General features: G+C 73.4%; 38 protein-coding genes and 2 pseudogenes (1 of these 40 running past the window's edge). 20 read left to right on the forward strand and 20 right to left on the reverse strand.

Annotation, left to right across the window (positions count from 1 at the left end):
- From ACFY32_RS26230 to ACFY32_RS26250, 5 genes and pseudogenes are all read right to left on the reverse strand, one after another.
- A protein-coding gene (locus ACFY32_RS26230; protein ID WP_390675427.1) for a hypothetical protein crosses the window boundary here: on the reverse strand, positions 1-2408 show its 5' portion. Its footprint begins 4 nt before the window's first position; only the first 2408 of its 2412 coding nucleotides appear in the window; its start codon is at positions 2406-2408; the stop codon falls past the left edge of the window.
- A gap of 67 nt (positions 2409-2475) precedes the next feature.
- Positions 2476-2721: pseudogene (locus ACFY32_RS26235) on the reverse strand (acyl carrier protein); the annotation flags it as partial.
- A gap of 38 nt (positions 2722-2759) precedes the next feature.
- Positions 2760-3506, reverse strand: coding sequence for a 3-oxoacyl-ACP reductase FabG (gene fabG / locus ACFY32_RS26240; RefSeq protein ID WP_359202696.1), 747 nt, complete (start codon positions 3504-3506; stop codon positions 2760-2762).
- A gap of 248 nt (positions 3507-3754) precedes the next feature.
- Entirely contained in the window at positions 3755-5191 is a 1437-nt protein-coding gene (locus ACFY32_RS26245; protein ID WP_390675407.1) for a sensor histidine kinase, read from the reverse strand.
- The gene (locus ACFY32_RS26250; RefSeq protein WP_359202690.1) at positions 5188-5886 is read right to left on the reverse strand and encodes a response regulator transcription factor; all 699 of its coding nucleotides are present in this window, start codon (positions 5884-5886) and stop codon (positions 5188-5190) included. The genes ACFY32_RS26245 and ACFY32_RS26250 overlap by 4 nt, the downstream gene beginning before the upstream one ends.
- A 248-nt stretch (positions 5887-6134) precedes the next feature.
- Here ACFY32_RS26250 and ACFY32_RS26255 point away from each other — a divergent pair, with 248 nt between their 5' ends.
- From ACFY32_RS26255 to ACFY32_RS26270, 4 genes are all read left to right on the forward strand, one after another.
- A complete protein-coding gene (locus tag ACFY32_RS26255; protein WP_359202687.1) occupies positions 6135-7259 on the forward strand; it encodes an ABC transporter ATP-binding protein in 1125 nt (374 codons plus the stop codon).
- On the forward strand, positions 7256-7927 hold the full coding sequence (locus tag ACFY32_RS26260; protein ID WP_359202684.1) for an ABC transporter permease subunit: 672 nt from the start codon (positions 7256-7258) through the stop codon (positions 7925-7927). The genes ACFY32_RS26255 and ACFY32_RS26260 overlap by 4 nt, the downstream gene beginning before the upstream one ends.
- Positions 7924-8589, forward strand: coding sequence for an ABC transporter permease (locus ACFY32_RS26265; RefSeq protein WP_359202681.1), 666 nt, complete (start codon positions 7924-7926; stop codon positions 8587-8589). The genes ACFY32_RS26260 and ACFY32_RS26265 overlap by 4 nt, the downstream gene beginning before the upstream one ends.
- Before the next feature lie 77 nt (positions 8590-8666).
- Positions 8667-9626 carry an ABC transporter substrate-binding protein gene (locus ACFY32_RS26270; protein WP_359202678.1) on the forward strand — a complete coding sequence of 320 codons (960 nt, stop codon included), beginning with the start codon at positions 8667-8669 and terminating at the stop codon, positions 9624-9626.
- On the opposite strand, the gene ACFY32_RS26275 is transcribed toward ACFY32_RS26270, so the two are convergent.
- From ACFY32_RS26275 to ACFY32_RS26295, 5 genes are read right to left on the reverse strand one after another with little or no spacing between them, the layout of a single operon-like run.
- Positions 9619-10221 (reverse strand): ATP/GTP-binding protein, encoded by a 603-nt coding sequence (locus tag ACFY32_RS26275; protein ID WP_359202675.1) that lies wholly within the window; start codon positions 10219-10221, stop codon positions 9619-9621. The genes ACFY32_RS26270 and ACFY32_RS26275 overlap by 8 nt on opposite strands.
- Positions 10208-10567 (reverse strand): DUF742 domain-containing protein, encoded by a 360-nt coding sequence (locus ACFY32_RS26280; protein ID WP_390675408.1) that lies wholly within the window; start codon positions 10565-10567, stop codon positions 10208-10210. Before ACFY32_RS26280 ends, ACFY32_RS26275 begins: the two co-directional genes overlap by 14 nt.
- A gap of 1 nt (position 10568) precedes the next feature.
- Positions 10569-10988 carry a roadblock/LC7 domain-containing protein gene (locus tag ACFY32_RS26285; protein WP_359202669.1) on the reverse strand — a complete coding sequence of 140 codons (420 nt, stop codon included), beginning with the start codon at positions 10986-10988 and terminating at the stop codon, positions 10569-10571.
- Complete coding sequence (locus ACFY32_RS26290; RefSeq protein WP_390675409.1) at positions 10985-13342, reverse strand: nitrate- and nitrite sensing domain-containing protein; 2358 nt, start codon at positions 13340-13342, stop codon at positions 10985-10987. The genes ACFY32_RS26285 and ACFY32_RS26290 overlap by 4 nt, the downstream gene beginning before the upstream one ends.
- 33 nt (positions 13343-13375) lie before the next feature.
- On the reverse strand, positions 13376-14386 hold the full coding sequence (locus tag ACFY32_RS26295) for a substrate-binding domain-containing protein (RefSeq protein WP_359202662.1): 1011 nt from the start codon (positions 14384-14386) through the stop codon (positions 13376-13378).
- Between the two features lie 396 nt (positions 14387-14782).
- On the opposite strand from ACFY32_RS26295, the gene ACFY32_RS26300 reads away from it, so the two are divergent.
- The 6 genes and pseudogenes from ACFY32_RS26300 to ACFY32_RS26325 all read left to right on the forward strand — a co-directional run bounded on the left by ACFY32_RS26300 (position 14783) and on the right by ACFY32_RS26325 (position 22086).
- Complete coding sequence (locus ACFY32_RS26300) at positions 14783-15430, forward strand: ScbR family autoregulator-binding transcription factor (protein ID WP_359202659.1); 648 nt, start codon at positions 14783-14785, stop codon at positions 15428-15430.
- Positions 15431-15668: 238 nt separating this feature from the next.
- Positions 15669-16808: a damage-control phosphatase ARMT1 family protein gene (locus ACFY32_RS26305; protein ID WP_390675426.1), complete on the forward strand. Its 1140-nt coding sequence runs from the start codon at positions 15669-15671 to the stop codon at positions 16806-16808.
- Between the two features lie 97 nt (positions 16809-16905).
- Positions 16906-19067: pseudogene (gene cyc2, locus ACFY32_RS26310) on the forward strand (germacradienol/geosmin synthase Cyc2).
- A gap of 148 nt (positions 19068-19215) precedes the next feature.
- Positions 19216-19785 carry a PDZ domain-containing protein gene (locus ACFY32_RS26315; RefSeq protein ID WP_390675410.1) on the forward strand — a complete coding sequence of 190 codons (570 nt, stop codon included), beginning with the start codon at positions 19216-19218 and terminating at the stop codon, positions 19783-19785.
- Between the two features lie 161 nt (positions 19786-19946).
- The gene (locus tag ACFY32_RS26320; RefSeq protein ID WP_390675411.1) at positions 19947-21074 is read left to right on the forward strand and encodes an aminopeptidase P family protein; all 1128 of its coding nucleotides are present in this window, start codon (positions 19947-19949) and stop codon (positions 21072-21074) included.
- A gap of 46 nt (positions 21075-21120) precedes the next feature.
- A complete protein-coding gene (locus tag ACFY32_RS26325) occupies positions 21121-22086 on the forward strand; it encodes an aminoglycoside phosphotransferase family protein (RefSeq protein ID WP_390675412.1) in 966 nt (321 codons plus the stop codon).
- Positions 22087-22289: 203 nt separating this feature from the next.
- On the opposite strand, the gene treZ is transcribed toward ACFY32_RS26325, so the two are convergent.
- A complete protein-coding gene (gene treZ, locus ACFY32_RS26330; RefSeq protein WP_359202641.1) occupies positions 22290-24035 on the reverse strand; it encodes a malto-oligosyltrehalose trehalohydrolase in 1746 nt (581 codons plus the stop codon).
- A gap of 171 nt (positions 24036-24206) precedes the next feature.
- Here treZ and ACFY32_RS26335 point away from each other — a divergent pair, with 171 nt between their 5' ends.
- The 3 genes from ACFY32_RS26335 (at position 24207) to ACFY32_RS26345 (ending at position 26734) form a co-directional block, all read left to right on the forward strand.
- Positions 24207-24761 (forward strand): DUF1707 and FHA domain-containing protein, encoded by a 555-nt coding sequence (locus ACFY32_RS26335; RefSeq protein ID WP_359202638.1) that lies wholly within the window; start codon positions 24207-24209, stop codon positions 24759-24761.
- A 153-nt stretch (positions 24762-24914) separates the two neighbouring features.
- The gene (locus ACFY32_RS26340; protein ID WP_359202794.1) at positions 24915-26282 is read left to right on the forward strand and encodes a M14 family zinc carboxypeptidase; all 1368 of its coding nucleotides are present in this window, start codon (positions 24915-24917) and stop codon (positions 26280-26282) included.
- Positions 26279-26734: an SSI family serine proteinase inhibitor gene (locus tag ACFY32_RS26345; protein ID WP_359202635.1), complete on the forward strand. Its 456-nt coding sequence runs from the start codon at positions 26279-26281 to the stop codon at positions 26732-26734. The genes ACFY32_RS26340 and ACFY32_RS26345 overlap by 4 nt, the downstream gene beginning before the upstream one ends.
- On the opposite strand, the gene treY is transcribed toward ACFY32_RS26345, so the two are convergent.
- Together treY and glgX are read right to left on the reverse strand one after the other, a co-directional pair.
- Positions 26731-29079, reverse strand: a complete 2349-nt coding sequence (gene treY, locus ACFY32_RS26350; protein WP_390675413.1) for a malto-oligosyltrehalose synthase — start codon at positions 29077-29079, stop codon at positions 26731-26733. The genes ACFY32_RS26345 and treY overlap by 4 nt on opposite strands.
- A gap of 81 nt (positions 29080-29160) precedes the next feature.
- A complete protein-coding gene (gene glgX, locus ACFY32_RS26355) occupies positions 29161-31269 on the reverse strand; it encodes a glycogen debranching protein GlgX (RefSeq protein WP_359202628.1) in 2109 nt (702 codons plus the stop codon).
- Between the two features lie 297 nt (positions 31270-31566).
- On the opposite strand from glgX, the gene ACFY32_RS26360 reads away from it, so the two are divergent.
- Both ACFY32_RS26360 and ACFY32_RS26365 read left to right on the forward strand, forming a co-directional pair.
- Positions 31567-32814 carry an SAV2148 family HEPN domain-containing protein gene (locus ACFY32_RS26360; protein WP_390675414.1) on the forward strand — a complete coding sequence of 416 codons (1248 nt, stop codon included), beginning with the start codon at positions 31567-31569 and terminating at the stop codon, positions 32812-32814.
- Positions 32815-32929: 115 nt separating this feature from the next.
- Positions 32930-33652: a 3'-5' exonuclease gene (locus ACFY32_RS26365; RefSeq protein WP_359202623.1), complete on the forward strand. Its 723-nt coding sequence runs from the start codon at positions 32930-32932 to the stop codon at positions 33650-33652.
- A gap of 49 nt (positions 33653-33701) precedes the next feature.
- Here ACFY32_RS26365 and ACFY32_RS26370 read toward each other — a convergent pair whose 3' ends face one another.
- Positions 33702-34565 carry a phosphotransferase gene (locus ACFY32_RS26370; protein WP_390675415.1) on the reverse strand — a complete coding sequence of 288 codons (864 nt, stop codon included), beginning with the start codon at positions 34563-34565 and terminating at the stop codon, positions 33702-33704.
- A 149-nt stretch (positions 34566-34714) separates the two neighbouring features.
- Between ACFY32_RS26370 and ACFY32_RS26375 the strand changes: the two genes are divergently transcribed.
- From ACFY32_RS26375 to mgt, 4 genes are all read left to right on the forward strand, one after another.
- A complete protein-coding gene (locus tag ACFY32_RS26375) occupies positions 34715-35623 on the forward strand; it encodes a carbohydrate ABC transporter permease (protein WP_390675416.1) in 909 nt (302 codons plus the stop codon).
- On the forward strand, positions 35620-36453 hold the full coding sequence (locus ACFY32_RS26380; protein ID WP_390675417.1) for a carbohydrate ABC transporter permease: 834 nt from the start codon (positions 35620-35622) through the stop codon (positions 36451-36453). Before ACFY32_RS26375 ends, ACFY32_RS26380 begins: the two co-directional genes overlap by 4 nt.
- The gene (locus ACFY32_RS26385) at positions 36453-37733 is read left to right on the forward strand and encodes an ABC transporter substrate-binding protein (protein ID WP_390675418.1); all 1281 of its coding nucleotides are present in this window, start codon (positions 36453-36455) and stop codon (positions 37731-37733) included. Before ACFY32_RS26380 ends, ACFY32_RS26385 begins: the two co-directional genes overlap by 1 nt.
- 99 nt (positions 37734-37832) lie before the next feature.
- Positions 37833-39038, forward strand: coding sequence for a macrolide-inactivating glycosyltransferase (gene mgt / locus ACFY32_RS26390; protein WP_390675419.1), 1206 nt, complete (start codon positions 37833-37835; stop codon positions 39036-39038).
- A gap of 86 nt (positions 39039-39124) precedes the next feature.
- On the opposite strand, the gene ACFY32_RS26395 is transcribed toward mgt, so the two are convergent.
- A complete protein-coding gene (locus ACFY32_RS26395; protein ID WP_390675420.1) occupies positions 39125-41428 on the reverse strand; it encodes an MMPL family transporter in 2304 nt (767 codons plus the stop codon).
- 231 nt (positions 41429-41659) lie between these two features.
- Between ACFY32_RS26395 and ACFY32_RS26400 the strand changes: the two genes are divergently transcribed.
- Complete coding sequence (locus ACFY32_RS26400) at positions 41660-42208, forward strand: DUF1697 domain-containing protein (protein WP_390675421.1); 549 nt, start codon at positions 41660-41662, stop codon at positions 42206-42208.
- 4 nt (positions 42209-42212) lie between these two features.
- Here the strand turns inward: ACFY32_RS26400 and ACFY32_RS26405 are convergent, their stop codons facing one another.
- From ACFY32_RS26405 to ACFY32_RS26425, 5 genes are all read right to left on the reverse strand, one after another.
- A complete protein-coding gene (locus ACFY32_RS26405) occupies positions 42213-42944 on the reverse strand; it encodes a sirohydrochlorin chelatase (RefSeq protein WP_390675422.1) in 732 nt (243 codons plus the stop codon).
- A 5-nt stretch (positions 42945-42949) separates the two neighbouring features.
- Positions 42950-43846, reverse strand: a complete 897-nt coding sequence (locus ACFY32_RS26410) for an ABC transporter permease (protein WP_359202596.1) — start codon at positions 43844-43846, stop codon at positions 42950-42952.
- Positions 43833-44621, reverse strand: coding sequence for an ABC transporter ATP-binding protein (locus ACFY32_RS26415; protein ID WP_359202593.1), 789 nt, complete (start codon positions 44619-44621; stop codon positions 43833-43835). Before ACFY32_RS26415 ends, ACFY32_RS26410 begins: the two co-directional genes overlap by 14 nt.
- Positions 44622-44665: 44 nt before the next feature.
- A complete protein-coding gene (locus ACFY32_RS26420) occupies positions 44666-45823 on the reverse strand; it encodes an aliphatic sulfonate ABC transporter substrate-binding protein (RefSeq protein WP_390675423.1) in 1158 nt (385 codons plus the stop codon).
- A partial coding sequence (locus ACFY32_RS26425; RefSeq protein WP_390675424.1) for a GTP-binding protein occupies positions 45811-46764 on the reverse strand: 954 nt, incomplete at its 5' end. The genes ACFY32_RS26420 and ACFY32_RS26425, both read right to left, overlap by 13 nt.

Genomic DNA, 46764 nt, shown 5'->3' on the forward strand with positions numbered 1-46764 from the left:
CACAGTGGCACCTCCCGTGTGCCGTGCCGCCAGTCGTTCTCGGTGTCGAGGCTCAGACCGTCCCCCGCGTTGTCGTGGGCCAGGACGACCGAGTACACGTCGATCGTCTCGGGCTGCCGCAGACGTGCGGGCAGATCGGCCTTCCGCAGGTCGTCGATGTCCCGGATGAGGCGGTGGCGGACCGTGACCGGCCCGTAGCGCCGCTCACCCTCCTCCTGGAGGAGGGTGAGGACCATCGTGTTGCTGTTGGGTGACGTGTGGCGACGCGTCTCCGCCCAGGTGTTGATCAGCGAATGCGCCCCGTTGATCAGCCGGAACAGGCTCAGGTTGCCGCGCATGCGCACCTTGTCGATGCACAACTGGCGGACCAGCGTGGGAATGACGTCCGGGACCAGCATCCACGCCGCGTCGCCGACGAAGGCCATGACGTTGCCCGGCCGGCTCGTCGCGATCGCCGGGACCGCGGAGAGGGCGTCGCCCATGAGCGAGCGTCCGTACCAGCCGGAGAAGCCGGGCCCGGTGCGTGCGAGGTTACGGACCGCGGACGCCCCTGCCCTTCCCACGTCGACCACACTGGTGTACGTGTAACCCACCGAGGTGATCAGGTGCTCGACGATGTCGTTCAACCGGTGGAAGAAGAACTCGGCTCCCATCGGGAAGACCCGGAGCCCCTCGTCCGCGTGGGCAGTTGCGCGTGCCTCCTCGATCGCGGCGCGGCGCGTCTCCAGCAGGTCGGTCCCGACGGAAACCCGACCGGCGAGCCATCGCAGAAACGGTTCGAGTTCGGCTTCCAGGGGGTGGGTCACGAAGGGCGCGAGATGGCGGGGGTTCCGGCTCACCTGCACGGTGCGCAGGCGCTCGGCCAGGACGGGTGCCGTGAAAGGCGTGACGGCCTCCTCCAGCCTGCTCGGCAGGAAGAAGACACACTGATCCTCCTTGGGACGCAGACCTGTGGCGTCGTGCAGGTAGTTGTAGACGGACGCCGAGTATCCGTACTTGCCCAGTGATCCCAGGTACGCGGGGACGACTTCTCCGTCGCGGTACCTGGCCACGGTGCCCGGCCTGGTCAGGGAGTCGCACAGCGCGGCCCCGCACCGCCGCGCCAGTTCGTGGCAGAGGTCGGACTCGCCCGCGGTCAGGCCGCCGCACTGCCACAGCAGCCGGGAGGGGCCGTCATTGATCAGGGAGAGCACCTCGGCCGCGTGGTCGCGGCGTGCCGTGATCCGGGCACGGGAGCGCGCCCGCGCCGCCGGCCTGCGCCGGGCAGCGGGGAACGGGACCTCGAAACCCTCGTCCTCGTAGGCGAGGACGGCCGGAGTCACCATCAGCACGACGGGTCCCGTACCGCGGTCGTACTCCTCGAAGGCTCGCGCCAGGTCCTGCCGCAGCCCGCCGGCGCTGTGCAGGTGGACGACCGGCAGCCCCCGTGCGGCGAACACGTCGTCGGAGTTCTCGTGTTCGTGGACGGTCCCCTGGAACGGGAACCACCCGCCCCTGACGTCGGCGAACAACAGGAAGCCCCGTGCCCCGGCGTACACGAGGTTGGCCAGTGTGCCGCGCAGTTCGTCGACCATGCCGCTTGTCGCGCAGATCACGAACGGAGCCCTGTCGAGAATCCACCGGGCCATCGACCCGCTGGCCAGCCCGTGTTCGTCGGGGGACCGGAGGACCGGGTTCCCGGTGGTCGCCGCGAGTTCCTCCAGATCGCTGACGAACCGGGCGGTGACACTGCCGGGGTAACTGCCGAACCCCCACTCGGCACCGGCGCGGGCGGTCAGGAACGAGTGCAGCGCGCGGGCCAGCGCCTTGGGTACTTTCGGTTCGGTCGGCCCGCTGCCGGGGCGCAGCCGTATCCGGGCGAAGTCCGCCAGCGCCGAGACGATGTCGGCGGACCAGACACCGGTCTCCGCCGGGACCTTCCGGTACCGGTAACGCCCCGTCACGTATCCGTGGTCGGGCATCTCGGCGGTGTAGACGAGTACGTCGTAGAAGAATCCCTCCGGCCGCACCTGTGCGGGCAGGGCGGAGAGGACCCGGGTGATCTCCTCCTCCAGTACGGGAGCGAACTCCTCGCGTCCACCGTCACCGGCCAGGACGACGACCAGTCGTCGCTGCACCGGCTGCCCCCCGGCGCCGTCGGTGCCCGGCCGCTCACCCAGTTCCCGCGCCAGGTCGGCGAGGGCGGCGGCACGCACGACGCGGACCGCGGAGCGGGCGAGGAGGGGACGCAGCACGGCGGCCGCGCGCCGGGCGCGCCTCGCGGTCGGTTCGTCGAGCCGCGGTCGCTCCGCGGCCGGCGTGGCCGTTCCCGTCGCCCAGCGGACCGCCGAGGTGACGGCCCGCTCCAGGCGTTCGTGGGAACCGACGGCCGCGACCACGAGCTGCGGCGCCGGAGGCGTGGTTCTCACACCGGTCCCTCCTGGCCGGAGCCCGGCCCTGCGAGGTGTTCGAAGGCGAGGACGAGACGAGGTCGACCAGTTCCCCGAAGGTCTCCACGGCTTCCAGGTCCTCGGTGCTCGCGGCCACCCCGTAGTTCCGGGCGACGCGGTTGTAGAGCTCGACACCGTGGATCGAGTCCAGACCGACCTCGGTCTGGAGGTTGGTGTCCCGCTGCACGTCGTCGACCGTGCGCCCGAGCAGGTCGGACATGATCGACGTGAGTACCTCGGCCGTCTTCTCCTTGTCGCCGAAAAGCTCGTGCGGTGCGTTCTCGGAGCCCATGCGTCTTCTCCTTCGCTCGTGTTCTCACTGTCGCGTCGTCATACGCCCATACCGAGGCCACCGCTCACCGGGACGACCGCCCCGGTGATGTAGGAAGCCTCCTCCCCGGCGAGGAAGCGGACGGCTTCCGCCACTTCCTCGGGTGCGCCCTGCCGGCCCAGAGGCGTCATGCTCACCAGTTGTGCGCGTCGTTCCTGGTCGAGGTCGTCCGTCATGCGGGTGTCGATGAGCCCCGGTGCGACCACGTTGACCGTGATGCCGTGCGGACCCAGCTCCCAGGACAGGGAGCGGGCGAGACCGACCAGGGCGGCCTTGGACGCGCTGTAGGCCGTCTGTCCCGCCGACCCGGTGAACCCCACGATCGAGGAGACCAGGACGACACGTCCCCAGTGCGCCCGCAGCATGCCGCTGACCGCGGCCTGCACCACGCGGAACGCGGCCGTGAGGTTCGTCTCGATGACCGTGTCCCAGGTGCTGCGGCTCGTCGCGTTCACCACCGATTCGCTCAGCACCCCCGCGTTCACCACGACGATCTCGGGACCCCCGTGTGCCGCCGTCACCGCCTCGACCGCGCGTTCCACGGACTCGTCGTCGGTGACGTCGCACCGGACGGCCAGGAGACCGGCGCGGGGATCGGCGTCCCGGTAGGTGACCGCGACGCGTCGGCCGGCCCGTGCGAGTGCGTGCGCACACGCCAGCCCGATGCCGCGGTTCCCGCCGGTCACGAGCGCCGAACGTGGTCCTGCGGGTGCGGACGGCCGACCTGGTGCTGTCTTGCCCGGCATGTGCGGCTCCTCGGATGTCGCCGTACTTGTCCGCAGGGGTGCCCGGCGCCGAGTCCCGTATGCGGTGCGGTGACGGCAGGTGTGTGAACGCGTTGAACGGCCCGGACGGCGGGGGCCGGTGGCCGTCCGGGCGGAGTACGGCCCCGGGCGACCGGCAGCGTCCCCGGCGGCGGTTCGGCGACGCCCAGGGAAGGGGGAGCGGCCGGTCGGTCACGCGGCGGAGCTGCCGCGGGGGGCCCCGCCGGCCCTCACCGGGCCGCGCGCAGCGGCAGCGTCACCGTGAACACCGTGGCGCCCGGCGCGCCGCCCAGCGTCACCGTGCCGCCGTGCGCCTCGACGAGGGAGCGGGCGACGGCCAGGCCCAGCCCGCTGCCGCCGCGGTCGCGGCTGCGGGCCTTGTCGACCCGGTAGAAGCGGTCGAAGATCCGGTCCCGGTCGGCGGCCGGCACGCCCGGCCCCGTGTCGGCGACCCGCACCTCGGCGGTGTCCGCCCCGGCCGTGACGGCCACCGACACCGACGTGCCCGGCGGGGTGTGCACGGCCGCGTTGGTGAGCAGGTTGTCCAGCACCTGCCTGATGCGCTGCGGGTCCAGCGGCAGCCTCGGCGCCTCGGGCCCCGTCCGCACCGTCAGCGAACGCCCCGGGTGGGAGGCGCGGAACGCGTCGGCCGCCTGCCGCACCAGCTCCGCCAGGTCGGTGTCCTCGCGCCGCAGCGGCGCCTCGACCTCGGCGGCGTCCAGTTGGGCGAGCAGCAGCAGGTCGTCCAGGAGCACCCCCATCCGCGCCGCCTCGGCCCGCAGCCTGGCCAGGTGCCGCTCCCGTTCCCCGGGCTCGTTGGCGGCGGCGTACTGGAAGAGGTCGGCGTAACCCCGTACGGACATCAGCGGGGTGCGCAGTTCGTGCGAGGCGTCGGCGACGAACCGGCGCAGCCGCCGCTCCGCCTCGGCGCGCACCGCGAGGGAGTCGTCGATGTGCTCCAGCATCGCGTTGAACGCGGTGCGCAGCTCCTCCACCTCGCGCCCGCCGGCCCGGCCGTCGGCGCGCAGCGGCAGTTGGGCCGCGGACTCGGTCAGGTCGTGCGAGGAGATGCCGTGCGCGGTGCGCGCCATCTCGCTCAGCGGGCGCAGCCCCCGCCGCAGCATCCGCCGCCCGCACACCACCAGCGCCAGCAGCGCCAGGCCGAAGGCGACCACCTGCACGGCGATCAGCCGGTCCATGGTGTTCTCGACGTCCCCCAGCGGCGCCGCGCTCACCAGCACCACCCCGGGCTCCACCTCGCAGGCCCGCAGCAGGTAGGGCCCGTGGCCGTCGATCCGCACGGTCCGGGTCAGGTCGCCGTCGGAGCGGGTCATCGCCTGGGCCAGGTCGGTCAGCGCCCGGCTGTCCGCCGGCACGTCGGCGGGCCGGCGCAGATCGGCGAAGTCGCCGGAGACGTCGTACACGGCCGTGTACCAGCCGTAGTACGGCTGCCGTTCGACCGTGCCGTGGGTCGCCGCGTCCTCGGACTGCACCACCTGCACCAGTCTCATCTGGTCGACCAGCCGCGCCTGGAGGTATTCGCGCATGTACGTGGTCAGCGCCGTGCCGACCACCGCGAACACCGCCAGCGACAGCACCCCGAGGCCGAGGGTGAGCCGGGTGCCCAGGTGCAGCCCGCGCCAGGCCCGCCACAGCCGCCGTATCACGGGGCGGCCCGCCGCAGCGCGTACCCGAAGCCGCGCACGGTGTGGATCAGCGGCTCCTCGCCGTCCCCGGCGTCGTCGAGCTTGCGGCGCAGCCGGCTGACGACCAGTTCGACCACGTTGGACCGGCCGCCGAAGCCGTACTCCCAGACGTGGTCCAGTATCTGCGCCTTGGTCAGCACGGTCGGCGACTTGCGCATCAGATAGCGCAGCACCTCGTACTCGGTCGGGGTGAGGGCGATCAGCGTCCCGCCGCGCCGCACCTCGCGGGTGTCCTCGTCCATCGTCAGGTCCCCGACCCGCAGCACCGAGCGGGCGAAGCCGGGCCCGGCGCTGCGCCGCAGCACGGTCCGCAGCCGCGCCATCAGCTCCTCCACCGCGAACGGCTTGACCAGGTAGTCGTCGCCGCCCCGGGTCAGCCCCGCGACCCGGTCGGCCACCTGGTCGCGGGCGGTGAGGAACACCACCGGCACCATCGTCCCCGAGCGGCGCAGCTCGTCCAGGACGCCGAAGCCGTCGATGTCCGGCAGCATCAGGTCGAGCACCACGATGTCCGGCCGGAACCAGGCGGCCGTGCGCAGCGCGTCCCCGCCGGAGTTCGCGGTGACCGCCTCCCAGCCCTCGTACCGGGCGACCGTGGCGACCAGATCGGCGATGGGCGGATCGTCGTCCACGACGAGGAGTCGTACTTTGTCCACCCGCTCATATTGCGCCACCCGCCCCCCGGCGCCGACCCCCCGGGCACCGCCGATCGCGATCGACAGGTGCCCGACAGCTCGCCGACAAGAAGACGACAGGCGGGGCGGGCACGGGCCCGGGGCATGGCGGCGGCGACCGCGGGAAGGGTGCCGGAGGCAGCACGTCTAGACTCGGGCGGCAACTGCCCGTACGACCTTGGGCCAGATGTCCCGGAGTTGTCCGCCCCACCCGAAGGGTTTTCGGCGTTTTGATACGGATGGAATCAGTCACCAAGCGGTATCCGGACGGGACGGTGGCGGTCGACCAACTGTCGCTGGACATACCCGACGGCTCGATCACGGTCCTGGTCGGACCCTCGGGCTGCGGCAAGACCACGACCCTGCGGATGATCAATAGGATGGTCGAGCCCACCGAGGGCACCATCCTCCTCGACGGCGCCGACATCCAGCGACAGCCCGTCACCACCCTGCGCCGCTCCATGGGATACGTCATCCAGAACGCGGGCCTCTTCCAGCACCGGACCATCGTCGACAACATCGCGACCGTGCCCCGGATGCTCGGCTGGGGCAAGCGGAAGGCGCGGGGCCGGGCGGCGGAGCTGATGGCACGGGTCGGCCTCGACCCCTCCCTCGCCGAGCGGTACCCCTACCAGCTCTCCGGCGGGCAGCAGCAGCGCGTCGGGGTGGCCCGCGCGCTCGCCGCGGACCCGCCGGTGCTGCTCATGGACGAGCCGTTCTCCGCCGTCGACCCCGTGGTCCGCAAGGGACTCCAGGACGAACTCCTGCGCATCCAGGACGAACTGGGCAAGACCATCGTCTTCGTCACCCACGACATCGACGAGGCCATCAAACTCGGCACCATGGTCGCGGTGATGCGCACCGGCGGCCGGCTCGCCCAGTTCGCGCCCCCCGCCGAACTGCTCTCCGCCCCCGCCGACGCCTTCGTCGAGGACTTCCTCGGCGCCGACCGGGGCGTGCGGCGCCTGTCCTTCTTCCCCTCCGCCGCGCTGGAGCTGACCACCGCCCCGGTGGTCCGGGCCGACGCCGGCCCCGAGCGGTTCGCCGCCGCCGACGCCCCCTACCTGCTGGTCACCGACGCCGACGGCCGCCCCCTCGGCTGGGGCACCCCGGCCGCCCTGGCCGCCGGGGACACCGCGCCGGACCGGCTGCTGCCGTACGGGCGGCCCTTCGTGCCCGGCACCGACTCGCTGCGCGCCGCCCTGGACTGCGCGGTGCTCTCGCCGACCGGCTGGGCGGTCGCCGTGGACGCCGACGGCCGGGTCACCGGCGTCGTCTCGCAGACGGTGATCGGCGAGGCGATCCGCGCCGCCCACGCGGCCGGCCCCGCGGACCACGCCGGGGTCGCCCCGTGAGCGGCTACTTCGACATCCCCAGCGACCTGCAGAACACCTGGGCCGGGCTGATCGGCCTGCATCTGCGCGAGGCCCTGCTGCCCGTGCTGGCCGGCCTGGTCCTCGCCCTGCCGCTGGCCCAGCTCTGCGTCCGCTTCCGCTGGCTGTACCCCCCGGTGCTCGGCGTGACGACCGTGCTCTACGCCGTCCCCTCGCTGGCGTTCTTCGTCGTGCTCATCGACTACACCGGCCAGACCGAGCTGACCGTGATGATCCCGCTGGCCGTCTACAGCCTGGTCGTGCTGGTCCCGGCCCTCGTCGACGGCGTCCGCTCGGTGCCCCAGGAGACCCTGGCCGCCGCCACCGCCATGGGCTTCGGGCCGGTACGCCGCTATGTCCAGGTCCAGTTGCCGATCGCCGTGCCCGCCATCGTGGCCGGGCTGCGGGTCGCCACCGTCTCCAGCATCTCCCTGGTCAGCGTCGGCGCCCTGATCGGCAACCAGGGGGCGCTGGGCAACCTGCTCGCCGCCGCCCAGAAGTACGACCGGCCCGAACTGGCCGTCAACTCCGTCATCACCACGGCCGTTCTCGCCATCGCCTGCGACGCCGCCCTGGTCGGCCTGCGCGTCCTGCTCACCCCGTGGATGCCCCGCGGCACCGCCACCCGGCGCCCGGCGGTGGCCAGGTGAACGTCCTGAACTTCGTCAACGCCTTCTTCAGCGACAGCGCCCACTGGCACGGCTACGACGGCATCCCGCAACGCCTGCTGGAACACGTCCAGTACTCGCTGCTCGCGCTCGCCCTGGCCGCCGCCATCGGCCTGCCCGTCGGCCTGTTCACCGGGCACACCGGGCGCGGCGGCAACGCGCTGGCGTTCATCGCCACCGCCGCCCGCGCGCTGCCCAGCTTCGGCCTGCTGGTGCTGATCGTCATCATGATGGGCTTCGGCCTGCTGCCCGTGATGATCCCGCTGGTGGTCCTCGCCGTCCCGCCGATCCTGGTCACCACCTACGAGGCGATCCGCTCCGTCGACCCCGCCCCGGTGGACGCCGCCCGCGGCATGGGCATGCACGAGTCCCGGGTGCTGTTCCAGGTCGAACTGCCGGTCGCCCTGCCGCTGATCCTCAGCGGACTGCGCTCGGCGGCCATCCAGATCGTCTCCACCGCCACCATCGCCGCCTACGTCAGCCTCGGCGGCCTCGGCCGCTACATCATCGACGGGCTCTACCAGCGCAACTACGAGAAGGTCGTCGGCGGCGCCACCCTGGTGGCCGTCCTCGCCCTGACCACCCTCGCCCTGTTCTGGGCGGCGGGCCGGTTCGCGGTCTCCCCCGGAGTGCGGCGGCGCTGACGCCCCGCCGCAGCGGCAGGCAAACCGTAATCAGGCCGTTCTTGACGCGAACAAGACCGGCTGGATTGGATCGTCGAATGACTTTCACCGCGCAGAGCAGCAGGTCCAGGACGAGGCACACCGGTGCGGCGGCCGTCGCACTCGCCGCCGCCGCGGCGCTGCTCGCGGGCTGTTCCTCCTCCGACGACACCTCCGACGACCCGCTGGCCGGCAAGAAGGCCGAGGCCGGCACCGTCGTCGTCGGCTCCAACAACTTCGCCGAGTCCACGCTCCTCGCCGACCTCTACGGCGAGGCGCTGCGGGCCAAGGGCGTCAAGGTCACCTACAAGCACAACATCGGCAGCCGCGAGACCACGTACGGCCTGATGAAGAACGGCTCCGTCACGGTCCTGCCGGAGTACAACGGCTCGCTGCTGGCCTACCTCGACTCCAAGGCCGAGCAGAAGTCCGCCGACGCGGTCAACGAGGCCGTCAAGTCCGAGCTCGACACGTCGCTGACCCTGCTGGAGTCCTCGCCCGCCGAGAACAAGGACTCGGTGAGCGTCAACGCGGCGACGGCCGAGAAGTACGACCTGACCGACTCCTCCACGCTCGCCGACCTCAAGGACATCGCCCCCGACCTGGTGATCGGCGGCTCCCCCGAGTTCCAGACCCGGCAGCAGGGCCTCAAGGGGCTGGAGTCGGTCTACGGGCTGAAGTTCAAGTCCTTCAAGGCGCTGGACGCGGGCGGCCCGCTGACCCAGGCGGCGCTGACCAAGAACACCGTGCAGGCGGCGGACATCTTCACCACCGACCCGGCCATCGTCAAGGAGAAGTTCGTCGTCCTGAAGGACCCGGAGAACCTCTTCGGCTTCGCCAACGTCACCCCGCTGGTCCGCAAGGACGACCTCCCCAAGGAGGCCGTCGACGCGCTGAACGCGGTCTCCGCCAAGCTGGACACCGAGACCCTGCGCGACCTGGACACCCAGATCCAGACGGACAAGAAGGACCCGCTGGACGTCGCCAAGGCGTGGCTCCAGTCGGCCGGCCTCATCTGATCCGCCCGCCCTCGTCGGCCCGGACGCTCGCGGACGCGATCAGCCGGTCGACGAGGGCGAGCAGCACGTCCCGGGAGGAGGCCCGCTCCCGGGCGTCGCACAGCACCACCTCCACCTGCTCCGGCAGCGCCAGCGCCTGACGGATCTCCTCGGGCGGATACGGATGCCGGCCGTGGAAGCCGTTGACGCCGACGACGAACGGGATGCCCCGCCGCTCGAAGAAGTCGATGGCGGCGAAGCTGCTGCGCGGGCGCCGCACGTCCAGCAGCACCACCGCGCCGAGCGCCCCGACCGCCAGGTCGTTCCACATGAACCAGAACCGCTGCTGACCCGGCGTGCCGAACAGATACAGCACCAGGTCCCGGCCGATGGTGATCCGGCCGAAGTCCAGCGCCACCGTGGTCGACCGCTTCTCCTCGATCCCGGCGAGGTCGTCCAGGCCCAGCCCCGCCACGGTGAGCGGCTCCTCGGTGCGCAGCGGGGCGATCTCGCTGACCGACCCGACCATGGTGGTCTTGCCGACGCCGAAGCCGCCGGCGATGAGGATCTTCACCGCGTCGGGCGCCGCCGGGGCGGCGTGCTCAGAGCCGGCCAAGGCCGTCCCTCACTTTCTGCAGCAGGTCCAGGTCCGGGGCGGAGCGCGTGACGGGGTGCGGCGGACGCGCGGTGATCCAGCCCGCCTCCAGCAGATCGCACAGCAGGATGACGACCACGCTCACCGGCAGGTCCAGCCGGGCGGCCAGTTCCGCCACGGCCATCGGCTCGGCGCACAGCTTCAGAATGCGCAGGTGCTCGGGCTGCGGACGCGGGGCCCGCGCGGGCGGCGGGTCCACCGCGGTCACCGTCGTGATCAGGGCGAAGTCGGCGCGACTGGGCCGGGTCCGGCCGCCGGTCAGGGTGAACGGCCGGACCAGCCTGCCCCCCGCGTCGCCTCCGCTCACCTCACTCGCCGGGGCCGGCGGCGGCCCGCGGCGCCGCGCTCAGATGCTCGCCGATCTTCTTCACCAGCATGTTCATCTGATACGCCACCACACCGACGTCGGCGTTCGGACCGGTCAGCACGACCAGGTGGGCGCCGGGGCCGGCGGAGGTCAGGATCAGATAGCCGTTGGCCATCTCGATCAGCGCCTGCCGGACCGGCCCGCCCCGGAAGTCCATGCTGACGCCCTTGCTGAGGCTCATCAGCCCCGAGGCGGTCGCCGCGAGGCGCTCCGCGTCGTCGCGCGGGAACCCGGTGGACTTGCTGACGACCAGCCCGTCCTCGGAGAGCACCACGGCCTGGCCCACGTCCGCGACCCGGTCCACGAGTCCGGTGAGCAACTGGTCCAGTCGGGTGTCGGTGGCGGGCGTGGGGCGTGTCATGGCGTGTCCTTCGTGAGCGGTCTGCGGGCGGAGCGGTCGTCGGTCCCGTCGGTCTCCTCGTCGGCCTCCCGGCCGCGCGCCTTGAGCGTCCCGCGCTGGAATCCCCCCAGGGAGGCGGCGGCGCGCTCGGCGCTGAAGTCGCCGTCGTCGTCGGCCGGTTCGGCGGCGGGCTCCTCCCGCAACTCGGCGGCGAGACTGGTCTGCGGCACCCGCCGGGGGAGCGGGGCGGGACCGCCGGGACGGGAGGGGGGAGCGGGGTCGACGGGAGCGGGGGCGACGGGTGTGGGGGCGACGGGTGTGGGGGCGGGGGCGGGTGCTGAATCGGGTGCGGGTGCGGGTGCGGAGGCGGAGGGGGGTGAGGCGGGCTGCCGTGCGGGTAGGGCACGCCCGTTCCCGTTCCCGTTCCCGTTCCCGGACTTGGGTTCCGGCGCGTCCCGTACCACCACCTCGTGCGGCACCAGCACGATCGCCGTGGTGCCACCGTACGGCGACGGCCGCAGCGTCACGCCGATGCCGTGCCGGTGCGCGAGACGGGCGACGACGAACATGCCGAGCCGCAGGTCGTCGGCGAGCGCCACCACGTCGAACTGCGGTGCCACCGCCAACTGGGCGTTGAGCGAGGCGTACTCCTCCTCCGACAGGCCGAGCCCCCGGTCCTCGACCTCGACGACGAGCCCCGTGCCGGCCATCGCGGCGCGCACCTCCACCGGACTGGGCGCCGGGGAGTAAGCGGTGGCGTTCTCGATCAGCTCGGCCAGCAGATGGATCACGTCGGCCACCGCGGGCGGCGCGAGGTACACCTCCTCGTCGGTGCGCACCTCCACCCGCCGGTACTCGGCGACCTCGCCGACCGCGCCGCGCAGGATGTCGACCAGCGCGACCGGCTCCCGCCAACTGCGCTTGGGCTGCTCACCGGCGATGATGACGAGGTTCTCCTCGTACCGCCGCAACTGACTGGCCGTGGAGTCCAGTTCGTACAGGCCCTTGAGGACCTCCGGGTCGCTGTGCTCGCGTTCCAGCGCGTCGAGCCTGCCGAGCTGCCGGTTGACGAGGTTCTGGCTCTCCCGGGCGATGCCGAGGATGACCTTCTGGAAGCCGCGCCGGGTGTCGGCGAGTTCGACGGCGGTGTTGACGGCCGTGCGCTGCGCGATGTTGAACGCCTGTGCGACCTCGCCGAGTTCGTCCCGTCCGTAGTCCAGCGGCGGGGCCGCCGAGTCCACGTCGACGGTCTCGCCGCGCTCCAGTTGGGCGACCACGTCGGGCAGCCGTTCCCGGGCCAGGCTCAGGGTGGCCCGGCGCAGGCCGCGCAGCCGGCGGGAGAGCGAGCGGGTGATCCGCCAGGACAGCACCACGCAGAGCAGCAGGGCGAGCAGCCCGCCCGCGCTGAGCGAGGCGGCGGTGAGCAGCAGCCCGTGCGCCTCGTCGGCGCTGCGGTCCAGCAGGTGCGCGGTCTGCCGCTGGATCAGCGCCGCGTACCGCGCGGAGACCCGGTCCATCGCGGCGGCCCACCGCTGCCGGGCGTCCGGCAACCGGACCGTGCCGTCGCCGCCCGTCGCGCGGGCCGCGAGCACCTGGTCCTCGACCGCCTCCAGGGCCGCCCACTCGGCGCTGCGCAGGATGCGCTCGGCCTCGGTCCGGGCGCCGCCGCGCAGCGAGGGCATGATCTGGTCCCGGACCAGCCAGCGCCGGGTGTGCACCAGTTGCGCGAAGTCCGCCCACTCCTTCGCGCCGAGCCGTCCGCCGGGCCAGGCGAGGGTCAGCTCGGCGTCCTCCTGGGAGACCAGTTCCGCCGCGTGTTCCAGGGCGACCAGCGGGCCGGCCTGCGAGGTGAGGTCGCCGTCGTCGACCTGCGACAGCTCCTGGAAGGCGTGGATCTGCTCGTCGATGATCGACGTGTACTGGTCCAGCGCCTGCTCGGCGGTGATGTCGGTGGGGTCGTCGACCTGATCGCGGTAGTACTCCAGGCTGCCCAGCGAGCCCAGCACCGAGTACAGCTTCTCCGAGACCCGGTCGGGCGCCTCGTGGATGGCGTCGGACCGGCCGGACAGCTCGGCGACGGCCCGGTCGGTCCGCACGCGCCGGGCGTCCAGGGCCTCGCGGGAACCGCCGGGCGCGGCGAGCCACTCGGCCGACACCCTGCGCTCGCGCTGGAGGGCGAGGGTGGCCTCGGTGCCCATGGCGCCGGTGGACCGGCTCAGCTCGGTCTGCGCCCGCAGCCGCAGGCCCTCGGAGAACATCTGGGTGGTCGTCACGCCCCACATCGCGGCCAGGGTGACGCAGGGCACCACCGCCAGCAGGATCAGGGAGAGCCGTATCGAGCCGAGGCGCCGCCGGGCGTCCGTCCGTTCAGACATCGTGCTCCCGGTCGGTCGGTGGGCAGGGGAGCGTCACCGGGTGCCGCCCGCCGCGTGGCGGCCGACCGCGTCCGCGTTGGCGCGGGTGACGAACGCCGGGCCGGTCAGCACGGGCGCCACCCCGCCGCCGCTGACGTTGCCGTTGGTCCGGTACAGCCAGAGCGCGTCCACCGCGAGGTAACCCTGGAGATACGGCTGCTGGTCGACGGCGAACTGCACCTCCCCGCGCTTGACGGCGGCCACCAGGTCCTCGCTGACGTCGAAGGTGGCGACCCGGGCCCCGCTGCCCGCTTCCCGGACAGCATCCACCGCCGTCAGCGCGAACTGCGCGCCGTTCATCACGACTTCGTCGATACGGGCGTCCTGGCGCAACCGCGCGGTGACGGCCGCGCCGACCGCCGCCATGTCGGTGCCGTCGACGTAGAGCATCTCGGTCTCGCCGCCGAAGGTCTTCTTCACCCCGGCGCAGCGGGCCTCCAGGGCGACGTTGCCGCGCTCGTGGATGACGCACAGCGCGTGCCGGGCCTTCAGATCGTCCAGCCTGTCGCCGACGGCGCGGCCCGCGACGCTCTCGTCCTGCCCGAAGTACTCCAGCAGCCCCGCCGAACGCCAGTCGTCGATGCCGGAGTTGAGGCCGACCACCGGGATGCCGGCCGCCCGTGCCTCGGCGACCGCGGCCTTCATCGCCTGCGGCTTGGCCAGGGTCACCGCGATGCCGTCGGCCTGGTCGCGGACCGCGTCCCGCACCAGTTCGGCCTGGCCGGCGGTGTCGGCGTCACCGGCGTACGTCAGGTCGACGCCGTCCTTGGCGGCCGCCGCCTCGGCGCCCTTGCGCACCCGCTCCCAGAAGGCGTCCCCCTCGCCGCCGTGGGTGACCAGGGCGATCCGCATCCGTCCCGCGCCGGACCGGGGGGCGTCCGCGGTCCGGTCGTCCTGGCCGCTGCCGGAGGCGGAGCAGTTGGCCAGCAGGAGGCAGACCGCCGCCGTCAGCACAGCGGCGCGCAGGCGGCGGGGCCGGGCGGGCGGCGGGGGAGGAGTGTTCATGGTGGTTCGCGGCACCTCGCTGTGCGGCCGAGCAGGATGAACGGGGGCGAGCCGGGCCTCAGTTGCGCGAGGGGTGCTGCGCCGACCGGGTGAATCTCGCTCGCCCGGAGCAAATCGCGTGTGACCACTGGGAGTCAAGTGACCGGCGACCGGGTGTGAGCCGTCGCCACCGCATCGTGATGAACGGCCACCCGGGAGGTACCGCCGGGGTGCCGGCCGGCCGTCTTCCGCGGGCGGACGGGCAAGAAACGGACCGGCCAACCGGTTTTACTCGGCGGCTTGTGCCGCGTTTTCCTGCGTCTCTTCAAATAGGCTGATCGGAGCGTAAGTTATGGTCTACACCGGGTCAAAACAAACGGCATGGCCCGTCGGTTCCAGCCCAGGAGAGTTCAGTCGATGGCGAGGCAGTTACGCGCCGAGCAGACCCGCGCGACGATCATCACGGCCGCCGCCGACCTGTTCGACCGCCACGGCTATGAGTCGACGAGCCTCAGCGACATCGTGGAACACGCCCATGTGACCAAGGGCGCCCTGTACTTCCACTTCGCCGCCAAGGAGGACCTGGCCCAGGCCATCATGGAGATCCAGTCCAGGACCTCGCTGCGGCTGGCCCGGGAGATGGACGGCCGGGGCTACTCCTCGCTGGAGGCGCTGATGCGCCTGACCTTCGGCATCGCCCGGCTCTCCGTCGAGGGGCCCGTGCTGCGGGCCGGTCTGCGGCTGGCCACCGGGGGAGTGCCGGTACGGCCGCCGCTGCGGCACCCGTTCAGCGAGTGGCTGGAGCTGGCCTCGGTCAAGCTGCTGGGCGCGGTCGAGGAGGCCGACGTCCACCCGGACGTCGACGTGGACTCCGTGGCCCACACCCTGGTCTGCTCCTTCGTCGGCACCCGCGTGGTCGGCCGTTCCGTCGAGCCCGTCGCCCGCCAGCCGCGCCGGGTCGCCGAGATGTGGCGCATCCTGATCCGCGGCCTGGTCCCGGTGACCCGCCGCCCCCGCTACCTCGGGCTCACCGCCCATCTGGAACGGGAGAGCGGGCGGATCTGAGGGCGCGGGGCCGCCGGACCCGGGTCCGGCGGCCCCGGCGGGCCCGCGCGGTAGCGTCGGCCGCATGCCCGACGCTCCCGACGCACGCGACACTTCCGACACGCGCGACACGTCCGACGCACGCGACGCTTCCGGCGCACGCGACGCTTCCGGCGTGCGCGACGCTCCCGACGTACGCGACACTCCTCATGCGGGCGGCACTCCCGACGCACCCGGACCCCCCGCCCCGCCCGTCCTCCTGGGCGACGAGCCCGGCTCCTTCCCCCACGCCGTCCTGGCCGAACGGCACCCGGCGATCGTCCGGCAGGTGGCGGAGGACCTCCCGTACGACCCCGCCCGGCGCCGCACCCTCGACGCGCTGCTGGAGAACTGCATCGAGGGCACCGTCGGACCGCTGCCCGCCGACGCCCACGACCGCGCCCGCTGGGCCGCCTGGGACCTGGACGTCCACGCCGGCCGGTCCTGGTTCGAGGTGCCCTGGCTGTGGTCGGAGAGCTACTTCTACCGGCGGCTGCTCGACGCCGTCGGCTACTTCGCCCCCGGCCCCTGGCAGGGCATCGACCCCTTCCGCCCGGCCAAGCTCGCCGACCTCGACGCCCCGGAGACCGACGCGGAACTCGCCGCCCTGGACGGCCTCCCGCCCGACGGCCTGCCGACCGCGCTGCTGCACGGCTCGCTCTGGGGCAACCGCGCCGACCTCGGCTTCCGCCTCTCCGCGCCCGGCACCGCCGAGCGCGCCGAGGTGCCGCCCCTGGTCGCCGACGACAGCGAACGCCTCTGGTCCCTGCTGCCGCCCTCCGGCGACGCCACGCTCTGCCTGGTCGCCGACAACGCCGGCCGCGAACTCGTCCCCGACCTGCTCCTCATCGCCCACCTCCTCACCCACGGCCGCGTCCGCCGCGCCGTCCTGCACGTCAAACCGCACCCGTACTACGTCTCCGACGCCACCCCCGCCGACGTGCTCGACGCGCTGCGCCGGCTGACCGGCGCCGAGGGCACCGCCGCCGCGTACGGGCGCGCGCTGCGGGAGGCGCTGGCCGACGGCCGCCTCGCGCTGCGCGCCCACCCCTTCTCCTGCGCCCCGCTGCCGTACGCGCGGATGCCCGAGGACCTCCGCGCGGACTTCGCCGCGGCCACCCTCACCGTCCTCAAGGGCGACCTCAACTACCGGCGGCTGGTCGGCGACCGGCGCTGGCCCCCGACCACGCCCTTCGCGGACGTCACGGCGTACTTCCCCGGCCCGGTCGCCGCGCTGCGCACCCTGAAGTCCGACGTGATCACCGGCCTGGACCCCGCCACGGAGTCCGCCCTGGACGCGACCGAGGGCGACCGCTGGCGGACCGGCGGCAGCCACGCCCTGATCCAGGTACGGGACTGAGCGCGCCGCAGTTCCCGAATCGGCCCGGATTCACGCGATGGTGTGACCATAAGCCTCCCCGGGGATGCGTCCCCGGGGCCCTGGATAGGGCCGGGCCATGACGCAACAGCCCTTCGAACTCCCGCACTTCTATCTGTCGCACCCCGCGCGGCTGAACCCGCATGTCGACGAGGCGCGCGCCCACTCGACGACGTAGGCGCGCGACATGGGCATGCTGGAGGGCTCCGGGGTCTGGGAGCGGTCCGACCTGGACGCGCACGACTACGGGCTGCTCTGCGCCTACACCCACCCCGACTGCGACGGCCAGGCCCTGTCCCTGATCACCGACTGGTACGTGTGGGTGTTCTTCTTCGACGACCACTTCCTGGAGAAGTTCAAGCGCACCCAAGACCGCGCCGCCGGCAAGGCCCACCTGGACCGGCTGCCGCTGTTCATGCCGCTCGACCTCACGACGGGCGTCCCGGAGCCGGAGAACCCGGTGGAGGCCGGCCTGGCCGACCTCTGGGCGCGCACGGTGCCGTCGATGTCCGCCGCCTGGCGCCGCCGCTTCGCCGTCGCCACCGAGCACCTGCTCAACGAGTCGCTGTGGGAGCTGTCCAACATCAACGAGGGTCGGGTCGCCAACCCGGTCGAGTACATCAGATGCGCCGCAAGGTCGGCGGCGCCCCCTGGTCCTCGGGGCTGGTGGAGTTCGCCACGGCCGAGGTCCCCGCGGCGATCGCGCACACCCGCCCGATGCGGGTGCTGATGGAGACCTTCTCCGACGCCGTCCACCTGCGCAACGACCTGTTCTCCTACCAGCGCGAGGTGGAGGAGGAGGGCGAGCTGAGCAACGGCGTGCTGGTCCTGGAGACCTTCTTCGGCTGCACCACCCAGGAGGCCGCCGACACCGTCAACGACGTCCTCACCTCCCGGCTCCACCAGTTCGAGCACACCGCGTTCACCGAGGTCCCGGCCGTCGCCCTGGAGAACGGCCTCACCCCGGCCGAGGTCGCCGCCGTCGCGGCGTACACCAAGGGGTTGCAGGACTGGCAGTCCGGCGGCCACGAGTGGCACATGCGCTCCAGCCGCTACATGAACGACAACGCCCGGTCCTCCGCCTTCCCCTGGAGGACTCTCAGCGGCCCCGGCACCTCCGCCGCCGACGTCGGCGCGCTGCTCGCCGCGGCCGGCGCCGAGCGGCTGCGGTCCTACGCGTTCGTGCCGTTCCAGCGTGTCGGCCCGTCCCGCATCCCCGACATCCACATGCCGTTCCCCCTGGAGCTGAGCCCCGCCCTGGAGGGCTCGCGCCGACACCTGTTCGAGTGGTGCGCGCGGATGGGCATCCTCAGCGAGGGCGTGTGGGACGAGGACAAGCTCGCGAGCTGCGACCTCCCCCTGTGCGCCGCGGGCCTCGACCCGGACGCCACCCAGGAGCAGCTCGACCTCGCCTCCGGCTGGCTGGCCTTCGGCACCTACGGCGACGACTACTACCCGCTGGTCTACGGCCACCGCCGCGACCTGGCCGCCGCGCGGCTGACCACGGTCCGCCTGTCGGCCTGCATGCCACTGGGCGGCGAACCGGTCCCCCCGCCGGTCAACGCCATGGAGCGCTCCCTGATCGACCTGTGGGCGCGCACCACGGCGGGCATGACCCCCGAGCAGCGCCGCCCGCTCAGGACGGCCATCGACAAGATGACCGAGGCGTGGGTGTGGGAGCTGTCCAACCAGATCCAGAACCGCGTCCCCGACCCGGTCGACTACCTGGAGATGCGCCGCGACACCTTCGGCTCCGACCTCACCCTGGGCCTGTGTCGCGCGGGCCACGGCCCGGCCGTCCCGCCCGAGGTCTACCGCAGCGGCCCGGTCCGCTCCCTGGAGAGCGCGGCGATGGACTGGGCCTGCCTGCTCAACGACGTCTTCTCGTACCAGAAGGAGATCGAGTACGAGGGGGAGATGCACAACGCGATCCTGGTCGTGCAGACCTTCTTCGGCATCGACTACCCGACCGCGCTGAACGTCGTGCACGACCTGATGACCCAGCGCATGCGCCAGTTCGAACACGTGGTGGCGCACGAACTGCCCGTGCTGTACGAGGACTTCGAGCTGTCCGGCGAAGCGCGGGAGATCATGCGCGGCTATGTGCGGGACCTGCGGAACTGGATGGCGGGCATCCTCAACTGGCACCGCTCGGTCCGCCGCTACCAGGCCGACTACCTCGCCGGGCGCGCCCACCTCTTCCTCCCCGACCACGCCCCGTCGGTGCCCGTCCTCCACTGAACCCGGTCCAGACCCCCGCCCCGCCCGGCGGCTCACCCACGGCATCGGACACGAGGCGGGCCACACCGGCCGACGGCGGGTCAGTCTCACTCGTTCGTGGCTCGTCGGCCGCCGGTGGCCCGGGTAGGGCTCCCGGCGGAGGCGAACCATGGAACAGACAGCGTTGCGTCCCAAGCCGATCCCCGGCCAGCACTCCGGTGGCGGCGCCGGGCGGCCGGCCGCCCGGCGTCCGGGGCCCGCGCGCCGGCGCCGGCGCCGGTTCACCACGGTCCTGACCGGGCTGCTCGCCGGGACCGTGCTGGTCCTGGCGGGGGCCGGGCTCGGCACGCTGGGCGCCACGGTGATCGGCGCGACCAAGCTCGCCGGACTCCGGGAGCCCCTCGCGAGACCCGGCGCCACCGCGTCCCGGAGCGCCCCGGCCGCCCCGCCGTCCCCCGCGCCGTCCGCCCGCGTCACCGCGACGCTCGGCGTTGAGGCGGTGGACGACGAGGGGCCCGGCGCCCGCGTGGTCGGCGTCCACGTGCCGGGCCCGGGGTACTCGGCGGGCCTGGTCCGCGGCGATGTGCTGCTCGCCGTCGGCCGGGCCCGCGTCGACTCGGCCGCCGACCTCGCCCGCGCCGTCGCCGGCGCCCGCGCGGGCACCGAGGTGAAGCTCACGGTGCGCCACGCGAGCGGCGGCTACCAGCAGTTGACGGCCGTCCCGGGAGTCGTCACCTGACCGTCCGCCCGAGCGGCCGGGCCCGGCCTCGTCAACCGGCTCGCGCCGCCTCCCCGCTGCGGGCAGGATGCTGCGTACGGCCATCGCGGTGGTTCCCTCGCCACGGTCCCCTCGCAGTGGTCCTGTCGCAATGTCCTACCGCAGTGGTTCAGGAGGCCCGGATGACCGGTGGCACGCCCGCTCCCTTCACCGCCGACGACTACCGGACGCGCATGGAGCGCGCCGCGCGGGCGGCGGCCGACGCCGGGCTGGCGGGACTGCTGGTGGCACCGGGCCCCGACCTGGTCTGGCTCACCGGCTACGCGCCCACCGCCGTCACCGAGCGGCTCACCCTCCTGGTGCTCGCCCCCGGACAGGACCCCGCCCTCGTCGTCCCCGCCCTGGAGGCCCCCGACGCCGCGCGGGCCCCGGGCGCGCCCGCGCTGACCCTGCGCGACTGGACCGACGGCAAGGACCCCTACGCCGCCACCGCCGCCCTGCTCGACGGCGCGGGACGGTTCGGCATCAGCGACAACGCCTGGGCGATGCACCTGCTGGGCCTCCAGCGCACCCTGCCCGGCAGCTCCTACGCCTCCCTCACCGACGCGCTGCCGATGCTCCGCGCCGTCAAGGACCCGGCCGAGCTGGAACTGCTCGCCGCGGCCGGCGCGGCGGCGGACGCCGCCTTCGAGGACGTCCGCGCGCTGCCCTTCCGCGGCCGCCGGGAGTCCGAGGTGGCCGCCGACCTCGACGGGCTGCTGCGCGCGCACGGCCACTCGGTGGTCGACTTCACCATCGTCGCCTCCGGCCCCAACGGCGCCAACCCGCACCACGAGGCCGGCGACCGGGTCATCGAGGACGGCGACATGGTCGTCCTGGACTTCGGCGGCCTCCTCGGCGGCTACGGCTCCGACACCTCCCGCACCGTCCACGTGGGCGAGCCCACCGACGAGGAGCGCCGGGTGCACGACCTGGTCCGCGAGGCCCAGGAGGCCGGTTTCCGGGCGGTCCGGCCGGGCGCCGCCTGCCAGGACGTCGACCGGGCCGCCCGCGCGGTGATCGAGCGGGCGGGGTACGGCGAGTACTTCATCCACCGCACCGGGCACGGCATCGGCGTCACCACCCACGAACCGCCCTACATGATCGAGGGCGAGACGCGGCCCCTGGTGCCCGGCATGTGCTTCTCCGTGGAACCGGGGGTCTATCTGCCCGGCCGTTTCGGGGTACGCATCGAGGACATCGTGACGGTCACGGAGGACGGCGGCAGGCGGCTGAACGACACCGCGCGGGAACTCGTCGTCGTGGACTGACCGTTTCTCCTGTTCCCGACCGTCCCCGGAAGACGACCACGCGACCATGACCCAGGCACCGACACCCACCGCGGACACCGTCCGTGGACTGGTCCGTTCCCTGCTCGGCGGCGGCGGCGGCGGTGACGACGGCAGGGGCAGGGGCGGCGGCCCCGGTGACGCGGGGGCCGGGATCGAGGTCCGGCCCGCCGCCGAGGGCGCCGCGCCGGTCACGTGGTGGGTCGGCGCCCGCCATGTGCTGCGCCTCGCTCCCGACCGCGAGGCCGCCGTCCGCCGGCGCCGCGAGCTGCGCCTGCGCGACCTGGTCCGCCCGCACGTCCCCGTCGCGGTCCCGGTGAGCGTCGCGCACGGCGAGTGGGCACCGGGCCTGACCTGCACGCTCGACGTGCGGGTGCCCGGCGGTCCGGCCGAGCGGCACGAGGTGTCCGCCGTCGGCGAGACCGACCTGGCGGGACTGCTCACCGGGCTGCGCGAGGTGTCCGTGGGGCAGGCCCAGGCCCTCGGGGTACCGCGTACCGCGCCCCGGTCCCTGGAGGCGCTGCGCCGGGCCGCCGAACGGGCCGCCCGCCGGCTCGCCGCCGCCGACGAGTTCGACCCGGCCCGCCTGGCCCAGCTCACCCCGGCGGCCACGGCCCAGTTGGCGGCCCAGCCCGGCACCGCGGTCCTGGTCCACCACCGGCTCACCGGCGAGCACCTCCTCGTCAGCGCCGACGGCCGGGTGCGGGGCGTGCTCGGCTGGTCCGACGCGGTGATCGGCGACCCCGCGGAGGACATCGCCGCCCTCGCGCTCGCCGTCGGTTCCCCCGCCGCCGTCCGCGCCGCCACCCTGGCCGGCTACGGCGCCCGCCCCTGCCTGCGCGGCCTCTGGCTGGCCCGCTGCGACGCGCTCCTGGCCCTCGCCGAGGCCCACGCCGACCTGCGCGCCGCCGACCGCCTGCGCCGCGCCTGGGAGCCGATCCTGCTGGAACGCGTGACGGAACTCCGCGAGCACACCACCGACCCGGAGCCCTGACACCGGGCTCCGGGCCGAGGGACGACGCCGGCCGCAGAACCGATGGCGCCCACCGCGGTCCCTGACACCGGGCTCCGGCCCGGCAGACGACGCCGGCCGCAGCCCCGATGGCGCCCACCGCCGTCCCTGACCGTGGGGGCGCCGGGGCCGTGGCGACCACCACAGCCTCTGCCGCCGCCCCCGCCCCCGCCCCCGCGACCGCCCTACTCCTGCACCAGCACCACCGCCGACTCCCCGGGCACCCGCAGCGCCCCGTCCGCCCCCGGTGCCTCGACCGGTTCCCAGGCGGCCAGTATCCGGGCGGGGCGGTTGCCGAGGGGGATCGCCGCCGGTTCGGGGCCGAGGTTGACGGCGACCCGGATGTCCCCGCGCCGGAAGGCGAGCCAGCGCGCCTCCCGGTCGTACGCCACCTTCGTGCCGGTGAGGTCCGGGTCGGTCAGGTCGGGCCGCTCGCGCCGCAGGGCGATGAGCCGGCGGTACCAGGCCAGCACCCGCGCGTGGGGCTCGCGTTCCGGCTCGGACCAGTCGAGGCAGGAGCGGTCGCGGGTCGCCGGGTCCTGCGGGTCGGGGACGTCCTCCTCGCGCCAGCCGTGCGCCGCGAACTCCCGGCGCCGCCCGCGCCGTACCGCGTCGGCGAGCTGCGGGTCGGTGTGGTCGGTGAAGAACTGCCAGGGCGTGCCCGCCGCCCACTCCTCGCCCATGAACAGCATCGGGGTGAACGGCGCGGTCAGCGTCAGCGCCGCCGCGCAGGCCGCGAGGCCGGGGGAGAGCAGGGCGCAGAGCCGGTCGCCCTGGGCGCGGTTGCCGATCTGGTCGTGCGTCTGGCTGTAGCCCAGCAGCCGGTGCGCGGCGACCCGGGACCGGTCCAGGGGACGGCCGTGGCCGCGGCCCCGGAAGCTGGAGTAGGTGCCGTCGTGGAAGTAGCCGCCGGTGAGCGTCTTGGCGAGCGCGGCCAGCGGATCGCGGGCGAAGTCGGCGTAGTAGCCCTGCGACTCGCCGGTCAGGGCGGTGTGCACGGCGTGGTGGAAGTCGTCGTTCCACTGGGCGTGCACCCCGAGGCCGCCCGCCGCGCGGGGGGTGATGACCCGGGGGTCGTTCAGGTCGGACTCGGCGATCAGGAACAGCGGGCGGCCGGTCTCGGCGGCGAGCGTGTCCACGGCCGTGGACAGTTCCTCCAGGAAGTGGCACGCGCGGGTGTCGGCCAGCGCGTGCACCGCGTCCAGGCGCAGCCCGTCGATCCGGTAGTCGCGCAGCCAGGCCAGCGCGCTCCCGGTGAAGTAGTCGCGGACCTCGTCCGAGCCGGGCGCGTCCAGGTTGACGGCCATGCCCCAGGGCGTGTGGTGGGTGTCGGTGAAGTACGGGCCGAAGGCGGGCAGGTAGTTGCCGGACGGGCCCAGGTGGTTGTGGACGACGTCCAGGACCACCCCGAGGCCCCGCTCGTGCGCCCGGTCGACGAACCGCTTCAGTGCCTCGGGCCCGCCGTACGGCTCGTGCACCGCCCAGAGCGAGACGCCCTCGTAGCCCCAGCCGTGCCGGCCCGGGAACGGGCAGAGCGGCATCAGTTCCACGTGGGTGACGCCCAGCTCGACCAGGTGGTCCAGCCGTTCGGCGGCGGCGTCGAGCGTGCCCTCGGGCGTGTACGTGCCCACGTGCAGCTCGTACAGGACCGCGCCCGGCAGCGGCAGCCCGGTCCACTCGGCCCGCCACGCGTACCGCCCGTGGTCGACGACCGCGCTGAGCCCGTCCGGGCCGTCCGGCTGCCGGCGGGAGCGCGGGTCGGGCAGGACCGGGCCGTCGTCCACCGAGAAGCCGTACCGCGAGCCGTCCCGCGCCTCGGCCTCGCCCCGCCACCACCCCGGCCGCTCCGGATCGCGCTCCAACGCGCCGGTGACGCCGTCGCACTGGAGATTGACACTGCCGGCCTCAGGTGCCCACACCTCGAACTGCACGGACGGTTCCCCTTCGTCTGCTCACCGTGACGTACCCCGTCCATGGTCCCGCGGAAGCGATCATTCCGCCGGTGAACGTGCCTTTCGGCACAGGTGTCGCCGGCCGCACGCGGGTGGCGGCCGTCCGGCGTTGCCTGGACACCCCGCCCGCGCTGACCGACAATCACCTGCGTGACGTCGTCCTTCGAGTTCAACACGTACCCCGCGGAGCGGTTGTCCGACGCGGAGCGCGACAAAGCGCTGAAGGTTCTCCGGGACGGGGTCGCCCTGGGCAGGTTGTCGCACGACACGTTCATCCGCCGGATGGAGCTGGCGCTGACCGCCCGCAGCCCGGAGGAACTGGCCGTGCTCACCGCCGACCTGCGCACCGAGGGCCGGGTCTCCCGGCTGGTGTTCGGCACGGTCGAGGCCGTCTCCGGCTTCACCGTGAAGCTGCGCCGGGCCTGGCAGGCCGAGAAGCTGCCCAAGCTGCTGCTGCCGCACCCCGGCACCGGCCATCCGCTGCGGATCGGCCGGGACCCGGCCAGCGGGCTGCGGCTGACCCACGAGACGGTCTCCCGCGTGCACGCCGAACTGTGCCGCCAGGGCGGCCTGTGGGTCCTGCGCGACCTGGGCTCCACCAACGGCACCACCGTGAACGGGCGGCGGGTCGTCGGCGCCGCCGTGGTCCGCGAGGGTGACCAGATAGGTTTCGGCCAGATGGCCTTCCGGCTCGCGGCGCGCTGAACCCCACCCGGATCGTTGGTCTGGGCTTTACGGCGTGTCATCCGCTACGGAATGGCCGAAAACCCTTTGCCGGTCGCGGTGTTGACGTGCCCCCGGACTCGTGTCTGACTGTGCGTACCCCCCGCACACCACGTGGACCGCCGGCACCTCATCGTGGAGGTGTGTGCCCTGCCGCGCCTGCTCCGCTACCCGACCGTCGACGAACTGGGCGCCGCGGCCGCCGCGCTCGCCGCCCGCCACCCCGGCCGGGCCCGGCTGCGCAGGGTCGGCACCTCCCGCGCGGGCGACCCGCTGCTGCTGCTCAGTGTCGGCCACGGCGACCGGCAGGTCCTCGTCGTCGCCGGACCGCACGCCAACGAACCCGTCGGTGGCGCCACCGCCCTGAGACTGGCCGAGCGCGCCCTGGCCGACCCCCGGCTCACCGACGGCGCCGACGCCACCTGGAACCTGCTGCTCTGCCTGGACCCCGACGGCCTGCGCCGCAACGAGGGCTGGCTGACCGGCCCGTACACCCTCGGCCGGTACGTCCGGCACTTCTTCCGGCCGGGCTTCCTGGAACAGCCCGAGTGGCTGCCCGACGGCCCGGCCGGCGCCGCCCTGCCCGAGACCCGGGCGCTGCTCGCCCTCCAGGACGAACTGCGGCCCTTCCTCCAGTGCTCGCTGCACGGCGTCGACGTCGGCGGCGGCTTCGTCGAGCTGACCCACGACCTGCCCGGCCTCGCCCAGCGCCTCGCCCACACCGCCGCCCGCCTCGGCGTCCCCCGCGAACTGGGCGCCTACGACGCGCTGTACTGGCCGGGCCTGGGACCGGCCGTCTACCGGATACCGCCGCCGCGCCGGGGCGACCTCACCGCGGCCATCACCGAGGCCGCCGTCGACTCCACCTGGACCCACCCGGGCGGCCACGGCACCGTCACGGCCGTGGTGGAGGCCCCCATGTGGGGCGTGGCCGCCGTGGCGGACGGCTCCCCGCCCGCGGACCGGGACGCGGCCCTGCGGTCCGTCAGCGCGGTCCTGCGCCGCGACACCGGGGTGCTGCGCCGCCTCCTGACCGGGCTGCGGCCGCACCTGCCCGCCACCGAGGAGACGGCCCGGCTGCTCGCCCCGGTCGACGACTACCTGCTGGTCTGCCCCGCCCTCGCCGACGCCTGGGACCCCGACACCGACGACGGCTCCGGTCGCCCCCTGCCGCCGCTCAGCACCGCCCACCTCGTCACCCTGCGCATCGCCGGGCGCCGGCTGGCCCTGCGCACGGCCGGGCTGCTGCACCAGGCGGTCACCGGCGCGGGACGCGACCCGGCCGGCGCGCTGCCGCGACTGGAGCAACTGCTGGACCTGTGGTGCGCCGACTACCAGGAGGGCTGCGCGGCCCGCTGGATACCGGTCGCCCGGCAGGTCGAGTACCAGGTGCGGGCGGTGCTCGCGGCGTTCGAGCTGGCCGGGCGGCAGCCCTCCGCCCGCTCCCGTTCGGGTGAGCGGGGCTGGGGTCGCGGGGCCGCCGTGCCGATGCACCGGGAATGACGCACACCACCACCACAGCGAGAGCGGTACGGGGCGGTCTGCTGGCGGCGACCGCCCTCCTCGTCGCCTGCGCCGCCCCCGCGCAGGCGACCGTACGGGGCCCGGAACCGGCGGGCGACTGGCTGCTCCTGTCGGTCACCCGGGGCGACACCCGCAGCGGCGGCACGGACGGCACCCTGCTGCTGTGCGACCCGCCCCGCGGCCACGCGCACGCCGACCTGGCCTGCGCGGAACTCGACCGGGCGGGCGGCGACATCGCGGCCGTGCCGCCGCGCGAGACCCACTGCCCGATGATCTACGCCCCGGTCACCGCCCACGCTCGCGGGCAGTGGCGGGGACGGCCGGTGGAGTACACCGGGACCTTCCCCAACACCTGCGTGCTGGCGGCCCGCACCGGCGCCGTCTTCGCCCTGGCCGAGGACCCCCCGGCCGCCCCCGCGCCCGTCTCCTAGGGCTCCACCCGCTCCAGCAGCGCCACCGGGAGCCGTTCGAGGACGTCCGCCACGCGGGCGTGGCCGGTGTACTCGCGGCCGGGCGAGAGGAGGTCGGTCCAGCGGCCCGGCGGGAGCGGCAGCGCGGTGTCCCGCCAGCCGCCGGCCTCCGCCAGCCTCAGCGACAGCCGGGTCACCACGGGGACCACCTCGCCGGAGCGGACGTACGCCGCGCAGTGCGCCGCCGCCGGTCCCTCGGCGGCCAGCGGCTGGTACGTCGCCGAGGCGCCGAACAGGCCGGGCCGCCGCGCCCGCAGCGCCAGCGCCGCCCGGGTCACGGCGCCCTTCTCCCCGGTGTCGCCGGGCGGGAAGGCGACCGGACGGCGGTTGTCGGGGTCGACCAGCGCCCGGTACTCGCCCTCGGTGCCCTGGTAGATGTCGGGGACGCCCGGCATGGTCAGGTGCACCAGGGCGGTGCCGAGCACATTGGCCCGGATGTGCGGCTCCAGCGCGGCGCGGAAGGCGGCCACCCGCTCGCCGGGCACCCCGCACGGTCCGGCCGCGACGAACCGGGCCACCGCCTCCTCGTACGGCGGCTCCTGCTCGGTCCAGCTCGTGTACATGCCCGCTTCCCGGACGTGCTTCAGCAGCGCCTCCCGGACCCGCCCGGTGTCGGCCGGGCCCAGCCCGAACACCGTCTGCCAGGCCGCCCACGCCAGTTGCCCGTCGGGCACGCCCTCGCCGTCGTGCGTGACCTCCGCCAGGACGTCCGCCCAGCGCCCCGGGCACTGGGTCAGCACGGCCAGCGCCGCCCGGACGTCGGCGCTGCGCTTGGTGTCGTGGGTGGAGACGACCGTGCCGGTCAGCGGCCAGTCGCGCTGCACGCGTGCGCAGTACGCGTGGAACCGCGCGGGCGACACCGCCGGGCTCCCCGGTTCGCCGCCCACCTCGGTCGCCGACAGCAGCGGCACATAGCGGTAGAACGCCGTGTCCTCGACCGACTTGGCCCGCAGCGCGGACGAGGTCTGCGCGAACCGGGTCCGCAGCTCCATCAGGTCCGGCCCGTCACCCGCCCGGCCCAGCACCAGGTCCCGTACGACGGCCACCGCGCCGGCCTCCTCCGGCACCACGAACGCCAGCCGAGCCTCGTCCGCCGCCTCCTCGGTGACCACCCGGGCCGCGTCCTCGGAGAGGTAGGGCCGGTAGACCTCCAGGCGGACCAGCAGCTCCTGGAACGCCGTGCGCAGCGCCCAGGGCGCCCGGTCGCGCAGCCTGGCGTCGGGCGAGGCCGCGCACAGCCGGTGCGCCACCCGCACCAGGCGGTCCAGCTCGGTGGCCAGCTCGTGCGTGAGCACCTTGTACGCCGCCCGCCGGACCGTCGCCGCCCAGTCGCCGCCCCGGTCGGTCTGCGGGGCCGCGAACCGCCGGTAGTGCCCGAGGAGTTCGCCGTGCCCGTCCGGGTCGGTGAACAGGCCGTCGACGTGCCGCAGGGCGTCGTACCCGGTGGTGCCCGCGACCGGCCAGGAGGGGGGCAGCGCCTCGTCGTCGGCGAGGATCTTCTCCACCACCGTCCAGCGTCCCCCGGTCGCCTCGTGCAGCCTCCTGAGGTAGCCGTCGGGGTCGGCGAGCCCGTCGGGGTGGTCCACGCGCAGTCCGTCGATCACGCCCTCGTGCAGCAGCCTCAGGACGGTGGCGTGGGTGGCCTCGAAGACCTCGGGGTCCTCCACCCGGACGCCGATCAGCTCGGAGATGCTGAAGAACCGCCGGTAGTTCAGCTCGGTGCGGGCCAGCCGCCACCACACCGGCCGGTACCACTGGGCGTCCAGCAACTGCGGCAGCGGCAGGTCCGCGGTGCCCTCGCGCAGCGGGAAGGCGTGGTCGTGGTAGCGCAGCACGTCGCCGTCGGCCCGCAGGTCGCCGAGCACGTCCCCCAGGGGACCGCCCAGCACCGGCAGCAGCACCTGGCCGCCGTGCGCCTCCCAGTCGATGTCGAACCACCGCGCGTACGGCGACTTCGGGCCCTCCCGGAGCACCTCCCACAGGGCGTGGTTGTGCCGCGGGGACATCGCCATGTGGTTCGGCACGATGTCCACCACCAGGCCCAGGCCGTGCTCCCGCGCGGTGCGCGCCAGCGCCCGCAGCCCCTCCTCGCCGCCCAGTTCCCCGCGCACGCGAGCGTGGTCCACGACGTCGTAGCCGTGCGCGGAGCCCGGCACCGCCTCCAGCACGGGGGAGAGGTGCAGATGGGATACGCCGAGCGAGGCCAGGTACGGCACGGCCGCCGCCGCGGCCTCGAAGGGGAAGTCGGGCTGGAGCTGGAGCCGGTACGTCGCCGTGGGGGCCGGGTGGGGGCGCTCAGGTGTCATACAGAGCTGGGTACCCCCCTCGCCGCCTTATGTGTCACCGGCCCCTGAACGGGCGTACCCGCGCGGGTACGCCCGTTCCGCCTACACGGGCCGCTGCAGAACCGTCATGCTGCGGTCGACCAGGGTCAGCCGGTCCCCGGCCTGCACCTTGTGGCCGGTCCCCGGCGGCACGCCGTCGGGCAGGGCGGTGTCGACGACGACCTCCCACTGGCGGCCGTGGTCGACCGGCACCACGAACTCCAGCGGCTCGGGCGAGGGGTTGAACATCAGCAGGAACGAATCGTCGGCGATGCGCTCGCCACGCGCCCCCGGCTCCGAGATCGCGTTGCCGTTGAGGAACACGGTCAGCGCCGACACCTGCGCCGAGGTCCAGTCCCGCTGGGTCATCTCCTCGCCCTGGGGCGTGAACCAGGCGATGTCCGACAGCTCGTGGTGGGTGCCCTCCACCGGGCGGCCGTGGAAGAAGCGCCGCCGCCGGAAGACCGGGTGGTCCTTGCGCAGCCACACCATCGCCCGCGTGAAGTCGAGCAGCGGATGGCCGTCCTCGGGCCACTCGACCCAGGACAGCTCGTTGTCCTGGCAGTAGGCGTTGTTGTTGCCCCGCTGGGTGCGGGCGAACTCGTCGCCGTGGCTGATCATGGGCACGCCCTGGGAGAGCAGCAGCGTGGCGATGAAGTTGCGCATCTGCCGCGCCCGCAGCTCCAGCACTCCCGGGTCGTCGGTGTCGCCCTCGGCCCCGCAGTTCCAGGACCGGTTGTGGCTCTCGCCGTCCCGGTTCTCCTCGCCGTTGGCGTCGTTGTGCTTGTCGTTGTACGACACCAGGTCGTGCAGGGTGAAGCCGTCGTGGCAGGTCACGAAGTTGATCGAGGCCAGCGGACGGCGGCCGTCGTCCTGGTACAGGTCGGAGGAGCCGGTCAGCCGGGACGCGAACTCCGCCAGCGTGCGCGGCTCGCCGCGCCACAGGTCGCGCACGGTGTCCCGGTACTTGCCGTTCCACTCCGTCCACAGCGGCGGGAAGTTGCCCACCTGGTAGCCGCCCTCGCCGACGTCCCAGGGCTCGGCGATCAGCTTCACCTGGGAGACCACCGGGTCCTGCTGGACCAGGTCGAAGAACGACGACAGCCGGTCCACCTCGTGGAACTGCCGCGCCAGCGTCGCCGCGAGATCGAAGCGGAACCCGTCGACGTGCATCTCGGTGACCCAGTACCGCAGCGAGTCCATGATCATCTGGAGGACGTGCGGGGACCGCATGAGCAGCGAGTTCCCGGTGCCCGTGGTGTCCATGTAGTACTGGGGGTCGTCGGTCAGCCGGTAGTACGAGGGGTTGTCGATGCCCTTGAAGGAGAGCGTCGGCCCCAGGTGGTTGCCCTCGGCGGTGTGGTTGTAGACGACGTCCAGGATGACCTCGATGCCGGCCTCGTGCAGCGCCTTGACCGCCGACTTGAACTCCAGCACCTGCTGGCCGCGGTCGCCCCAGGAGGCGTACGCGTTGTGCGGGGCGAAGAAGCCGATCGTGTTGTAGCCCCAGTAGTTGTTCAGCCCCATGTCCACCAGGCGGTGGTCGTTGACGAACTGGTGCACCGGCATCAGCTCCAGCGCGGTCACCCCCAGCTCGGTGAGGTGTTCGATGACCGCCGGGTGCGCCAGGGCCGCGTAGGTGCCGCGCAGCTCCTCCGGAAGGCCGGGGTGCCGCATGGTGAGGCCCTTCACATGGGCCTCGTAGAGCACCGTGTGGTGGTACTCGGTCCGGGGGCGCCGGTCGTCGCCCCAGTCGAAGTAGGGGTTGACCACGACCGACGACATCATGTGCGGCGCCGAGTCCAGGTCGTTGCGCCGGTCGGGGTCGTCGAAGTGGTAGCCGTACACCTCCTCGCCCCACTGGATCGAGCCGCTGATCGCACGCGCGTACGGATCGAGGAGCAGCTTCGCCGAGTTGCAGCGCAGCCCGCGCTCCGGGGCGTACGGGCCGTGCACGCGGTAGCCGTACCGCTGTCCGGGCATCACGCCGGGCAGATAGGCGTGGCGGACGAACGCGTCGCTCTCGCGCAGCTCGATCGCCGTCTCCGAGCCGTCGTCGTGCAGCAGACACAGCTCTACTCGGTCGGCGGCCTCCGTGAAGACCGCGAAATTGGTGCCGGCGCCGTCGTACGTGGCACCGAGTGGATATGCCTCTCCAGGCCAGACCTGCATGGATATGACTCTTTCAGGTGAGCGGTGCCGGTGGGGACGCCTTGACTCCGAGTCTCCCGAAAACCGCCGGAGCCACCTACCAATTCCTTTCCGCTCGCCGGGTGATCAAGCCCCCGACGTGTGACCGTGCGATGAATCCGCTCACACCCGTACCACCTCCGGCGCGGAACATACCCGGGGATGCGGGAAGTTGGGCGACGAGCCTGCGCATCAGGCTGCGTCGCGGACCGCTCCCGGAGTACCCTTCCTTGATCGTTGGGACGGGGTGTGTCCGGGGGAGCGGAAGGCGGTGCGCGGGTGGGCTCGGGAGGGCTGGAGCTGCCCCCTGGTGACGAGGGTCACGAGGGGAACTCCACGGACGTCCCGCCCGGTGCGGTGTCCCTGGCGCGGCCGATGGACGCCGGCGCGATCGGTCCCGAGCTGGACTGGGACGCCGGCGCCTGGCGCGAGGTGCGCACCCGCGCCCAGCGGGCGGGCCGGGCCTACATCTGGCTGAACCTCGTCGAGCAGCGGCTGCGCGCGGTCGTGGCCGCCGTGCTCCGCCCGGTCTACGAACCGGTGCACGGCGACGACTGGGTGGTCGCGGCCGCCGGACCGGCCGGGCAGGAGTGGGTGCAGCGCGCGGTCGCCGTCCGCGAGGTCAGCCGCCGCAAGGGCTATCTGCTCGACCCGGCCGACGACAACGTGCTCAGCTTCCTCACCCTGCCGCAGTTGCGCGAGCTGATGGTGCAGCACTGGCCCTGCTTCGAGCCTTACATGGACGACCGCCGGGACGTGGAACTCGCCCTGGACGAGCTGGAGGTCACCCGCAACGTCGTCTCCCGCAACCGGGCCCTGTCCGAGGCGGTCCTGGCCCAGGCCGAACGGGCCGCCGCCCGGCTCCTGGAGGTCCTCGGCGCGGGCGGCGACGTGCCCTCCGCGCGCCGGCTGCCCGTGGACGCGGTCGAGGACCTGGTCGGCGACCGGTACGCGGACGTGGTGGCGGTCCACCCGGACCGGGTGCGGCTGCTGCGCCAGTTCCCGGCCGAGGACATCTTCGGCGGCGCCCGCCGGCTCGACGCCATCGGCATCGGCCTGAACCTGCTGGTGCAGAACTTCTCGGGGCGGCGGCTGGTCCGGCTCGCCGGGTCCGGCGGCCGGGTGCGGCTGCTGTTCCTGAACCCGGCCTCCAGCGCGGTCAAGCGGCGCGAGCGGGAACTCGGCATCAAGCGCGGTGAGCTGAGCCGGGCCGTGGAGACCAACATCCTGCACATGCGCCGGGTCCGCGCCAAGCTGCGCGACCCCGGGGCCTTCGAGATCCAGGTCTTCGACGAGACACCCCGCTTCACCGCCTACCTCGTCGACGGCGACGGCGCCGACGGCATCGCGGTCGTGCAGAACTACCTGCGCCGCACCCGGGGCATGGAGGCACCGGTGCTGGTCCTGCGGAACGGGAAGAACGGCGGCAAACTCGTCAAGTCGGGTGAAGTGGACGAAGGTGGTCTTTTCCCTACGTACCGCGAGGAGTTCGAGCAGATGTGGGCGGATTCGCGGCCTGTGTCCTGACCGGCCGGAGGCCCCGGCAGGGGGCGGTAAGCGGAAGGCGATCCTCGGATTGTCAGTGGCCCGTGCGAAGGTGGGGACCACTGGGGGAACGCACCACCGAGAAGGGGGACAGCCCATGGGCTGGCACCGGGAGCCGCTGATCGGCTTCGACCTGGAGACGACCGGCACCGATCCGCGCGAGGCGCGCATCGTCACGGGCGCCGTGATCGAGGTCAGAGCCGGCGAGCCGCTGGGCCGGCGGGAGTGGCTGGCCGACCCCGGCGTGGAGATCCCGGCGGACGCGGTGGCGGTGCACGGCATCAGCACCGAGCGCGCGGCCGGTGAGGGCCGCCCGGCCGACCAGGTCGCGGACGCCATCGCCGGTGTCCTGGCGGACCACTGGCGGGTGGGCGTCCCGGTCGTCGCCTACAACGCGGCCTTCGACCTCACCCTCCTCTCCGCCGAACTGCGGCGGTACGGGCTGCCGTCCCTCCGCGACCGCCTGGGCGGCCTCGACCCCGCCCCGGTCATCGACCCCTACACCATCGACCGCTCCATCGACCGCTACCGCCGCGGCAAGCGGAACCTGGAGGCGGTCTGCGCCGAGTACGGCGTGCCGCTGGACACCGCCCACGACGCGGCGGCCGACGCCCTCGCCGCGGCCAGGCTGGCCTGCGCGATAGCCGAGCGCCACCCCAAGGTCGCGGCCCTCGGCCCGGCGGAGCTGCACCGCCGTCAGATCGAGTGGTACGCCGAGTGGGCGGCGGACTTCCAGGCGTTCCTGCGCCGCAAGGGCGACGCCACGGCCGTCGTCGACGGCGTCTGGCCGCTGCGCGAACCCGCCGACGAGCGGGTCTGAGCCACCGCCCCGCGCGGCAGGCGGGCCGCCCCCGGCAGGCGGTCCCGGTTCAGAAGGGGTACCAGCGCACGGCCGGGTCCCCGTCCCGCAGCGACGCCACCCGGCGCTCGAACTCGGCCAGGGCCCGGGGATTGCTCGGCGCGTGCTGCGCGACCCAGGCGCAACTGGCGGTCTCGCGGGCCCCGCGCAGCACCGCGCACCCGTCCCACTCCCGCACGTCCCAGCCGTAGGTCTCGGTGAAGGACTCGTACGCCTCGGCGGGCAGCCCGTAGCGGTCCCGGCTCAGGGCCGGCACCACCAGGTCGTGCTCGCGCAGGTCACCGGAGAAGGTCTCCAGGTCCACCAGGACGGGCCCGTCCGGGCCGATGTGCACATTGCGGGGCAGCGCGTCGCCGTGGATCGGGCCCGGCTCCAGCGCGGGGACGACGGCGGCGGCGGCCGCCGCGAAGCCGTCGCGGCGGGTGCGCAGGTACTCCGCGTCCGCGGGGTCGATCGCGTCGCCCGCGAGCCGCAGCCAGCGTTCGACACCGCCCAGCAGGTCGCGGGGCGGCAGCGGGAAGGAGGGGGAGGGGAGCGCGTGCACGAGACGCAGCAGTCGGGCCAGGTCCCGGGGTTCGGCGGGGCGCACCGGGTCGGGCAGCCGGTGCCACACGGTCACCGGGTGGCCCGCGACCGACCGCGCCTCGGCCTCGGCCGCCCGCACTGCCGGGACACCGGCCTCTTCCAGCCAGCGGGCGACGGCCAGCTCCCGGCGGGCCCGGTCGAGCAGCTCGGCGTCGCGGCCCACCTTGACCACCAGGTCGCCGGCGGCGAACACGGCGTTCTCGCCCAGGGAGAGCAGCCGCGCCCCACCCACCGGGCCGGGCAGCACCCCCGCCGCCGCCAGTACCTCCCGCGCCCGTGCCTCGTCCATCGTCGCTCTCCGTCCGTCCCGCCGACCGTTCTCCGTCGGCCAGTGTCGCATTCGCACAGGTCGGAGGGTGTGCGCGGGCTCTTGACTGAGCACCGCGCGTTCACGACCATGACCCAGGCCCGACCGAGCCGCGCAAAGGGGCTGATTACGTGACGAAACCGGCCGAGGTGAGCAGGCCCGCGCGCCGCGCGGCCGACCACGGCGCCTGGTTCCTGGTGCTGCCCGCGCTGATCCCGATCCTCGTGCTCAGCGTCGGACCGCTGCTCTACGGCGTCCTGCTGGCCTTCACCGACGCCCAGTCGGGCCGCACCGAGCCCACCCGGTGGATCGGCGCGCTCAACTTCCAGGACCTGCTGCACGACACGCTGTTCTGGGAGTCGTTCCGGATCGGGCTGGCGTGGGCGGCCGGGGTGACCGTGCCCCAGTTCCTGCTCGCCCTCGGCCTGGCGCTGCTGCTCGACCAGAGGCTGCGGCTGCGCTGGCTGGCCCGCGCCCTGGCGATCGTCCCCTGGGCGATGCCCGAGGTCGTCGTCGGCATCATGTGGCGGCTGGTCTACCACCCGGACGCGGGCATCCTCAACGAGACCCTGCGCGACCTCGGCCTGGGCGAGGGCCGGGACTGGCTCAGCGGCCTCGCCACCGCCCTGCCCGCCGTGCTGGTCGTCGGTATCTGGGCCGGGATGCCGCAGACCACCGTCGCCCTGCTCGCCGGCCTGCAGAACACCCCGCGGGAACTGCACGAGGCCGCCGCGGTCGACGGCGCCGGGGCCTGGCGCCGGTTCCGCGTCGTGACCTGGCCGGCGCTCAGACCGGTCGCCCTCGCCATCACCGCGCTCAACCTCATCTGGAACTTCAACTCCTTCGCCCTGGTCTACGTGCTGACCGGCGGCGGCCCCGGCGGCCGGACCCGGCTGCCGATGCTCTTCGCCTACGAGGAGGCGTTCCGCTATGGGCAGTTCGGCTACGCGGCCGCGATGGGCTGCGTGATGGTCGCCGTGATCTCCGTCCTGCTGGCCGTGTTCCTGGCCGGCCGGCTCCGGGGAGGTGAGGACGCGTGAGGACCTCGGCCCCGGCCCGCGCCGGCCAGTACGTCGCGCTGCTGGCGTATCTGGTCTTCCTGGCCTTCCCCTTCCTGTGGCTGCTGTCCACCGCGTTCAAGCCGCCGCGCGAGCTGGCCGGCCTGCACCCCACGTGGTTCCCGAGGGACCCCACGCTGGACAACTTCCGGCAGGCGTTCGACGAGCAGCCGCTGCTGCGCGCCGGGGCGAACTCGCTGCTCGCCGCGTCCGGCGCCGCGCTGCTGGCCGTACTGCTCGCCACGCCGCTGGCGTACGTCATGGCGCGGTACCGGACCCGGCTCGGGCGGGCCGTGACCGGGTGGGTGATGGTCAGCCAGGCGTTCCCGTTCGTGCTGGTGATCATTCCGCTGTTCCTGGTGCTGAAGAACCTGCGGATGATCGACTCGGTGCCGGGGCTGGTGCTGGTGTACGTGGTGTGGGCGCTGCCGTTCGCGCTGTGGATGCTCGCCGGGTACGTCCGGGCCGTGCCGGCCGAACTGGAGGAGGCGGCGGCGGTCGACGGGGCCGGGAAGCTGCGGACGCTGGTGTCGGTGACCGCTCCGCTGCTGGCGCCGGGGATCGTGGCGACGGCGCTGTTCGCGTTCGTCACCGCGTGGAACGAGTTCTTCTTCGCGCTGGTGCTGCTGAAGACCCCGGAGAAGCAGACCCTGCCGGTGGTGCTCACCCACTTCATCGGCGCCGAGGGCGTCGCGGACCTGGGCCCGCTCGCCGCGGCGGCCTTCCTCGCCACCCTGCCCTCGCTGGTGGTCTTCGCGGTCGTCCAGCGGCGGATCACGGGCGGCATGCTCGCCGGGGCGGTGAAGAGCTGATGCGCGCCAAAGCCCTCCTCCTCGCCTTCACCCTGCTGCTCACGGCCGCCTGCGCCGGCGGGGGCGGCGGCTCGGACGGCGGCCGGATCACCCTCCGCTTCCAGTCCCTGGCCTGGCAGGAGGAGTCGGTCGAGGCCAACCGGGAGCTGGTGGCGGAGTGGAACGCCGCGCACCCGGACGTCCGCGTCGAGTACGTCCAGGGCAGTTGGGACAGCGTCCACGACCAGCTCCTCACCTCCTTCGAGGGCGGCGAGGCACCCGACGTCATCCACGACGCCTCCGACGACCTCGCGGACTTCGCCTACGGCGGCTACCTCGCCGACCTGACCGAGCTGCTGCCCGCCCGGCTGAAGTCGGAGATCCCGGACCGCACCTGGGAGACGGTCACCTTCGGCGACGGGATCTACGGGGTGCCGTTCCTCCAGGAGCCCCGGGTGCTGATCGCCGACGCGAAGCTGCTGCGGCGGTCGGGGGTGCGGATACCGACGCCCGAGCACCCGTGGAGCTGGGCGGAGTTCCGGCAGGTGACGAAGGACCTGAGCGGACCCGGGCGGTACGGGGTGGCCTGGCCGCTCAAGGAGCCCGTCTCGGCCTCGCTCAACCTGTCGCTGTCGGCGGGCGGGCAGTTGTTCCACCGGGACGCGGACGGCAAGGTCACCGTCCGCTTCGGGGCGGGCGACGAGGTGGTGCCGCGCACCATCCACGACCAGGTCAACACCGACCGCAGCGCCGCCCGGTCGACGCTGGGCAGCGGCGGCTCCGACACGCTGCCCGGATTCTTCGCGGGGAAGTACGCGATGGTGCCGCTCGGGTTCTCCTACCGGCAGCAGGTCGAGCAGCAGGCGCCCGAGGGCTTCGACTGGCGGGTGCTGCCCGCTCCGGCGGGGGCGGCCGGGCTCGATCAGGGCGTCAGCCCGCAGACGCTGTCCATCGCCGAGGACAGCCCGCACAAGGAAGAGGCCGCCGCCTTCGTCGACTTCCTGCTGCGGCCGGAGAACATGGTGCGGCTCGCCCTCGGCGACTGGATGCTGCCGACCGGGACCACGGCCCTGAAGGACCCGGCGCTGCGCACGCGGGAGCGGGGCTGGGCCGTCGGCACGGCCCTGGCCGGCAGGCTGCGGTCGGCACCCGCGCAGGCCGTGCGGGGCTATCCCGAGTGGAAGGACAAGGTGGCGACACCGGCGTTCCAGGAGTACTACAGCGGGGCGATCGGCCTGGGCGAGCTGCGGCGGCGACTGGAGGAGGACGGGAACCTGGTGCTGGCCCGCTATCAGCGCTGAGAGGGGAGCGCCCCGAAGCCGGTCGTGGCGCCGGGAGCCGCCGGGAGCCGCCGGGAAAAGAAGTTGTACGAGACGTCTCGTCTCGCTTACCGTCTCCGCATGACCCGTCGCTCCCACATCGCCATGTTCTCCATCGCCGCGCACGGCCACGTGAACCCGAGTCTGGAGGTGATCCGTGAACTGGTGGCCCGCGGGCACCGGGTGACGTACGCGATCCCGCCCGCCTTCGCCGAGAAGGTCGCCGAGACCGGCGCCGAGCCCAGGATCTGGAACAGCACGCTGCCCGGCCCCGACGCCGACCCGGAGGCGTGGGGCAGCACCCTGCTGGACAACGTCGAGCCGTTCCTCGCCGACGCGATCCAGGCCCTGCCCCAGCTCATCGAGGCGTACCGGGGCGACGAGCCGGACCTCGTGCTGCACGACATCACCTCCTACCCGGCCCGGGTCCTCGCCCACCGCTGGGGCGTCCCCGAGGTGTCGCTCTCCCCGAACCTGGTCGCCTGGGAGGGGTACGAGAAGGAGGTCGCCGAGCCGATGTGGGAGGAGCCGCTGAAGACCGAGCGCGGGCAGGCGTACTACGCCCGGTTCCGGGCCTGGCTGGCGGAGAACGGGATCACCATGGACCCGGACGATTTCTTCGGGCACCCCGCCCGCTCCCTGGTGCTCATCCCGAAGGCGCTCCAGCCCCACGCCGACCGGGTCGACGAGCGCGTGTACTCCTTCGTCGGCGCCTGCCAGGGCGACCGCACCGCCGAGGGGGACTGGACGCGGCCCGCCGGGGCCGACAAGGTCGTCCTCGTCTCGCTGGGCTCGTCGTTCACCAAGCAGCCGGCGTTCTACCGGGAGTGCGTGCGGGCGTTCGGCGAACTGCCGGGATGGCACACCGTGCTCCAGGTCGGCCGGCATGTGCGCCGGGACGACCTCGGTGACGTGCCCGACAGCGTCGAAGTGCGCTCGTGGGTGCCGCAGTTGGCGATCCTGCGGCAGGCCGACCTGTTCGTCACACACGCCGGCGCGGGCGGCAGCCAGGAGGGGCTGGCCACGGCCACCCCGATGATCGCCGTACCGCAGGCGGTGGACCAGTTCGGCAACGCGGACATGCTCCAGGCGCTCGGTGTGGCCCGCACACTCCTCACCGAGGAGGCGACCGCCGAGGCACTGCGCACCGCCGCCCTCGCCCTGGTGGACGACCCGGAGGTGGCCCGGCGGCTGGCCCGTGTCCAGGCCGAGATGGGCCAGGAGGGCGGCACCCCCCGCGCCGCCGACCTGATCGAGGCGGAACTGGCGGCGGCGGGGCGGGCGTAGCGAAGGACCCGCCGCCCCGCCGGCATGGCGAAGGACCCGTCGGCCACCCCCGAAGCCGACGGGTCCTCCGGTCTCTCACCGGCCGGTCACACCCCGACCCGCTCCCCCTCGTCGTCCCGGGAGTCCCGGGAGTCCGGGGAGTCCCACGAGTCGGGAGCGCCCCGCGAGCCCCGCGCCTCCCGCGTCGCCGCCTCCGGCGACTCGTCGTGCGTGAGGTCGGGCAGCTTGTGCAGCCACTTCGGCAGGTACCAGTTGCGCTCGCCGAGCAGCGCCATCACCGCCGGGAGCAGCACGCCCCGGATGATCGTCGCGTCGATGAGGACCGCCGCGGCGAGGCCGACGCCCATCTGCTTCATGGACTGCATGGACAGCGTCCCGAAGATCGCGAACACGGCGACCATGATGACCGCGGCGCTGGTGACCACCCCGGCCGTGGTGACCACCCCGTGCCGGATGGCGTCCGGCGTCGTCCGGCCGCGCAGCCGGGCCTCGCGGACCCGGGAGACCACGAACACGTGGTAGTCCATCGACAGCCCGAACAGGATGACGAACAGGAACAGCGGCAGCCAGGTGATGATCGCGCCGACGCCCTCCGCGCCGACCAGCGACGCCCCCCAGCCGTGCTGGAAGACGGCGACCAGGATGCCGTAGGCCGCGCCCACCGACAGCAGGTTGAGCACGATGGAGGTGATCGCGATCGTCAGTGACCGGAAGGACAGCAGCATCAGCAGGAAGGCGAAGACCACGACGAAGGCGAGGACCGGCAGGACCGAGCCGACGAGTTGGTCGTTGAAGTCCTTCGAACCGGCGACCTGCCCGGTGATCGGGGCCTGAAGGCCGTCGACCTTGCCGAGCGTGGCGGGCCGTACCTCGTCGCGCAGCTTCTCCAGGCTGGCGCCCGCCCGGTCCTGGTCGGAGCCGCCGACCAGCGGTACGTAGACCAGGGCGACGTCCTGCGCGTCGTGCAGCTTGATCTCCACCGGGCCGCGCGAGGCGCCCGAAGCGATCGCCCGTTCCCGGAAGTCGGCGAGCGCGGACTTCACCTCGGGCGCGTTGATGTCGTCGGCCTTCACCACGACCTCGGCCGGTTCGGAACCGCCCGGGAACGCCTCGTTGACCCGGTCGTAGGTCTGCACGATGGGCAGCGAGTCGCCGAACTCCTGGTCCAGGGTGAGGTTCTGCGTCTTCATGCCGACCGCGGGCGCGGCCACCGCGAGCAGCGCGCCGGTCGCCACCAGCACCGAGAGCACCGGCCGGGCCAGGACGCGGTCCAGTACGGCGCTCCAGAACCGGCTGCCCCCGCCCGCGTGGCGGACCCGGCGGCGGCGCAGGAACGGCAGGCGACCCTTCTCGACCCGCTCGCCCAGCAGGGACAGCAGCGCCGGCAGCACGGTCACCGAGCCGACCATGGCGACCGCGACCACCATCAGCGAGGCCAGGCCCATCGCCTCGAACTCGGCGAGGCCGGTGAACAGCATGCCCGCCATCGCCACGCAGACCGTGACCCCGGAGACCACGATCGCCCGGCCGCTGGTCGCGGCGGCGATCCTGAGCGCGGTCCGCGCGTCGCGTCCGGCGGCGCGTTCCTCGCGTTCGCGGCGGAGGTAGAACAGGCAGTAGTCGACGCCGACGGCCAGACCGACCAGCAGCATCACGGAGTTGGCGGTGTCGCTCATCGGCATCACATGGCTGACGACGCCCATCAGGCCCATCGTCGCCATGATCGCGGTGATCGCGAGCAGCACCGGCAGCAGCGCCGCCACCAGCGCGCCGAACGCGATCAGCAGGATGCCCAGGGCCACCGGTACGGCGGACAGCTCGGCCTTCTGGAAGTCGTCGCCGAACGCGTCGTCGAACGTCTTCATCATGCTGGCGCCGCCGATCTCGGCGATGCGCAGGTCCTGGTGGTCCTTCTGGACGCCCTCGACGGCCTTCAGCACCGGTTCGACCCGCTCGCCGGCGGTGTCCGCGTCGCCGCGCATGTCGAACTGGACCAGCGCGCTGCGCCCGTCCCGGGAGACCGTGCCGGTGTCGTACGGGGAGGTCACGTCGGTGACCCGCCCGGTGCTCTGCACGGCCCGGATCACCGCGGTGACCGCGGCCCGGAACTCGGGGTCGGTGGCCTTGACGCCACCGTCCGCCGCCTGGACCAGGACGGTCTCGCTCGCCGGTTCGTCGATCCCGGCATCCTCGATGATCTTCGCGGCGGTGTGGGTCTCGCCGCCCAGTTGGTCGCTGTCCTCGACGTCGACCCGGCCCGCGGCCGAGCCGAGCCCCATCGCCAGGACCACGAACAGCACCCAGATGCCGACGGCAGCCCATCGGTGCCGGGCGCTCCAGCCTCCGGCCCGCGCGGCCAGGCCCCGCACCCGTATATCTCCGTTCCCCATGACGGGCTTGCCCCCTCGTGTGCGGTGACAGCCCCCTGCCGCCACCTTCCGTATCGACGGTAGGGGCCGGATAAAGCCAACTCGTCGTGCTCTCCGGTGAGGTGGAGCGGGGTCCGGATCATCCCGCCGTACCGGTCCGCTCACCGCTGGGGAGGACACCGGGCCCTTACATCTACCGGTGGATGTCGGGGGCGCCGTCTCCGGGTCCCGGCCGCCGCCTAGGGTGTGGCCATGACGACGAGGTACGCGGCGCTGCTGCGCGGGATCAACGTGGGCGGCAGCAGGAAGCTCCCGATGGCCGAACTCCGGTCGCTGCTGGCCGGCCTCGGCCACCAGGACGTCGGCACCCATCTCCAGAGCGGTCAGGCCGTCTTCACCTCCGGCCACGGCGACGAGGAGTCGCTGGCCGCCGAGCTGGCGGACGCGGTCGAGCGGCGGTTCGGCTTCGCCGTGGACGTGATCGTGCGCGACCACGCCTATCTGCGGGCGGTCGCCGAGGCGTGCCCGTTCCCGGCCGCCGGGCTGGCGCCCAAGCAGCTCCACGTCACCTACTTCTCCGCCCCGGTCGACGCCGGGCGCTTCGCGGAGATCGACCCCGCCGCGTATCTGCCGGAGGAGTTCCGCCTCGGGGACCGGGCGCTGTACCTGTACGCCCCGGACGGCCTCGGCCGCTCCAAGCTCGGCGAGGCCCTCGCCAGGCCCCGCGTGAACAAGGGGCTGATCGCGACCAGCCGCAACTGGAACACCGTACGCAAGCTGGTGGAGCTGACCGCCCCCTGACGCCTCAGGCGGCCGCCCGCAGCGGCGTGCGGGCCGCCTCGTACCGCTCGACCACCACCCGGGCCACCTCCGGCGCCGGGCCCAGCACGCCGGCCAGGACGTCCGCCCCGGCAGCGCCCCGCGCGATGCGGTCCGGCAGGCGGCCGGGGGCCAGCACGTACGGGGCGACGGCGATCCGCTCGCAGCCCAGCTCGCGCAGTTCCCGTACCGCCTGTTCGGTGCGGGGAAGGGAAGCGGAGGCGAACGCAGGCCGCACGGCGCACCAACCGGTGTGCCGCCACTCCCGCGCGATGTCAGCGATCACTGCGATCGCCTCCGGGTCGGTGGACCCCGCCGAGGCCAGCACGACCCCGGTCGAGGACTTGTCGGCGGGCGTCAGGCCCGCCTCGTACAGGCGCCGCTCCAGCGCCGACAGCAGCAGCGGGGAGGGGCCGAGCACCCCGGCCTGCCGGACGCGCAGCCGGCGCGGGGCGTCGGCGAGGACCGCCGGGATGTCCGCCTTGGCGTGGAAGGCGCGGGTCAGCAGCAGCGGGAGGGCCACGACGTCCCGGACGCCCTCGGCCGCCAGGGACTCCAGCACGGCCGGCACCGAGGGCACGTTGAAGTCCAGGAACCCGGTCTCCACCCGCAGGTCCGGCCGGAGCGAGCGGACCCGGCGGACCAGGGCGTGCACGGTGGCGGCGTGCCGCGGGTCACGGCTGCCGTGGGCGACGACGAGGAGGACCGGCGCGGTCATGGCCCTCAGCCCCGCACCAGCAGACCGCGGCCGCGCAGCACCCGGCGCTCCAGCGGACTGAAGATCAGCAGGTCGATGGCGATGCCGACGACCAGGATGAGCAGGATGGCCTCGAAGACCATGGCCATGTCGCTGGCGTTGCGGCCGTTCTCCAGCAACTGGCCCAGGCCGACGCCCAGGTCGGGGAAGGACGCGATGATCTCGGCGGCCATCAGGGACCGCCAGGCGAACGCCCAGCCCTGCTTGAGTCCGGCCACATAGCCGGGCAGCGCGGCCGGCAGCACGATGTGCCAGGTCCCCTTCAGCCCGGTCGCGCCCAGCGTGCGCCCGGCGCGCAGGAACAGCGGCGGCACCTGGTCCACGCCGGACACCAGGCCGTTGGCGATGGACGGCACCGCGCCGAGCAGGATCACCGCGTACATCATCGAGTTGTTCAGGCCCAGCCAGATCACCGCGGGCGGCACCCAGGCCACCGACGGCAGCGACTGGAGCCCGGACAGGATCGGTCCGATGGCCGCCCGGACGAACCGGACCCGCGCCACCAGCAGCCCCAGCGGGGTGCCGATCACCAGCGCCATCAGGAAGCCGGACAGGCCGCGCGAGACGCTGGTCCAGATGTAGCCGAGCAGGTTGCCCTGGAGCCAGGCGTCGCGGACCACGTGCCACACGTCGGCCGGCGCGGGCAGCTTGGTCGGGTCGTCGACCACCTCGAAGGAGATCAGCGCCTGCCACACCGCCAGCACCAGCAGCACGGCGACGACCGGCGGCAGCACCTTCTGCGTCAGCGTCTGCCGCAGCGGCGTACGGCCGCTCTGCCGGGTCTCCAGCGCGTCGAGGCCCGCCTCCAGGCCGGCGAGGTCGCCGGTGTCCTTGGCGGGCGGGGGAGTGTCAGTGCTGGCCATGGCGACGGATCTCTCCCCGCAGTTCTTCGGTGATCTCGACGGACAATTCCGCGACCTGGGTGTCCTCGATCCGGCGCGGGTGCTCGATGCCGACCGTCCACTGCCGGGCGATCCGCCCGGGGCGGGAGGACAGCAGCACCACGCGCTCGGCGAGCCGCACGGCCTCGCGCACGTTGTGCGTGACGAACAGGACGGACAGCTTCGTCTCGCGCCAGATCCGGGTCAGTTCGTCGTGCAGCACGTCCCGGGTGATCGCGTCCAGCGCGGCGAACGGCTCGTCCATCAGCAGCAGGCCGCTCTCCTGGGCGAGGGCGCGGGCCATGGCGACCCGCTGGCGCATCCCGCCGGACAGCTCGTGCACCCGCTTGCCGTACGCGCCCTTCAGCCGGACCAGTTCGAGGAGTTCCTCGGTCCTGTCGCGGCGCTCGGACCTGGGCACGCCGCGCAGCCGCAGGGCCAGTTCGATGTTCTTGCCCGCGGTCAGCCACGGGAACAGGGCGTGCTCCTGGAACATCAGGGCCGGCCGCCCGTCCGTGCTGATCTCCCCGGCGCTGGGCCGGTCGAGACCGGCGACCAGGTTGAGCAGCGTGGACTTGCCGCAGCCGGAGGCCCCGAGGAGGGTGACGAACTCGCCGGGCGCGACATCGAGGCTGATGTCGTCCAGCACGAGCTGCCTTCCCGCGGGTCCGGCGAACGACTTCGAGACGTGCTCGATCCGGGCGGCGTGGGTGGCCGTGCCGGTGCCGTCGGCGGCCTTGGCGAGGGTCGTGGCCATGGTCGTCACCTCCTGGGTCTGGGTCGGGATACGGGCGGGCGGACTTACCGGACGCCGAGTCCGGCGTCGTCGACGGCCGGTTCGCCCTCGCCCTTGAGGACCTTGTTCAGCGGCGCGAGGTCGTAGATGCCCTTGAGGTCGGGCCGGTCCAGCAGGCCGGCCCGGACCGCGTGGCCGGCCTGGGCGCCGAGGGTGGCGGCCAGCGGGTCGTCGGTGACCTGGAAGGACCGCCACGCCGGGTCGAGGACGTCGGCGGGCAGGGCCTTGCCGGTGTCGGCGGCCAGTTGCTCGTTGGCGGCGGCCTTGGCGGCGTCCGGGTTCGCCTCGATCCACTCGTTGGCCCGGACCGAGGCGCGCAGCACCGTCTCGACGGCCTTCGGGTGCTTCTCCAGGAACTCCTGCGACACGATGACGTTGGTGATCACGAACTTCTTGTCCGGCCACAGGTCGGCCTCGTCGAGCAGCACCTTGCCGCCCTCGGCGACCAGCTTGGACGCGGTCGGCTCCGGTACCCAGGCCCCGTCGACCGACCCGGACCGGTAGGCGTCCGGGGTGACCTTGTTGTCGCTGCGGACGACGGTGACGTCGCCCTTGCCGCTCTGCGCGTCGACCTTCCAGCCCTGTCCGGCGGCCCAGTTGAGGAAGGCCACGTCCTGGGTGTTGCCGAGCTGCGGGGTGGCGATCCGCTTGCCCTCGACGTCCCGTACCGACCTGATCCTGGCGGGGTTCACCACCAGCTTCACCCCGCCGGACGCCGACCCGCTGACGATCCGCAGGTTCTCGCCGCCGGACCTCGCGTAGCCGTTGATCGCCGGGGACGGGCCGATCCAGCCGATGTCGAGGGAGCCGGAGTTGAGGGCCTCGATCTCGGAGGGGCCCGCGTTGAACACGGCGTACTTCGCCTCCGTGCCGCCCAGCGCCCGCTGGAAGAAGCCCTTCCGGGCGCCGACCAGCGCGGTGGCGTGGGTGATGTTGCCGAAGTAGCCGATGCGCACCGAGTCCAGGCCGTCGGTCTTCGGGGCGCCGGCGACGGCCCCGGGGGTGCCGTCGTCCTCGGCCTGCGAGCCGTAGCCGCAGGCGGCCAGGGCGAGCAGGGGCAGGACGGCGAGCACCGCGAGGGCGCGGCGCGGGGCGCTGGCGGCGGGTCTCGGTGGCCGGGGGTCGCGCCCCGCGCGGGCGAGACCCTGGGTCAGAAGTCCCACCCGTCGTCCTCGGTTCCGTCCGTGACCGGTTCCGGCGAGGCGAACGACTCGCCGACCATGCCGGCGGTGAGCGTGGTGCCGTCGCTGGGGTCGATCAGGATGAACGACCCCGTGCGCCGGGAGTCGGCGTAGGAGTCGGCGGGCAGCGGTTCGGCGGTGCGGATCTTGACCCGGCCGATGTCGTTGGCGACGAGCTGTCCCGGGTGCGGGTGCAGGGACAGGTCGGCGAGGGTGAGCCGGGCCGGGATGTCCTTGACGATCGCCTTGACCGTGCGGGTGCCGTGCTTGAGCAGCACCCGGTGGCCGACGGTCAGCGGCTGGTCGGCGACGTGGCAGACGGTGGCCTCGACGTCCTGCGTGGTGGCCGGCGCGTCCTTGCGGGGGACGATCAGGTCACCGCGGGAGACGTCGAGGTCGTCTTCGAGCAGCAGGGTCACCGACTGCGGCGTCCAGGCCACCCGGACCGGCTCGCCGAGCAGGTCGATGCCGCTGATCCGGGTGGTGCGCCCGGACGGCAGCACGGTGACCTCGTCGCCGACGCGGAAGGTACCGGCGGCGATCTGGCCCGCGTACCCGCGGTAGTCGGGGTGCTCGGGGGTCTGCGGCCGGATCACGTACTGCACGGGCAGCCGGGCGTGGCAGTGCGCCAGGTCGTGGCTGACCGGCACGGTCTCCAGGTGCTCCAGGACGGTGGGCCCGCCGTACCAGTCCATGTGGGCGGACGGCTCGACGACGTTGTCGCCGACCAGCGCCGAGATCGGGATGGCGGTGACCTCGGGCACGCCCAGCTCGGTCGCGTACGCCGTGAACTCCTCGGCGATGGCGGCGAACACCGGCTCCCGGTAGCCGACGAGGTCCATCTTGTTGACGGCGAGGACGACGTGCGGGACGCGGAGCAGGGCGGCGATGGCGGCGTGCCGGCGGGTCTGTTCCACGACGCC

Origin of the sequence: Streptomyces sp. NPDC000134 (assembly GCF_042899225.1) — a bacterium.
In the GTDB taxonomy this organism is placed as follows: Bacteria; Actinomycetota; Actinomycetes; order Streptomycetales; family Streptomycetaceae; genus Streptomyces.

Excerpts from the sequence above, each read along its gene's own strand:
- fabG (WP_359202696.1), bottom strand. The coding sequence starts at position 3,506 with ATGCCGGGCAAGACAGCACCAGGTCGGCCGTCCGCACCCGCAGGACCA.
- ACFY32_RS26270 (WP_359202678.1), top strand. The coding sequence starts at position 8,667 with ATGACTTTCACCGCGCAGAGCAGCAGGTCCAGGACGAGGCACACCGGT.
- ACFY32_RS26285 (WP_359202669.1), bottom strand. The coding sequence starts at position 10,988 with ATGACACGCCCCACGCCCGCCACCGACACCCGACTGGACCAGTTGCTC.
- ACFY32_RS26290 (WP_390675409.1), bottom strand. The coding sequence starts at position 13,342 with ATGTCTGAACGGACGGACGCCCGGCGGCGCCTCGGCTCGATACGGCTC.
- ACFY32_RS26295 (WP_359202662.1), bottom strand. The coding sequence starts at position 14,386 with ATGAACACTCCTCCCCCGCCGCCCGCCCGGCCCCGCCGCCTGCGCGCC.
- ACFY32_RS26300 (WP_359202659.1), top strand. The coding sequence starts at position 14,783 with ATGGCGAGGCAGTTACGCGCCGAGCAGACCCGCGCGACGATCATCACG.
- ACFY32_RS26315 (WP_390675410.1), top strand. The coding sequence starts at position 19,216 with ATGGAACAGACAGCGTTGCGTCCCAAGCCGATCCCCGGCCAGCACTCC.
- ACFY32_RS26320 (WP_390675411.1), top strand. The coding sequence starts at position 19,947 with ATGACCGGTGGCACGCCCGCTCCCTTCACCGCCGACGACTACCGGACG.
- ACFY32_RS26325 (WP_390675412.1), top strand. The coding sequence starts at position 21,121 with ATGACCCAGGCACCGACACCCACCGCGGACACCGTCCGTGGACTGGTC.
- ACFY32_RS26345 (WP_359202635.1), top strand. The coding sequence starts at position 26,279 with ATGACGCACACCACCACCACAGCGAGAGCGGTACGGGGCGGTCTGCTG.
- treY (WP_390675413.1), bottom strand. The coding sequence starts at position 29,079 with ATGACACCTGAGCGCCCCCACCCGGCCCCCACGGCGACGTACCGGCTC.
- glgX (WP_359202628.1), bottom strand. The coding sequence starts at position 31,269 with ATGCAGGTCTGGCCTGGAGAGGCATATCCACTCGGTGCCACGTACGAC.
- ACFY32_RS26365 (WP_359202623.1), top strand. The coding sequence starts at position 32,930 with ATGGGCTGGCACCGGGAGCCGCTGATCGGCTTCGACCTGGAGACGACC.
- ACFY32_RS26370 (WP_390675415.1), bottom strand. The coding sequence starts at position 34,565 with ATGGACGAGGCACGGGCGCGGGAGGTACTGGCGGCGGCGGGGGTGCTG.
- ACFY32_RS26385 (WP_390675418.1), top strand. The coding sequence starts at position 36,453 with ATGCGCGCCAAAGCCCTCCTCCTCGCCTTCACCCTGCTGCTCACGGCC.
- mgt (WP_390675419.1), top strand. The coding sequence starts at position 37,833 with ATGACCCGTCGCTCCCACATCGCCATGTTCTCCATCGCCGCGCACGGC.
- ACFY32_RS26395 (WP_390675420.1), bottom strand. The coding sequence starts at position 41,428 with ATGGGGAACGGAGATATACGGGTGCGGGGCCTGGCCGCGCGGGCCGGA.
- ACFY32_RS26400 (WP_390675421.1), top strand. The coding sequence starts at position 41,660 with ATGACGACGAGGTACGCGGCGCTGCTGCGCGGGATCAACGTGGGCGGC.
- ACFY32_RS26405 (WP_390675422.1), bottom strand. The coding sequence starts at position 42,944 with ATGACCGCGCCGGTCCTCCTCGTCGTCGCCCACGGCAGCCGTGACCCG.
- ACFY32_RS26410 (WP_359202596.1), bottom strand. The coding sequence starts at position 43,846 with ATGGCCAGCACTGACACTCCCCCGCCCGCCAAGGACACCGGCGACCTC.
- ACFY32_RS26415 (WP_359202593.1), bottom strand. The coding sequence starts at position 44,621 with ATGGCCACGACCCTCGCCAAGGCCGCCGACGGCACCGGCACGGCCACC.